At 39.3% G+C, this 44,375-nt stretch carries 30 protein-coding genes (1 of these 30 only partly in view); 9 read left to right on the top strand and 21 right to left on the bottom strand.

Annotation, left to right across the window (positions count from 1 at the left end):
- Positions 1 to 687: 687 nt before the first annotated feature.
- From Q8M41_RS06495 to Q8M41_RS06435, 13 genes are all read right to left on the bottom strand, one after another.
- Positions 688 to 1,989 (bottom strand): MFS transporter, encoded by a 1,302-nt coding sequence (locus Q8M41_RS06495; protein ID WP_305364439.1) that lies wholly within the window; start codon positions 1,987 to 1,989, stop codon positions 688 to 690.
- 209 nt (positions 1,990 to 2,198) lie between these two features.
- A complete protein-coding gene (locus Q8M41_RS06490; protein WP_305364438.1) occupies positions 2,199 to 2,837 on the bottom strand; it encodes a bifunctional 4-hydroxy-2-oxoglutarate aldolase/2-dehydro-3-deoxy-phosphogluconate aldolase in 639 nt (212 codons plus the stop codon).
- Entirely contained in the window at positions 2,830 to 3,831 is a 1,002-nt protein-coding gene (locus tag Q8M41_RS06485; RefSeq protein WP_305364437.1) for a 2-dehydro-3-deoxygalactonokinase, read from the bottom strand. The genes Q8M41_RS06490 and Q8M41_RS06485 overlap by 8 nt, the downstream gene beginning before the upstream one ends.
- 388 nt (positions 3,832 to 4,219) lie before the next feature.
- The gene (locus Q8M41_RS06480) at positions 4,220 to 5,413 is read right to left on the bottom strand and encodes a sialidase family protein (RefSeq protein ID WP_305364436.1); all 1,194 of its coding nucleotides are present in this window, start codon (positions 5,411 to 5,413) and stop codon (positions 4,220 to 4,222) included.
- 141 nt (positions 5,414 to 5,554) lie between these two features.
- Positions 5,555 to 6,796, bottom strand: coding sequence for a mandelate racemase/muconate lactonizing enzyme family protein (locus Q8M41_RS06475; RefSeq protein ID WP_305364435.1), 1,242 nt, complete (start codon positions 6,794 to 6,796; stop codon positions 5,555 to 5,557).
- 9 nt (positions 6,797 to 6,805) lie between these two features.
- Positions 6,806 to 8,557: an arylsulfatase gene (locus Q8M41_RS06470; protein WP_305364434.1), complete on the bottom strand. Its 1,752-nt coding sequence runs from the start codon at positions 8,555 to 8,557 to the stop codon at positions 6,806 to 6,808.
- A 211-nt stretch (positions 8,558 to 8,768) separates the two neighbouring features.
- Positions 8,769 to 10,007 (bottom strand): amidohydrolase/deacetylase family metallohydrolase, encoded by a 1,239-nt coding sequence (locus Q8M41_RS06465; RefSeq protein WP_305364433.1) that lies wholly within the window; start codon positions 10,005 to 10,007, stop codon positions 8,769 to 8,771.
- 57 nt (positions 10,008 to 10,064) lie between these two features.
- A complete protein-coding gene (locus tag Q8M41_RS06460) occupies positions 10,065 to 11,321 on the bottom strand; it encodes an amidohydrolase/deacetylase family metallohydrolase (RefSeq protein ID WP_305364432.1) in 1,257 nt (418 codons plus the stop codon).
- A gap of 86 nt (positions 11,322 to 11,407) precedes the next feature.
- Positions 11,408 to 12,628 (bottom strand): aminotransferase class V-fold PLP-dependent enzyme, encoded by a 1,221-nt coding sequence (locus tag Q8M41_RS06455; protein WP_305364431.1) that lies wholly within the window; start codon positions 12,626 to 12,628, stop codon positions 11,408 to 11,410.
- 130 nt (positions 12,629 to 12,758) lie between these two features.
- Positions 12,759 to 14,360, bottom strand: a complete 1,602-nt coding sequence (locus Q8M41_RS06450) for a SusD/RagB family nutrient-binding outer membrane lipoprotein (RefSeq protein WP_305364430.1) — start codon at positions 14,358 to 14,360, stop codon at positions 12,759 to 12,761.
- Between the two features lie 17 nt (positions 14,361 to 14,377).
- Complete coding sequence (locus Q8M41_RS06445) at positions 14,378 to 17,950, bottom strand: SusC/RagA family TonB-linked outer membrane protein (RefSeq protein ID WP_305364429.1); 3,573 nt, start codon at positions 17,948 to 17,950, stop codon at positions 14,378 to 14,380.
- A gap of 181 nt (positions 17,951 to 18,131) precedes the next feature.
- Positions 18,132 to 19,310, bottom strand: a complete 1,179-nt coding sequence (locus Q8M41_RS06440) for a FecR family protein (RefSeq protein ID WP_305364428.1) — start codon at positions 19,308 to 19,310, stop codon at positions 18,132 to 18,134.
- Positions 19,311 to 19,544: 234 nt separating this feature from the next.
- On the bottom strand, positions 19,545 to 20,090 hold the full coding sequence (locus Q8M41_RS06435) for an RNA polymerase sigma-70 factor (protein WP_305364427.1): 546 nt from the start codon (positions 20,088 to 20,090) through the stop codon (positions 19,545 to 19,547).
- A 270-nt stretch (positions 20,091 to 20,360) separates the two neighbouring features.
- Between Q8M41_RS06435 and Q8M41_RS06430 the strand changes: the two genes are divergently transcribed.
- The 3 genes from Q8M41_RS06430 to Q8M41_RS06420 all read left to right on the top strand — a co-directional run bounded on the left by Q8M41_RS06430 (position 20,361) and on the right by Q8M41_RS06420 (position 24,920).
- Positions 20,361 to 21,671 carry an amidohydrolase/deacetylase family metallohydrolase gene (locus Q8M41_RS06430; RefSeq protein ID WP_305364426.1) on the top strand — a complete coding sequence of 437 codons (1,311 nt, stop codon included), beginning with the start codon at positions 20,361 to 20,363 and terminating at the stop codon, positions 21,669 to 21,671.
- Positions 21,672 to 21,698: 27 nt separating this feature from the next.
- Complete coding sequence (locus tag Q8M41_RS06425; RefSeq protein WP_305364425.1) at positions 21,699 to 23,138, top strand: PQQ-dependent sugar dehydrogenase; 1,440 nt, start codon at positions 21,699 to 21,701, stop codon at positions 23,136 to 23,138.
- Positions 23,139 to 23,252: 114 nt separating this feature from the next.
- Entirely contained in the window at positions 23,253 to 24,920 is a 1,668-nt protein-coding gene (locus Q8M41_RS06420) for an L-lactate permease (protein ID WP_305364424.1), read from the top strand.
- A gap of 62 nt (positions 24,921 to 24,982) precedes the next feature.
- On the opposite strand, the gene Q8M41_RS06415 is transcribed toward Q8M41_RS06420, so the two are convergent.
- The 4 genes from Q8M41_RS06415 to Q8M41_RS06400 form a co-directional block, all read right to left on the bottom strand.
- Positions 24,983 to 26,206, bottom strand: coding sequence for an aminotransferase class V-fold PLP-dependent enzyme (locus Q8M41_RS06415; protein WP_305364423.1), 1,224 nt, complete (start codon positions 26,204 to 26,206; stop codon positions 24,983 to 24,985).
- A gap of 60 nt (positions 26,207 to 26,266) precedes the next feature.
- Positions 26,267 to 27,841 carry a sodium/solute symporter gene (locus Q8M41_RS06410; RefSeq protein WP_305364422.1) on the bottom strand — a complete coding sequence of 525 codons (1,575 nt, stop codon included), beginning with the start codon at positions 27,839 to 27,841 and terminating at the stop codon, positions 26,267 to 26,269.
- 29 nt (positions 27,842 to 27,870) lie between these two features.
- Positions 27,871 to 28,173, bottom strand: coding sequence for a DUF485 domain-containing protein (locus tag Q8M41_RS06405; RefSeq protein WP_305364421.1), 303 nt, complete (start codon positions 28,171 to 28,173; stop codon positions 27,871 to 27,873).
- Between the two features lie 265 nt (positions 28,174 to 28,438).
- Positions 28,439 to 29,665: a DUF5009 domain-containing protein gene (locus Q8M41_RS06400; RefSeq protein ID WP_305364420.1), complete on the bottom strand. Its 1,227-nt coding sequence runs from the start codon at positions 29,663 to 29,665 to the stop codon at positions 28,439 to 28,441.
- Positions 29,666 to 29,798: 133 nt separating this feature from the next.
- On the opposite strand from Q8M41_RS06400, the gene Q8M41_RS06395 reads away from it, so the two are divergent.
- The 6 genes from Q8M41_RS06395 to Q8M41_RS06370 all read left to right on the top strand — a co-directional run bounded on the left by Q8M41_RS06395 (position 29,799) and on the right by Q8M41_RS06370 (position 39,948).
- Positions 29,799 to 30,482, top strand: coding sequence for a peptidoglycan recognition family protein (locus Q8M41_RS06395; RefSeq protein ID WP_305364419.1), 684 nt, complete (start codon positions 29,799 to 29,801; stop codon positions 30,480 to 30,482).
- A 200-nt stretch (positions 30,483 to 30,682) separates the two neighbouring features.
- Complete coding sequence (locus tag Q8M41_RS06390) at positions 30,683 to 30,979, top strand: hypothetical protein (RefSeq protein ID WP_305364418.1); 297 nt, start codon at positions 30,683 to 30,685, stop codon at positions 30,977 to 30,979.
- A 2-nt stretch (positions 30,980 to 30,981) separates the two neighbouring features.
- The gene (locus Q8M41_RS06385) at positions 30,982 to 33,891 is read left to right on the top strand and encodes a hypothetical protein (protein WP_305364417.1); all 2,910 of its coding nucleotides are present in this window, start codon (positions 30,982 to 30,984) and stop codon (positions 33,889 to 33,891) included.
- 107 nt (positions 33,892 to 33,998) lie between these two features.
- Positions 33,999 to 34,376, top strand: a complete 378-nt coding sequence (locus tag Q8M41_RS06380; RefSeq protein ID WP_305364416.1) for a hypothetical protein — start codon at positions 33,999 to 34,001, stop codon at positions 34,374 to 34,376.
- An 83-nt stretch (positions 34,377 to 34,459) separates the two neighbouring features.
- A complete protein-coding gene (locus Q8M41_RS06375; RefSeq protein WP_305364415.1) occupies positions 34,460 to 38,812 on the top strand; it encodes a CusA/CzcA family heavy metal efflux RND transporter in 4,353 nt (1,450 codons plus the stop codon).
- Positions 38,813 to 38,817: 5 nt separating this feature from the next.
- Positions 38,818 to 39,948, top strand: coding sequence for an efflux RND transporter periplasmic adaptor subunit (locus Q8M41_RS06370; RefSeq protein ID WP_305364414.1), 1,131 nt, complete (start codon positions 38,818 to 38,820; stop codon positions 39,946 to 39,948).
- A gap of 644 nt (positions 39,949 to 40,592) precedes the next feature.
- Here the strand turns inward: Q8M41_RS06370 and Q8M41_RS06365 are convergent.
- The 4 genes from Q8M41_RS06365 to Q8M41_RS06350 all read right to left on the bottom strand — a co-directional run.
- Complete coding sequence (locus Q8M41_RS06365) at positions 40,593 to 41,372, bottom strand: creatininase family protein (protein WP_305364413.1); 780 nt, start codon at positions 41,370 to 41,372, stop codon at positions 40,593 to 40,595.
- Between the two features lie 81 nt (positions 41,373 to 41,453).
- A complete protein-coding gene (locus Q8M41_RS06360) occupies positions 41,454 to 42,200 on the bottom strand; it encodes an SDR family NAD(P)-dependent oxidoreductase (protein WP_305364412.1) in 747 nt (248 codons plus the stop codon).
- Between the two features lie 64 nt (positions 42,201 to 42,264).
- Positions 42,265 to 43,572: an MFS transporter gene (locus tag Q8M41_RS06355; protein ID WP_305364411.1), complete on the bottom strand. Its 1,308-nt coding sequence runs from the start codon at positions 43,570 to 43,572 to the stop codon at positions 42,265 to 42,267.
- A 98-nt stretch (positions 43,573 to 43,670) separates the two neighbouring features.
- Positions 43,671 to 44,375 carry the 3' end of a metal-sulfur cluster assembly factor gene (locus Q8M41_RS06350; protein ID WP_305364410.1) on the bottom strand. It continues 1,329 nt past the right edge of the window, so only the last 705 of its 2,034 coding nucleotides appear in the window; its start codon lies beyond the right edge, outside the window — the gene reads right to left on this strand; it ends in the stop codon at positions 43,671 to 43,673.

The raw sequence follows: 44,375 nt of genomic DNA, 5'->3' as shown, positions 1-44,375 counted from the left end.
TCAGTCATTTTCGCATATTCTTTGGCTGATAATTCAGGCTGAACCGAACTTTCCAAACTTGTTTCTTTCTGACACGAAGCCAGAAACAGAATCACTGCGGCAAAAATTAGAATCCTTTTCATAATTTATTGATTTTGAGAGTTTAATTTGATTAATTAAAAGTATAATTATTTTATTGGAAATTGAAATGGGTTCTTGAATTTGTCAATAAGTTGATTTGTCTATTTGTCAATGGAAATTTGACTCCTGAGGAAAATTCTTCTCTTTAAATGAAATCTTTCAAAACGTACAACGTATAACGTATAACGTAAAACTCAATGATCTGATTGGTCTATTTGTAAATCCTTTGAATGAGGAAATGAGAAAATTAGCAAATTATTAATCCTGATTCCAACACCGCGTCATCTCGAGGAGCGATATGGATCTTGTTTTAAGATGATTTTCCCGCGACGAGAGATCTGTTGCAAATGAAATGGAGAATGAATTTGTCAATGAGAAACCCGATAGCAATCTGGAGAAGACTGATTCAAGAACCAAGAGCCAAGAATCAAGACTAAATCCTGGTTTGTTTGAGACTTAGTTGTTAGAATAAAGAACAAAGATCAAGGAATAAAGACCATATATATCATATCCAATTCTCCCCATTTTAATCCCAGCACCTGACACCTGATACCTCATACCTCACACCTAACTAACAACCACCTTCTGAGATCTTCTGGTTAGTAAATGAATAATTATCCAGGCCAGCAGATAGGTCACCCCACAAATTGTAAATATAAGATTATACCCACCCGTTAAGTTATCAGCCGCTTTGTAAACATCAAGCAGATACCCCACAAATATTGGGAACAATATCCCCCCTATTGCACCGGTCATACCACCGATTCCAACAACTGAACTCACTACCTCTTTTGGGAACATATCCGAAGCCATTGTAAAGATATTTGTTGCCCATGCCTGATGCACTGCAACAGCCAGACTAATCAAACCTACCGCTACCCATTTATCAGTAACAAACTGAGCGATTGCGATCATGATACCAAGCTCCAGAATAGCAAACAACAATAATACTCCCTTTCTTGCTTTTAAGGTAGGCCAGCCTCTTTTAATCAGACTGGAAGAAAAATAACCTCCTGCAATACTTCCTATGGTAGTTGCGCCATAGATAAGTATCAATTCGGGACTGATTACCTTCAAATCAAGATTAAATGTAGCAGAAAAATAAGATGGCAACCAGAACAGGAAGAACCAGAAAATCGGATCGATCAAGAATTTACCAGTAACAAATGCCCAGGTCTGAGGAAATGTGAACAACCTTGTCCAGGAGATCTTAATAGCGCTTTTTACCTGATCAGAAACATCATCCTTATCGCTTTCGATATAGGCCAATTCTTCTGAACTCAATCTTTTCTGTTTAGAAGGAATTTCATACAGAATCCACCAGAAAATCAACCATATAAAACCAAGGGCTCCGGTAATCCAAAAAACCTCTTGCCAGCCATAGTTTTGCATAATTATCGGAACAAGTATTAATGCAACAACAACACCTATCGCCGTTCCTGAATTGAAAATACCTGTCGCCAGTGCCCTTTCCTTTTTAGGAAACCATTCGGCAACAGCCTTCATTGCTGCCGGGAAATTACCAGCCTCCCCTATCCCAAGTGATAATCTGGCAATACCAAAACCCATTACTGATTTTGCAAGTGCATGAAACATTCCTGCCAAACTCCACACAACTACAGCAACACTATAACCCATTTTAGTTCCAACCTTATCAATAAACCTTCCGGATACCAATAAACCAATAGCATACGCAAACGAAAATGCAGACATGATCTTCCCAAAGTCTGTTTCTGTCCAGCTGAATTCCGCTTCAAGTGTAGGTTTTAGCAAGCCAATGATCTGCCGATCCAGATAATTAATTACAGTACCTGTGAAGAGTAATCCTACTATGATCCAACGATAATTTTTGATTTTTCCTGATGCCATTTGCTGGTTGTTGGTTGGTTAGTTGTTAGTTGGTTAGTAAATAGTGGTTCATTGTTTATTTATGTTATCTGTTGTCTGGATGGAAACTTTTTCTAAATTATCACAATATAACTATCGGATATCAATTGACTGTCATCCCGACGCAGGAGGGACTCCATTCAATTTAGCTGGATTTTTCAGTCTTGGTTCCTGGCTCTTGGTTCTTGAATCTATGAATTAAAATGCTTAACATACTGCTTAAAGTGCTCCAATAATCCATCCCAATCCTCATTCTTAATCAATTGTTTATCGAAAAGCTGTCCCCCTATTCCCAAACCGTCGGCGCCAGCTTTCATAAACACCTCAATGTTATTCAGGCTGATTCCGCCTGTAGGCATTAGTTTAATTTTGTTCAAAGGTGCTTTTACATCCCTGATATAATCAGGACCCAATGCGGTAGCAGGGTAAACCTTGACCATATCCGCACCAAGCTCCCAGGCCTGATAAATCTCTGTGGGAGTATAGGCTCCGGGAAATACCGGAATCTTTGACTTTACACAGTTGCGTACGACCTCTGGATTCAGAATAGGTGTTACAATAAATTGAGCACCTGCCTTTAGAGCCATTTTCAGGTCATCGGTACTGCAAACCGTACCGGCACCTACATTTAAACAACCTCTATACTGCTCAGCAGCATAACGAATAATATCCTCCGCAAAAGGAGTATTCATAGTTATTTCAATGGTTGTAAGTCCGGCAGCATGGTAAACAGGTAAAATTTTTGCAATTTCATCAAATGTCAGATTCCTGATTATTCCAACCAGCGGCACCCTGGAGAAATCTTTCCAGGAGAATTCTTGATTATTCATTAGAGATGGTTTGTAGTGCATTAAATAGTTGAACCTGTCCGGCAATAGTTGCTTTGTCGATAAGGTCAGATTGAATAAAGCTTGTTTTTATTTTAAAAGAAAGCATTTCTGCTGCAATTTTATAATGATGATAAAGATGCTTTCCGCTGCAGATCACCAGATGATCAAAATTTCCTGAATAGAGCTGCCTGAGTTCTGTACCAATAAGTAATCCGCTTAAATAATATGAATTCTGCTCTTTGCCGAACTTCCCAAAGAGCTGCATCGTTCTGACAGTAAATAAATTATGTAATAAGGAAGATGATCCGGAAATTTCTACCCCATGTTTAAATGCCTCAATATTAGCGGGTTCATTTAAACCTGAAGATTTACTCAAATCAATAGAATCCTTTAGTATACTGTGTTCGCTGAGAATATTAAAGATCTCCCCGGTCATGAAGGTCTTAAAATCAGTTACCTGCTCATCTTTTACGAAAATATGTTTAGAGTGAGTTCCGGGAAAAACAAATACGATTTGCTCATGTTCCTGTACGGAAACCTCATTTATTTTAATCAGGCCTATCAACTGGGCTTCCTCCCCTCTCATCACATCCTCATAACTCTTCAGACCCGAAACCAGCACAAGATTTGCACCAGGGCCGTTAAAATTTTCATATATCTTTACAGATGCCTGAATACCACTGATATTAAATGGCAGTTCAGCATAAGCAATTTCCTCCATCCCCAAAGATGATGAGGCCATACCGGATACAATAACCGGAATATTTTCGAGAGACTTTCCGGATTTATTCCCTAATTCAAGAATACTTGATTTAAGGATCTCAGAATAGTAATCAAAGCGATTGATTTCCGCTTGTTCTTTCCATGACCTGAAAGTACCTGCTACCCCACCCGGCGATAACAATTCAGCAATAACTGCATAGGTGTATCTATCAACCAGTCTTAACCTGAATGAAGTAGTTCCCCAGTCGCAGCATAATATATATTTATTCATTCTGTCTATTCTAAATTACCTAAGCAGCATGTTCCTTCCCTATGGTCGGTTTTCTCACCTTACCAGATGCAACCTGAGGAGCAATGAGATTGCCGCGCTACGCTCGCAATGACAAATTACATCCCTGGTTGGTGATAACTGGTTGGTGACAACACCAACCAGAGGAAAATACCAATTTGCTATTTATTGTATGTAAAGACGAAATCAAATTGCAACCGCCTAAGTGATTTCGTAAATTTTAAATCTGGACGGCAGACCCCACTTGCTAATTTGTTCATTCCATAAATTTTTAATTGATTTAGGCGACTGACGAAATCGACTTTCTGCTCGCCCATGCGATTTCGCAAGTCTCTTAGCTAATTGTCAACTATCAATTATCAATTGTCAACTATTTATTAATTTTATTAATTCTCGTTTTAAACACCATTTCCGTATTCCCCTTTATAACATCCTCTTCAGTAAACCTGCAATACAAAATATCTTTAGCACTGGTTCTTTCACGATCGAATACGACGTGGATCTTGCCGTCAGGAGTTTGATCGGCATCAGGATAGGAAACGTTTTCTCTGGCATCCAGCAAAAGTTTATGTGGCCAGGTTTTGCCGCCATCAACAGATATAAATGCGCACATATTATTACGGGTAGTGCTGCTGTTTGAAATCAGCAATAAACTTCCTGAAGACAGTTTGCCGAGATAGAAACGACTTGAGGTTGTTGGTCCGGAAGCGGTAAAAGGCTCAACAGTACTCCATGTCAAACCATAATCTGAACTTGTAGCAAAGTAAATTCCTTTTGTTGTTCTTACCATGGCCATCAGATTACCCTTATCTGAAACTTCTACAAGCTGTGGTTCATCATGAATCCGGATTGAGTCTGCAATTTGGATGCTTGAATAGTTTGTCAATGAAGCTAAATCATTTGATTTTGAATAATCCAAAGCCCGGATAAATGCGCCATTTTCAGGAAAAACTTTTCCTGAACTATCACCCGGTAAAGGTTTGTCAACGTACACCGGAAATAGAGCAAGATCTTTGGAAGCCAGATATAGCGGCTTATTGCTCATCACTCCATCACTGATTCTTTGTGTCTGGCCGTGGGTAATTTTAGTGCCATCCCAGGCAATCTCAAGGGCATTTACACCACCAAATCCATCCCATATAAGGCTATCTTTTGCACTGCCATAGAATAAATGAAGCTGACCATTTTTATCCCTCCAGAAAGCAGGATCAAAAAACCTGTATTCCGGCAAATTTGGATAAACTGCCAGCTGATCATTTAACCAAGTCTTTCCTGAATCCTGACTTACAGAAAGGGTCACAAAATTTCCGGGACCAGGAGCAGCTCCACCTGAATACCAGGCTACAAAGATCTGCTTTCCATCAGCAGATGTACCAATTGCTGGAACCTGCTCAAAATTTCTACCGGCTAATCTTGGGTCTGTTCCGGTGATAAATAAGGCAGCAGAATCAGAAGTATCTGCAGTAGATTCAGCAGTTTTTTTATTTGAATTACAGCCTGAAATCAGTGTCCCAAAACTTACTGCAAACAGTAAAGTGGAAAATAGTATAGTTTTTGTTCTCAATTTATTTGGAATTAGAGGGTAAATTATCTTTTGTCTTTTTGCACTTTTCTTGAAATCTGTGTAATTATATCCGAGCTAAATATAAATAAAATTGGTCTATTGATCGGATTTGAGCAATTCTGTCTGAATAATCATTTATACTTACCAATTATGTATTGCTCCATCCGGACTCTTTAAAACCGGATGAGGGAATTTCGTCTTTTCGATTATTTCCATCACAAAATCTGCTTTCTTTGGATTGAATTTTACCCCAAGCCCCGGCGCAGGATTCAAATATAGTCTGCCATTTGAAAAATTAAGGTAATCCTCATTAAAATAGGCCGGCTTTTCAGGTTCTCCACCTGCTAATTCCATCATTGCCCTTGCAGGACTGCTTGATCCTAAAACATGAACTAAAGCGGCAGTAGATAAGGGTCCGGTAAAATGAGGAATCATTCCCACATAATGCGTTTCACACAGAGAGGCTATTTTTTTAAACTCAACGATGCCACCGGTATTTGGTAAAGTAACCCTTGAATAATTGATCAATTGCTGCTCAATCATTTCATTGATATCCCAACGATCGCCAAACTGCTCGCCAACTGCCAGTGGAACCTTGGTTAGTTGCCTGAATTTCCTGTATGCTCCGGTATTCTCAGATCTGATCGCATCTTCAACAAAATATGGACTTAGTTCTTCCAATGCATCGCAGATCTTTATAGCTTCAGGAGTATCAAAACGGGTATGCAGGTCGATTGCCCAGTTCCCCTGCCCACCAACTGCCTGATCTATTCGTTTACAGAAATCAATAGTTTTAGCAGCATTCTGAAAGAAATCAAAAGACTGATCACCATTTCCACCGGTTGGGCCAATCCTGTAAGACCTCAAACCAGCTTTCAGACAATCTGTTGCCCGCTCTTCCTCAGTTTTGGCTTTTGAGGCTCTGAATCCCGTCGCATAACATTCTATATAGTCGCGTGTCGCTCCTCCCAGTAATTCATAGACAGGCACATTCAATGCTTTTCCTTTAATGTCCCACAAAGCCATTTCAAGTGCACCGACTGCATGGAGTTTTTCCCTTCCGGGAGGATAAAACATGCCTCTGTAAAGGTTTTGCCAGATGTGCTCAATCCGGAATGGATCTTCGCCAATCATCATCTGCGCACATTGTTCAATCATATCTTTTGAACCGCCTTCGCCGATACCTATTATACCGCTGTCGGTCTCAATTTCAACGATTCCACGAGCCTGATTAAATAAGGGCTTATTATATCCAGGGGCACTGTAGTACCTGATTTTCTTTATTTTAATTCCTGAGGATGCCAGCGAATCCAGTACAGGAAAACCCAACATCATGGTTGCTGAACCGAGCATAGCGGATTTAAGAAACCGTCTTCTTTCCATAAAACTTATTTAATTAATGCGTTCTACATCCACAAACTGTACGCCCGTTTCTTTGGTGTCAAATTTGAGAAATGCCTCAAATCTGCCAGAACCTGCAGGCAGTTCAATATCATCAAAAATTACTGAAGTTTTTCCTTCTGAAACCTGGATATTTTTTTCAAGACCCTGATATTTAAAACAGGCTAAGCCAGATGTCGGTGCTTTCTGAAAACGAAGGGTAATCCGATATCTGGCCGCAGTGCTAAAAACCTCCCAATAACCAAATTTATTGGACTGATTGCCAAATGCTCCGGGACCTCCCCAATCGAAGCGGGATAACTGCACATTTTTTTGGAAGGGAGTTCCTAAATAAATTCGCTGAGGCCAGTCCGGACCACGATCCTTAATTGCCTGGTCAAACCAGTTCTCATACCTTGAAAGCATGCTTTTAACTATTTCAGGATATTGTTTGGCGATATTATTAATCTCACTTGAATCTATTTCGATATCATATAATTCAAGATTCGCGATCATTTTCTTTACATCTGCATCAGTAGGACGCCTTATATCACCATAAGGATCATCAGTGGGCGAAATTAGCTTATATCGCTGTCCGCGAACCGTAAAATGAAAGTATTTGAATGGCTCAGAGCCGGCATGTCCCTGAATAAAAATTTCACGTTCAGTGAGATTTTTAACTTTTGAGGTCAATAATGGCATTAAGGATAATCCATCAAGCTTCAGGCCTTTTGGAACAGCGACATCACATGCTTCCAACAAGGTTGGCATCACATCTATATGAGCCGCCAGATTGGTAAATTTCACACCATGAGGTATTTTTGCAGGCCATTTAATGAAAAACGGAGCACGTATACCGTTCTCATACACGCTGGTTTTAGTCCCCCGAAGATTCATACTGTAACGATCAGGGTAAAGATCATTTTTGGTTCTTTTGGTCCTCGGTCCATTGTCTGACATGAAAATAACGATCGTATTTTCCTCAATTCCGAGTTCTTTAAGTTTAGCCAGTAAGCGGCCGATGTTAGCATCGACATTGGCAACCATCCCATAAGTACGAGCATTCAATTCATGCAGGCCCATTTTTCGAAATGGATCTGCCCATTTATCACTTACTGTTAAGGGAAAATGCGGAAGATTGGTCGCGTAAAAAGCAAAGAAAGGTTTGTCCTTATTCTTATCTATAAAATTGAGGGTTGCATCTGCAAAAATATCATCGCAATAGCCATCAAATACCTTTCTTACATTATTATGTTCGAGAATTGGATTGAAATAAGAGTTTCCGGGAGGATCGGATGCCTGCCCTATTCCTCCTCCTTTGTGAATCAGGGTTTCCTGAAATCCCTTGTCTGATGGTCTCATAGGATAGCTATCACCCAGATGCCATTTGCCAAAAATTCCGGTACTATATCCAGCATCAGACAACAACCTGGCAATCGTAACTTCAGAGGACTTCATCAGATGAGATGTCTCGGTTACACCCACCACTCCGGTTCTGTAATTATCACGCCCGGTGAGCATACTCGCACGGGTTGGAGAACAATTGAAATTGACAATGAATTGTTTGAATTCAGCACCTTGTTTCGCAATAGCATCCATATTCGGGGTTTTCAGTATATTATTATTGTGTATACCAATATCCCCGACACCCTGATCATCGGTCATGATCAACAAAACGTTTGGCCTTTTCTGAGCGAAACTATTCTTTAATGCAAAGCCGAGATTCAGAATTACAAAAAGGCAAATAAACTTTAAATAGTTCATAACACTAAGCAACAGAATATTGAAATTGGGTTGACATTAATACATTTAAGGGCAAACTTTAGCTTATTCTTCTATGATATTTAAAGAATACTAAATTTAAATTAATGTTCCTCATTTTGTCTGAACTGTGATTTATATGAGTAGATTGATTGTTATAATCAGGAAAATCATATAAATCACCGAAATCACAGTTCAGACAGAAGCTTGCATATTAATTCTTGACATTCGAGGCAATAGCGTTGAGATCATACATAATCCTACCACCTTTAATTGTCAGTTCACACTCCAGTTTTTGAGTTCCTTCCTGCCTGTTCATCGCGATGTCTCTGAATCCGAACTTACCCTGACGCATGCTCAGTATCGCAATATCTGCAATCGCTCCTTCTGAAAGATGTCCCAATTCAGTCCGTTTAATAGCCTGAGCAGGTCTCCAGGTACTTCGTTCGATCACAGATTGCAGATTCATACCCATCGCAAGGTGTATTGACAAGACATTCAGCTGATCCTTCATTGAACCATTCATGCTACCGGTATGAAGGTCAGTACCCATCAGATCGGGTAACAATCCAGCCTTAATTGCTGGAATAGCCTGATTGAAATTGAAACTTCCACCACCAAAACCAACGTCAAAAATAATTCCTCTTTTTTGAGCAGGAATAACAAAAGGTCTCAGTTGTCTGGTCTGAAGATCAACGATTGGATCCCTTCTTTCCAGCTCAGTAAATACGTGTGTATAAATATCACCGGGTCTGAGGTACTTAAAAAAAAGATCTTCGATAGGAAGCTTACCACCTCCAAAATCAATAATAACCGGCATATTGGCTAATTTACCAGCGGCAACGATGCGTTCAACAGGAGTCCAATCAGGATTTGTAAAATGTGCCAACTTAAATCCAACCACATGTTCTTTATTATCCAGAGCAGCCTTTGCAGCTAGTTGGACATCCATATCACTCACATCCTGTTCGTAATCACCACCTCTCATACCCTCTCCAACAATATTAAGGAATGCTAAAATTCTGGTTTGAGATTTATCAATGATATTCTTTTTAAAGGCATCAAATGATTTATATCCCGGACCTCCACAGTCTACCATAGTGGTTACACCTGAACGAAAGCTAAATCCATCGGCTGTTACACCCACATCACCATTACTTAAATAACTGTTTGGCTGGGTACCCCAGAAAACGTGTGCGTGGACATCGATAAGACCGGGAGTAACGTACATCCCATTGGCATTTATAACCTGCTCGGCTTGTGCTGCATCGATGTTCTGTGCTACTTTAGCAATCTTACCATCTTTGATGGCAACATCCATCAGGGCATTAATTTTGTTCTTTGCGTCGATCACTCTACCACCCTTTATCAGGGTATTATATATTTTACCCTGAGCATTTGTAAATGTTGCCAGGAAAAGCAGAACTATAATTACTATTGAGAATTTCTTCATTGCTTTATTTCTAAAATCTTTAAATAAAAATCAATAAATTGATTTTTAGCTTATTATTTATTTGATCTGTGCCGATGTTCCTGCAATTGCATTCAGATCGTAAACAATTCTTCCGTTACGAATAGTCATTTCACACTCAAACCTTTGCTTGCCTTCATTTCTGTTACCAGCAATATCTCTGAAAGCGAAATTCCCATTACGTACTGTTAAGATAGCAACATCCGCTCCGGAACCTACCGATAGATTCCCAAGTTCGGGCCGCTTAATAGCCTGCGCAGGTGCCCAGGTACTACGGGATATGACCCCCTGAATATCCATTCCCATAGAAAGGAAAATAGAGAGTACATTTAACTGATCTTTCATCGCACCATTCATACTCCCGGTATGAAGGTCTGTCCCCATCGTATTGGGCAAAAACCCAGCTTTAATTGAAGGAATAGCCTGATTGAAGTTGAAACTTCCTCCTCCAAAACCAACGTCAAAAATAATTCCCCTTTTTTGGGCAGGAATTAAAAATGGCTTTAACTGACGGGTATTAAGATCTACTACAGGATCTCTCTGGACTAACTCAGTATAAACATGAGTGTAAATATCTCCGGGACGAAGATATTGAGTAAACAATTTTTCGATAGACAAAGGAGCATGCGTATTATCACCACCAAAATCAATAATTACCGGCATATCTGCCAGTTTACCGGCCTCAACGACACGTTCTACCGGAACCCAGCTTGCAGCAGCAAAGTGAGCAAGCTTAAATCCGACTACAATATCTTTATTTGCCAAAGCTTTATCTGCAGCTTTCTTAGCATCCATATCATTGATATCCTGTTCATAAGGATTGCCTCTCATACCATCACCAACGATGTTCAGAAAGGATAAAACTCTTGTTCTTGAACGGTCTATGATATTTTTCTTAAATCTGTCAAATGAAGCCCAGCCTGCACCTCCGCAATCAACAACCGTTGTTACCCCTGACCTGAATGTGTAAGGATCGGGTGCAAGGGCTGAAAATCCACCACTTAATCCCCTATCATCTGTACCTGCAAAAACATGAGCATGTAAGTCGATTAAACCGGGTGTCACGTACATCCCTTTCGCATCCACAATCTGTGTTGCAAGTGAGGGATCAATATTTTTAGCAACTGCGGCAATTTTTCCGCTTTGGATAGCCACATCCATTAATTCGTTTATATTATTTTTTGCATCAATTACATGCCCACCCCTGATGAGGATGCTGTACGTTTTTGTTTGGGCCTGAGCAAATACAGCAAGAAATAAAACCCCACAAAGAAGCAGAAAGGAAATTCTTTTCATAATTAGAATTGTGTTTTGTGAATTTTGGTAAGCAATCAGGTATCAGGTATGAGCTGATACCTGATACCTCATACTTAATACCTCATTTAGCCTATCGCCGCCTTGGCAAGCTCCTGCTGAACCCGTTTTGCAACAAGTTTATCCTCTCCATTCTTCAGCATAAATACTGTAATGTTGATCCCAGTCTGGCCGCCCATTACTTCTACTGAAGGACTACCGTCCTGTAGATTTTTCATTAACTGTCTTGGTGTGATCTTAACTTTATTCTGATCCCAGGATATTTTTATTGCAGGTGTGTGGTTCGCTACAGGAGGAACGAAAACGTCAGCACTAACACCATCAACCTTTGTTGCAGCATTAACAATTACTGCCACACGATCTTCCCACATTTTCCATTCTGCAGCATGGTCAGTATTGACATATTTATCCAATGCAACATACATTCCCAAAATTTCTTCTTTATTAACTTTCATACCGCGACCAATATTACCACCATTAGGAGGTGCATTAAGACGTGCAGCGGCAATCAGGTCCTTTTTACCCATCAAAATACCTGCACTCTGAGGGCCGCAAATTGCTTTACCACCAGAAACGCAAACCAGGTCAAAACCTAAGTCATTGTACTTCCAAAGATTTTCAACAGGAGGAACATCGGCAGCCATGTCAATCATGGTAGGAATGTTATGCTTTTTACCAATAGCAACAAATTCTTCATGCTTAATTTTGCCCATTGGACCGCTTGAGTTCAGAAACCACATCATTGCCGTTTTGCCGGTAATAGCTCTTTCCATTTCTGCAGCTGTTTCAACCTCTACTACCTTGATTCCTGTATTGGTTAAAGCATGTACATACCCAACATTATGTTCTTTTTGAACGATTACTTCAGAACGCTCGAAAGTTGATAGATCAGGCAATAAAGAAACTTTTTTTCTATCCATTCTGGTCAAAATACCAGCAGTTCCCAAAACGAGGGCCGACCAGCAACCCGCAGTAACCATAGCCGATTCAGCATGGCACATTGCAGCAATTTTCTCCCCTACTTTATCCTGAACCTCGTTAATCATCACGAAGTGTTTAGATGCAGATTGAATGGTATCAACAACTTCATGATGCATTAATGAGGCAGTCATGGTAGTATAAGTACCGGCAGCATTAATAAAGGTTCGTAAACCCAATTCTTTAATCACATCGCGCTTGGCAGCAGCTACAGCCGGAGAGGCCAAAGATTGCAACGGAACACCAGTACCTACTGCCGCTCCTGCAATCGGGGCTACAGACAGGTATTTAATAAGATCTCTACGTTTCATAGTATTGTTTTTGTTTTTATTGATTTGTCCTTAAACAATAAAAGGAGACCTTTCGACCTCCTTTTAATGATCATATAGCTAATATACAAAATGAACTCTTCTTTTCATATTGCTTCAGCTTTATAACGTATTAGTTACTTTGGCCTGTACCAGGACCAACATCCCACCACATTCTGCCTTGTAAAAGATCTAACTGCTCTTCAGAATAATTTTGTCTTTTAATTGCTTCCAGGTAGTTATCATTGTTTACGTTACGCTCAGCAATTGGAAGAGAAAATCTTCTCCACATTTTACCTGCAGTTACGTTACCAGGATAAGGTACCTTATTGCCACCAACTGTCCAGTTTGCATAATTGAAAACAGGATATTTGGTACGGCGCCAGTTTGAATATACCTCATAATCATTCCCAAGCAATGAAACCCATTTCTGTGTTGAGATGGTTTCTATCTGCTGAGCTAATGTTCCTGCTGCGGGATAAGGATTAGCGGCAAGATAGGCATCTACCTGCGCAGTGGTAATTACTCCTGAATGAGGAGCCACACTTGGCCATAATGCCCATTCAGCCATTGCTGCACGAACAGCATTATTATAAGCTGCCTGAGCAGTTGAACCAACACTCCATCCTCTGGCAGCTCCTTCTGCAATAATCAGAAAGGCTTCTGAAGGACTCATTACAATAATTGGCGCACCTCTGTCGATGTACAACAAAGAAGGCTCAGAATAAGTATCAAAATCTGTAGGTCTGGTATTTAAACTTCCACTAACCATTCCACGCTGAGCTGCAGGGGTATTATTTGGAGTAAAAGTATTACCACTTGCAGGAACCCAAACTACTGAAATAACAGGTAAACGTGGATCTGAAGTAGCTTTGAGATGATCAATAAATTTACCTGACCATTTACTTCCTTCTATGTTATCCCCACCCGGGCTTGTAAAATCCCCATTGATGTAAGTAAGCACTCTAGGATTCATTTGACCTTGGATGTTTGCATATTTAAGATAAGCGATATCGCCAAAAGCAGTCATTATTCCACCAGCAACTGCTTTCTCTACCCAGGATTTAGCTGTTGCCGGTTCAATATCAGAAAGACGCATGCCTAAACGAGCCATTAAGGTATAACCAAATTTGCTCCATTTAGCTACATCACCTTTAAAGTAAGGATCAGCATTGCCAAATACATTTGGTTTGGTTGCATCCATAGATTTTAAAGCAGTTTCAAGTTCGGTAAGCATAGCAGTATATATACTTTTTTGAGTATCATATTTTGGCTTAAGTTTATCGAGCCCCTTCATAGATTCCGAATAAGGCATATCCCCCATCACATCAGTTTGCTGGTGAAAAGCCAAAATTCTAAGAATCTCAACAGCTGCTCGTTTATTTACGTTTTCTGCTCCGGGAATCTCCTTTGTTAATTGTGCCAAACGGTTCCACTGCCCGGTGTATACACCAAATGATCCACCAGTTCCATTGAAATTGTAAAATTTATCACCGGTAGCAGGAACTTCCTTATAAGAAGAAAAATACTGCAAACCTTGTCCTAATGCTCTGTAATTCTCTCCAGGACCACTTGCTAGAACAGCAGCAGTGAAGGAATATTCCGGAATTACATATTCAATTGCATTAGGGTTCTTGTTCAGGTCGGTTAGTTTATCGGTATTACACGATTGCATCGTTGAAACCACAAGAACTGCTCCGGCCACATATATCAATTTTAAGAATGTCTTTTTCATGTTCTTAGATTAAATTATTAAAATCTTAAATTCAGGTTAAAGCCAATATTCCTAGTTCTAGGAAAAGCCACACCCTGGCTTCCTTGTGCGTTACCCACAGTCTCCTGCATTTCAGGATCGATACCGGCTTCTTTAGTCCGCTTATCCTGATACAGTATGGCCAAATTCAAACCGGTAATACCGACAGAAGCAGATTGTACCTTCATGAATTTAAGAGTGCTCACAGGAAGATTGTATTTCAATACTGCCCGACGCAATTTGATAAAGTCGGTTTTATAAACCCATTGACCTGGGTATGCATTACCAAAGTTATTATAGTAAGTATCCAAATCTACTACAGACCAAACTTTAGTATAAGGTGCACCGGCAGCAGATACTCCAGTGACAGTTAAACCAGCATCCCTTCCAGGAAGTGTCTGTGGAGTATGTCCGAAACGGGTGGCATACTGAATTAAGTTGCTATAACCCACAGCACCAAATTTAGAATCGATATCCAAAGTTAAACTGAAGCGTTTGTAACGGAAGTTATTTCCAAGACCCATCAGGTATGGAGGGTTACCCACACCTATATCCTGTAGTTCCTGAACTTCATAACCGGTAGCAGTGTTATAAACCTTATTACCATTTGCATCTCTCTTCATCACATTGGCTCTAACCGTTGAATAAGGTAAGCCAACAGCATTGATCATTTGCGGACCCCCAATACCTGAACCTAATGATAAAATACTTATTCCTTCAGCAAGTTCAACGATCTTACTTTGATTATATCCAAAGTTATAATTTACATCCCATGAGAAGTTATCCTTCTTAACCGGAGTACCTGTTAAGCTGATTTCCCAGCCTTTATTGGTAACTAAACCAAGATTTCTTCTTCCTGCTGCGAATCCGGTTGCTGCGGAGATTGGAGGAGAGAGAATATCATTCCTAGTTCTTCTTGAATAATAATTCACATCTAATCCAAGGCGGCTATTTAACATTTGAACCTCAAAACCACCTTCGATAGTTTCAACAGTAACCGGACGAATATTAGGGTTATTCAAAACATTCGGGTTTGTTAAAGTAGGAATACCATAAGCATTCACCGTACTCACGGCATAAGTCTGATTGATACTTCCTGCGTTTACAGTTGCACTACCTACTTCAGCCCATGAAGAACGTAATTTGGCATAATCCAAAAATTTTGGCATTTTAATAACATCTGAAAGGATGAAACTAGCGCCAACTGATGGATAGAAGATTGAATTAAATCCTGGATTCAACACAGAGAACCAATCCTGACGACCAGTTACTGTTAAATAGAAGAGATTATTGTAATCAATATTTGCTTCTCCAAACACAGAGTTTGTTCCAAAGGAACCTTGTGAGGCATTAACCAGATCTCTATTAACCAAATTAGTAATACTATAAAAATCAGATACAACCCATTGGCTACCATTGGCTGTACTTCCTTTAGCGAAATCTCTTTCACTTTGTACACCTCCAAGAATGTTTAACCCAATTTTATCTTTCAAGAATCTTTCATTGTAATTTACAATCCCCTGGAAGTTAGTTTTATCATCCTGCTGTGTACCTGATTGAAAGTAGCCAAGTGGAGTAAAATTATTTGTATTTGGCACATATAATTGATCAGTAGTATAGTTGAAATCACGTGCTACTGTACCTTTAACAAATAAATTAGGTAAAATATTTGCTTGAACACTTGCGCGACCAATTAAACGTTGACGAGTATCCTCATTACCAATCTGATAGGCCACATAATAAGGATTAAAAGCAACAGGCACCGGATTCCAATCCAATTCTCTCCCATTTGAAACCCTAATTCCAGGTCTGTTTGGATCAGTACCTGCCATATTCCGAACATCTACTACGTTTGCAGCCAAATAAACCGGCCAAGCCGAATTGAAATCTGCATATCCAACACCTGGTCTGTTTCTACCTTGTATAAGATTATATTGTACACTTGATTCAATGGTTAGAAAATCATTTTTACCCATTTTACCAGATATATTCAGATTTGCAGTTTTTCTCTTATAACTTGAGTTTGGCTGTTGATCTTGTGCACGCAAATCACTTATGGATAATCTTGTTTTTAATTTCTCACTACCTGCACTAAATGCCACAGTATTAGTAATGTTCTGACTCACTTCATAAAAGTTTTTAATATTATCTTTAACTCTAAATGGTGAGTATGGGCGCATAACCCCATCAAATTGCATCACCATTGAACCGTCCATTTTTGCGCCATAGGATAAACGACCTGAGCTCAATGCAGCGGCAGGGGTAGCAGGCTTTACACCATCATTACCTTGTCCGTATTCATATTGGTAATTCGGGAAAACTGATGGAGTACCAAAGTTTGCATCAGAGGTAAGTTCAATACCAACACCTTTTTGAGCAGAACCTTTCTTAGTCGTGATCAAAATTACACCATTCGCAGCTTGTGATCCATAAAGAGCAGCAGCAGCACCACCTTTCAGGACAGATATCGTTGCAATATCGTCAGGGTTAATACTTGAAATACCGTCTCCGCGGTCAGCATTCAATCCTTCTGTACTTGTTACTGGACCTCTGTTACTATTATTGATTGGCATACCATCTACAACATAAAGCGGCTGCTGGTTACCATTTAGCGAAGTATTACCACGAATAATAACGCGGCTTGAACCTCCTGCACCTGAGTTAGCCTGAGTTGCATCCACACCGGCAATTTTACCTGTCAGTGAGTTTGCGATGTTGTTCTGGCGTGCGTCAGTGAACTCTTCACCACGTACTTCCTGTACAGCATAACCTAAGCCTCTTTTTGCCTTGGTAACACCAAAGGCTGTAACAACCACCTCACTTAATGCCTGACGGTCTTCAACCATCGTTACATTGACACTGGTTCTGCCATTTACAGCAACTTCCTGAGTAACATAACCGATATAGGTAAATACCAAAATCGCATTGTCAGGTGCATTTAAAACAAAATTTCCGTTAACGTCTGTTGATGCACCGGTCTCAGAACCTTTTACACGAACACTTACACCTATCAGAGCCTCGCCTGTAGCGTCGATTACCTTACCACGAATATCAGCACGTTCCTGCTCAATATTGAAATTGGAAACCTTAGCTGATGACTGGGCATTTAATGATTTAAAACCACTATTTGGAACTAAAGAAAATCTAGATGTCTGCTCCAAAAAGCGTTCATCCCTTCTTTTCAGAATAATTGTATTCTCAGTAATGGTATAGGTCAAGGGTTGGTTTTTGAAAACCTGATCTAAAACCTCTTCCAAAGAAGAATTATTTGCTTTCACAGTTACAGGAAGTGTATTTCTCAGCAATCTGGTATTATAAAGAAAATCATAACCCGTTTGTTTTCTGATTTCAGTGAAAACTTTGTCCAGGTTAGAATTTTTTTCATTTAACGTAACATTTTGCGAGAAGCCTTTTGCATTTACCTGCAAAAAAGCAACTAAAATTAAAATGGTAGTTAGCTTCATAATTCGTAACGTTTGATCCGAGACCACCTTTAAGAGTCTCTTGCCGGTAGAATTACCGACATTGTTAATGCAGGTATTACTGCATTCACTTAGTAAAACATTTTTCATATTTTTACATTTTAAGTTTGTTTTGGTTAATTAATTAAAATTTCGTACTCACGGAATTTAATACAAGAATTAATCTGAAACTTTTTCCGTCCCGGGGCGCAATCCGGGGCGGTTTTTTCATTTTAATCCCCTTAATAAAATTAGCTGGTATCGGTTTTCATCATATTATTTGGATTAAGGTTTATGGCATTGATTTAACTTTTAATTTCTTTCCTTTTACAGTGAATTTCACTCCACCGCTTGCTTCCATTATTTTAAGAACAGCTGATATCTTCACATCATTAGAGATAAAACCTGTGAATTCATCAGTTGGCATTTTACCTTCATAGACCAGTTCAACATCGTACCAGCGTTCAATTTCACGCATAATTTCCCTTATTGGTGTGTTTCTGAATTTGAAATAGCCATTTTTCCAGGCAATAGCCTTTTCTGTGTCGGCATTCTCTATCCGGATATCTGAACGGGAGGATTTGGTAAGCGATTGCTCTCCGGGTTTCAGGAGCCTGGTGTTGGAAATTACATTTGGTTTAGAGTTAAGGATAACTTTAACACTTCCTTCCAATAAAGTTGTTTTAACGTAATCTTCATCATCATAAGAGTTTATGTTAAAATGTGTACCCAATACTTCTACGATCTGATTACCGCTTTGCACACGAAATGGAATATTTTTATTGGCTGAAATCTCAAAATAAGCCTCCCCTTTCAATTGAACTTTACGTTCATTACCGGCGAAAGTAGTTGGATAACTGAGTGTAGAGGCCGAATTTAACCAAACCTTACTCCCATCAGGCAAACGAACCTGATATTTACCCCCTTTTGGAGTTTGTATTGTATTGATAACAGAACGATTGGATATAAACTTGGACCTGTCAACATTATTCTTTTCATAGACAATCTGTCCATTTTCTGTTTTAGTAATGGCAATATTCCCCTGGCTGGCAAGCAAACCATTAGCTGCGTCATCGAGACTTATCTTTGAACCATCTGCAAGTGTTAATATTGCCTTATTATATCCGGGTGCAATATCATTCCTGACATCAATCTCGACAAAGTTTTCAGGTTTGACGATCTCCCGGTTGGAGTAAAAATATATACCTGTGGTGATAGCCAGCAATATCATTGCTGCAATTGAAATGGATTTTAAATAATAAAATCTATAAGAATACTGATCTTCTTCAACAGGATGAATAGTTTCCCGAATTCTTTCAAAGATATTATCACCAATGTGATCAATTTCCTGCTCTAATTCAGATTGTTTCTGAAAACTGCCATAAAAGTTAAGCAAACGCTGTTCTTCCTCCATAGAGGCCTCTCCGGCAATATACTTATCCAATAGTTTTTGAAAATCTTTCTTATCCAAAGCAGGTCGTTTGATATGATGAGTAAAAAACAGGCTCTATCCCCTAGACGGAATAAAAAAAAAAGATAATTGAAAGTGGAGAATGGAAAGTGGAGAGTGGAGAGTGGAGAAAAATTGGGAATAGGAAATGGGGAATGGGGATTAAAGAGCGGATAAGTAGGCCTTTTGATAAACCAGAATAAGTTTATCCAGGCAATAATTGACTAAACAAAAGAAATATAGGAAATGAATAATTTAAAACAAGCCCAGAGATATTCTCAATTGGCGGAGTGCTTTATTCAGGTGGTTTTCGACAGTTTTAGTAGAAATATCAAGTTGTGAGGCGATTTGCTTGTGAGATAATTGTTCTTCCCGGCTTAATTTATAAACCACCTTGCATTTTGCAGACAATTTATCAACAATAGAATTTATCTGGGATAGAAGTTCTCGATGCTCAATATTACCATATTCAGATGGCGATTCCATGCGCTCAAATATATTTTCAAACAAATCTTCCCGAACTGAGCTAAAACGAACCTGCCTGTAAACTTCGTAGCGGGTTGAAGCGAAAAGATAGGATTTGAGAGATACTTTAATTTCTATTATTTCCCTTTTATTCCAAAGATTGATAAAAATCTCCTGAATGATATCCTCACAAACCTGTTGGTCGTGCAGGACATTAAATGCTGAAGAAAATAATTGATTCCAGTATTTTTTATAAATAAGCTTAAGCGCCATATCATCTCCCGACCGAATCCGATCCATCAATTCTACATCCTCAATTTTTAAATGCTCAGTCATACAGACACTAAAACTATTAAATAAAAAGTAAAAATCAAAATTTGTTAAAGGGCATAAGCTAAACCATTGGAAGAAATGTTCCACTAAAATAGAATTTTGTCAAAAAACAAATCCTTCTGTAACAAAAAAAATATTATTGTTAGACTAGGGGATATATTCATAAATTGACACTCCATATTACCGGTAAACCATTAACCAGAAATTAAAATTCTTGCTAATGGTTTAAAATCAATGAGATAAACCAACATAATAAAAACTAAAACGAGTAAAATGAATCAAAAACATCTTTTTATTTTCGCCCTGCTCTTCTCTGTATACTTCAGCGTTCAGGCACAAACACCAAAGCCTTATAACATCGTTATAAAAGGGGGCCATGTTATTGATCCTAAAAATAACATCAATACAGTGATGGATGTTGCTATTAAGGACGGAAAAGTTGCAATGCTTGCAAAAAACATCGACGCCTCAGAGGGAGTTCAGGTTGTTAATGCTAAGGGTATGTATGTTACCCCGGGATTAATTGACATTCACGTACACTTTTTTTGGGGCCATGATGGCGATGCCTATATGAATGCTCCTGCAAGTTTACCTGCGGATGGATTTACCTTCCCTGCGGGTGTTACCACAGTTGTGGATGCAGGTAGCCCGGGTTGGAAAACTTTTGAATTGTACAAAAAGCAAACCATAGAGAAGTCTCAAACCCGTGTACTTGCATTTTTGAACATTGTTGGTCAGGGTATGGCAGGTGGCAAGTATGAGAACGACATCAATGAGATGGATTCTCAAAAAGCTGCTGAAATGGCAAAAAAATACCCGAATGATATTGTTGGTTTCAAACTTGCTCACTTTAACGGTCGCACCTGGGTTCCAACCGACCGTTTAATGGAAGCAGGTCGTCTGGCGAACCTTCCGGTTATTGTTGACTTTGGTGGTGCAACTCCATTCCTTCCATTAGATTCTCTGTTCAATGTGAAATTCCGCCCTGGCGATATTTATACCCATGCATTTGGAGGCAATGGAAGTACAAGCCCGAATGGACGTGAGTCAATTGTTGATGTAAGCACTAATAAGGTAAAACCGTATGTAATCAAAGCACAAAACAGAGGCGTAATTTTTGACGTCGGTTTTGGTGGATCAAGCTTCCTGTTCAATCAGGGAACTCCTGCAATTAAAAGCGGCTTCTATCCAAATTCAATCAGTACTGACCTTCACACCGGAAGTATGAACAATGCTATGAAGAATATGCCGAACATTATGTCGCTATTCATGGCAATGGGAATGGACCTTCAAAGTGTAATCAAAGCGAGTACCTGGAATCCTGCCCAGGAAGTAAAAAGACCTGAGTTGGGGAACCTTTCAGTTGGTTCAGAGGCTGATGTTGCAATCTTTACTTTAAGAGAAGGTAATTTCGGTTATTATGCCAGAGACGGTAAAATTGCAGGAAAAAACAGGTTAGAAACTGAAATGACCATCAGAGCAGGTAGGATTGTTTATAATTTAAATGCAATTGCTGAGCCTAATATACTTCCAAGTGCTCCAAGGACAAGACCTGCAAGACCTGCAAGACCTGCAGCAAACTGATAACTTAACTTTCAATAGATAATATTTATGGGCACCATTCGATGCACATTTAAAAAAACAGGGCTTCTAACCCTGTTTTTTTCTTGCTCAGTATTTTGTTTTGCACAACAAAACAGTCCCAGAGCTGCAGCACCAATAAAGACACCAGTATCATTAAGGGCAGATATAATTGTCGAAAAAGTGATGAATATTGGCCGTCTGGGCGTTAGATTGATTCTAAACCCAAAGACCAGGGAATTCTGGTACTCAACTTTTGATGGCAATGTATTCAGGATATCAGATTTTGACACTCCTGAGGCAAAAGAACATCAGATTTTCAGTGCTGAAGATCATGGTATCACCCGATTACAGGGTGCTGCTTTTTTGGGGAACACCTTATACTTATGTGGTAATATCAGTGTAAATGAAGGAAAAGGAACTAAGGGTAGAATGGTAAAATATGAGCTGTCAGGATCCAAACCAATAATGAAAGAAGTTTTCAATACTGTTGAATATGGAACCAATGCCACCACATTTGATCATGGCTGGAATGCCCTGGTTGTCAGTCCGGATAAAAAATTCATTTATGTAAACTCCGGAGCAAGAACAGATCATGGAGAAGTACAGGACAATAAAGGTGTATACCCTAATGCCCGCGACAATGCCCTGACAGCCAATGTCTTCAGAATCCCCGTAAGTGCTGAAAATTTACTCCTAAGCACTGATGCAGCGAAGTTAAAAGCTGATGGCTATCTGTATGCCGAGGGTATCAGAAATGCCTATGATATGACTTTTGACGGGAAGGGCAATCTATTTGGCGTTGTAAATTCGGGTGATTATGATCAATCAGAGGAAATGTTTTGGATCAGGGAGGGCCGACATTATGGTTTCCCATGGCAAATGGCCGGAATCGAAAACCCGCAGCAATTTTCACCCTGGGAACCAGATCCGGCGAAAGATCCATTCATTAGCCCCGGCTCACATGCCTGGATTGTAAAATATTTCAGGAATGACCCTGATTTTCCAAAAATCCCTGAAGGAGTTAACTTTTCAGCAGGAGTTCAGAATTTGGGACCTGACGCGAATGAATACCGGGATATTGCATCTGGTAAAATTGTAGATGGGGATATAACAGGAAGAACCGTTAGCACATTTAATGCTCATAGTGTGCCTTTAGGACTAGTTTTTGATGTAAGGAATGTACTTTCCCCGGAATTTAAAGGCGATGGATTCGTTTTCAGATATGGTGGAGGGTCGGACCGACCGGGAACTAATTTGTTAAGAAAAGCTGGAAAAGACCTGATGCATTTAGATATGTCATATAATTCGGCCGCAGATAACTATTACATGAAGACAACTACTATTGTCAACAATTTCAATGCCCCTGTGGATGCTGTTATGGTTGATAATAAAATTTATGTCATGGAGCATGGAACGGCAAATTCTGAAGGTGGAAGAATATGGAAAGTCACTCTCCCAAAAAAATAATTAAAAAGAATTAATTCAGATCCCCGGTATCGATTTCAAATATCAATTCCGGGGATTTTCTATTCAATTTTATTTATAAATTGTGAGTCTATTTAAAAAACTAAATTCTTTAAGATGGAACAAATCTGGTCTCAAAATTATGATCCGCTAAACAATGCCGTGCTATCCACTATTCTTGCAGCGCTGCCGATAATCGTTCTTCTGGGATCTATTGCTGTATTCCATATCCGGATTCACCTGGCAGCTGTTTTAGGTTTGGTAGTAGCGATCGGAGTTGCACTTTTTGTATATCAGATGCCTGTTCAAACTGTTGCTGCGACAACACTCTACGGAAGTGCATATGGCTTATTTCCGATCGGCTGGATCGTTCTGAATCTTATATTCCTATATCAGTTAACAGTCAATAAAGGTTTGTTCACCTTAATCAGGATGCATTTATCAACGATAGCACCTGATCCAAGAATACAGGTAATTCTGATAGCCTTTGCATTCGGTGCTTTTTTTGAAGGCGCCGCAGGTTTCGGAACTCCGGTGGCTATAACAGCTGCTATTCTGATTCAGCTTGGTTTCAGGCCCCTGGCGGCCTGCGGATTATCTTTGATAGCAAATACCGCCCCTGTCGCATTTGGTGCTTTGGGAACCCCTATTATTGCCCTGGCGGCCGTAACAGACATAGATATACTAAAATTATCTGCCATGGTAGGAAGACAACTTCCTCTATTCTCATTCATCGTTCCATTCTGGGTAATCTGGGCAATGGCAGGATTCAGGGGCATGATCAGTGTATGGCCCGCAGCACTTACTGCCGGCTTATCATTTGCAGTGACACAATTCCTTGTTTCAAATTACCACGGACCATGGTTAGTTGATATTTTTGCTTCTATTGCCTCCATCGTTTCAATTATTGTCCTGCTCAAATTCTGGCAGCCAAAAACTATTTGGGAACTACCAAAAGCAGACGATGTGATTCCAATTGCTGCAGATCCTGTCTCAGTTTCCACAAAAGACATGGTGCGTGCCTGGACTCCTTGGATAATACTTACCATATTTATTTTTGCATGGGGGGTTCCTACGGTTAAAAAATCCTTAAACTCGATATCAGCACCAGAATATCAGGTTTCATATCTGCATAATCTGGTGAAACGCTCCCCTCCTATTGCTCCGGTCCCAAGCATCGATAAACCGGCAAAAACTGAAGAGGCTGTTTTCAAACTAAACTGGATATCGGCTACAGGTTCCGGTATTTTAGTTGCCAGCCTAATTGCAGGTTTTGCAATAGGTTATTCCATTCGTGAGATGCTTAAAATATACATGCAGACCTTGTGGAGGGTCAGGTTCTCATTGATCACCATTGCTGCAATGCTCGGACTAGGTTATGTAACCAAATATTCGGGGGCTGATGCCACCCTGGGGTTGGCTCTGGCAAAAACAGGGGTTCTTTATCCATTTTTTGGAACCATGCTGGGGTGGCTGGGAGTTGCCCTAACAGGCTCTGATACGGCCTCTAACGTATTATTCGGAAGTCTTCAAACCATTACGGCCAAACAAACTGATGTTAGTCCGATTTTAATGGCTGCCGCGAACAGTTCAGGAGGTGTAATGGGAAAAATGGTTGATGCTCAAAGTATTGTTGTAGCCAGTACCGCAACAAACTGGTATGGACATGAGGGACAGATTCTTAGATATGTTTTCTTCCACAGTATTGCTCTGGCTGCACTCGTAGGATTATTCGTGTTCCTTCAGGCTTATGTTATACCGTTCTCAGATATGGTTGTAAAGTAATAAAAAAGGCTGACAGGGTTTAAAACCCTGTCAGCCTTAGCTTTATAGTTAAATACCTTAGATCAGGCTTTAGATAATTCCTCTTTTATACGGGTAGCAACTATTTTTTCTTCTCCTGGAACCATAATGAAGGTAACCAGTGAGATATTGTTTTTACCTGCATTCAGTTCAATACCAGGTTCTCCTTTACTCAGTCTTTCCTGAATCTGCTGCCCGGTAACAGGAATGACTGCCGGATCCCATGATATCTCCAGATTGGGAGTAGCATTAGCCAATTCAGGTACAAAAACACGTGTTTTAACACTTTTGATATTTTTCACGGCATTTTCGATATGGGCAATCTGTTTCATCCAGAAGTTCCATTCATCCTCACCTGTACGTATGAATTTTTCAATAGCAACATACAAACCAAGAATTTCTTCCTTATTTACTTTATGACCTCTTCCAATTGTACTTCCTCTTGGTGAAGCGCTCAATCGGGCTGCAGCAATCAAATCTTTCCTGCCCATCAGTACTCCAGAGCTTTGCGGACCACGAATTGCCTTTCCACCTGAAAGACATACCAAATCAAAGCCCATGTCGTTGAATTTCCAAAAGTTTTCAATTGGAGGAACATCGGCTGCTATATCAATAAGTGTTGGAATATTGCGTCTTTTTGCAACTTCCAGCCATTCTTTATGTTTGATCTGACCAGAGTTTGTATTGCAATTCATAAAGGCCATCATTGCAGTTTTATCATTTATGGCACGCTCAAGCTCCTCTCGGGTCTCAACCCAAACCATAGTTACACCACAATTTTTCATTGCCTGATAGTAGCCAATATTATGACCCTTCTGCAAAATAACCTCTGTTTTCATACCACTACCTTCCAGGTGAGGAATCATCGCGGCTTTCTTTGCATCAAGACCTGATAATACACCTGCAGTTCCCAACATAATCGCAGAAAATGCTCCTGAAGTAACGGTTGCCGCTTCAGCATGGCATAATTCAGCTATTTTGGCACCTACTTTATCCTGCAGCTCATCCAGCATACAATACCTTCTGGATGAATTTTTTATCGCATCAAGCACCTCATCCTGCATCAGCGATCCGGTCATAAAGGTTAGGGTGGCTCTGGCATTAATGAATGTCCGTACACCTAATTCCTTGAATAAATCTCTTTTTGCTGCTGCAGCGGCAGTGTTAGCTAATGATGACAAGTTAGTAGCTGCTGCACTTTCTCCTGATAAAATCCCTCCTGCTAATGGAAGAACTGTTAAACCTTTTAGAAGGTCTCTGCGTTTCATATAATTAGTTTTTATAGTAAAAAAAATGTCTGATCAGCCTTGGGCTTGATCAGACATCGATTATTTTTCAGAACCGTGACCGAGATAGGTTCTGAGTTTTTCACTTTCGAATAAATCGGCTGCTTCTTTTTCTGGTTGTAAAAGTGAGACAATGATACCCACCACGAAGGCTGAAGTCATTGAAACGATGGTAGGATTTTTCAGAGGAAAAATTGCTTCTGAATTGCCCATGATATCAACCCAAACTGTAGGGCTGAGAACAATCAATATCAAAGCGAGAGAAGCTCCGGTAACCATACACCAAACAGCACCTTTTGTGGTAAATCCTTTCCAAATGATTGACATCAGCAATGCCGGGAAATTTGCACTTGCTGCTATTGAAAATGCGAGACCAACCATGAATGCAACATTCTGACCTTTAAACATCAAGCCTAAAGCAACTGCAAGCACTCCTAAAAAGATTGTCGCTCTCTTTGCTACTTTCATTTCACCTTTTTCATCAGAAACACCATGCTTCACCACGTGTACATAAAGGTCATGCGAAATAGTTGAGGCACCCGAAAGTGTAAGACCTGCAACTACTGCAAGAATCGTTGCAAATGCCACAGAAGCAATAAAACCAAGGAATGCACTTCCTCCTGTATTTTCTGCAAGGAGAAGCGCAGCCATATTGCCTCCCTTATCAAGACCTAAGATTGCATCTTTACCCACCAAAGCAAGAGCAGCAAATCCGATGAAGAAAGTTAAAATATAGAAATATCCGATGAAACCGGTAGCAACAAAAACAGATTTCCTGGCAGCCTTATCATCAGGTACAGTATAGAAACGCATCAGGATGTGCGGAAGACCAGCAGTTCCAAGCATTAGCGCTAAACCAAGTGAAAGCGCATCAAATGGATTGGTAATAAAACCTCCCGGAGCAAGCATATCGGCACCATATTGAGATTTTACTGAAAGGAATAATTCTCCAGGACTGAAATTAAATTTAGACAGTGCAAGTAAAACCAAAATAGTAGCTCCTGAAAGTAAAAGAACTGCTTTAATGATCTGCACCCAGGTTGTTGCAAGCATCCCACCAAAAAGCACATAGGAAGTCATAACTACACCAACCACCACTACCGCGATCTCATAGTCTAAACCGAATAAGGTTTTGATCAAACTCCCTGCTCCAACCATTTGGGCAATGAGGTAAAATGCAATAGTCATTAATGACCCCGCTGCTGCTGCGATACGAATAGGTCTTTGCTTTAAACGGAAAGCCACCACATCGGCAAACGTGTATTTACCAAGATTCCGAAGTGGCTCTGCTACTAAAAACATAATAAGTGGCCAGCCTACAAGAAAACCAATAGAATAGATCAATCCATCATAGCCCTTAGTTGCTACCATCCCGGCAATACCAAGGAAAGATGCGGCGCTCATGTAATCACCTGCTAATGCAAGCCCATTTTGAAAACCGGAAATATTCCTTCCGGCGGCATAAAATTCAGATCCTGTTTTTGTTTTTTTAGCCGCCCAGTAAGTAATATAAAGGGTGACTGCAACAAAAAGGAAGAAAATTGCGATTGATACCGGATTTGCAGTTCCCAGAGTAGATGGGGTAACTTCCGGGCTGATTTGAAGTAATAAGTTCAAAGACATATATTTTATAGATGTATAGATATTTAGATAATTTCTTTTTTGATTTCCTTTACGGCTTCATCATAATAATTGTTTGCCCAATAAACATATGCTCCTGTAATTAACCAGGAAAACAAAATAATCCCTAAACCAACAACAATTGCTAAATTAAGAGATTCACCAATAGGCATTTTAAGGGAGTCTTTATCATAAGCCACTAAAAGTAAAAAACCTATGTAAACAAAAAGCATGACGAATGTGAACGATAGAGATATATTCCATCTGTTTTTAACAAGTTTCTTGAATGCCGCACTTTGAAGAATCTCGTGTGTGTTTGTTTTACTCATAATTTTACCTGTGTTAGTATCTAAAAAATTAATTAAAAAAGGATTTGTATTCAGAAAATGTTTGCCATTGAAACCCCGGAAAATCGGTTTTATATCATGGAAATAATGCTGCCATAAACGAATCTATAATTCTATGAAAAAAAATTGAATAAGCCGCCTTATTGCAATTAATCTTTTAAAAGTCATAAAATCGTTACGCTTTTGTTACAATGCCGGTTTCGCCGCTTCTGTTCTGTCTATATTTGACAAATATCCTCTTAAACAGCTAAATTTTAAGTTTCAAACAAATCCGATTCAGGGAACGGGTAATCAATACACATAAAAGTGCGAAACAAAACGACTTCAATAAGCCTAATCCTCCTGTCAAAAGAAGATCCGGAAGTTTTAATCCGGTGATTCTGACGATAGCATAAGCAAAATAAGGTATCAGATAACAAAGCAGGGTATCGGTGCCTGCAGGTTTTATGATATCGAACCACTTGCTCTTTTTCCAGACATCCGCTACCCAATAGATCAGGGTAAAGGCCATTAAAGTAAAGGCTGAACAAAGAAATAGCCATGAAGGGGTAGCACCTAGCTTAGCAAGGCCCCAATATGGGCGGGTTATTATCGATAAACCTATTAAAACCGATGATGAAATCAGAAATATCAGGGTGAGCCTCCATCGCTCATTTATTTTAACATAATGCCTGAATACATAGGAAGTTAAAACCCCTCCCATTGTCAGTGCGGGCAAGGTACCTCCCAAAATAGCTCCAGGAATATATGCTGATATACTTCCGGGAATCAAACCTGCTTTATTTACCATGCTCAATACACAAAAGAAAATCCAGGCAGACAGAAGCGCATAGAAATTATTTCTTGAGAATAAGGTAACCAGGGCACCGGCAAGGTAAGCCCAGCCTATTAAACCAAGAATACCCCACCATTGGCTCGCGAAAAGAACATCTCCATTCTCCCCACCGCGATAATAATAAGCTAAAATTATCAAAGTAATGATGCCGGAAATCTTCAGGATATTTTCCAGGGCTTTATTGACTTTACTTGAATAGGTATTCCAAATTAAAATAAAACAGAAGCAGCTTAGCGGATACCAGAGCCAGGCGGGGATTCCCATCGCTGCAGCGTTAACAGTTTCACCGTTAACAAGAAACACACCCATTACTAATAAGGCAACAGTCCTGAATAAAATATGCTGAACTATTCCGGCAGTACTATCACCTTTTTTAATCCTGTTATCAATAGCGTATGGTAATGAAAGTCCCACAATAAACAGAAAAGCGGGGAAAATTACATCTGAAAAACCTATTCCATCTACCCCTCGTTTTACGTGTTTCAACCCTTCCGGGATATCAGTCAATGACCAGAAATCGTTAACAAAGATCATGAATACCATCGTAATAGCCCTTAAAATATCGATGGAGGATATACGCTGTGCGGTGAAACTTGGTTTGGGGTTCTCTAACTGGTTTTCAGGGACACTTGATATCATATAATAATCATAAATTGGATTTCTGGACAAACAAATCGGGATAACGGTTTACTAAAGTAAAGAATTAGCCCTGATTATTTAGACCGATAGTATTACATTTATAATAAATTAACCGGAATATTTTAAAAAAGGGATGAAACTAAATCTTAGAACATCAATTCTGCTGCTGCTAACCATTTTTAGCTCGGGCATGCAAACAAATATGGCCTTTGCCCAAACGTTCAGAACCTTTAATAAACCTGTCGTATTTGATGAACTGCGAAAAAAACTCTCGGTTGAATACCTGAAAGAACGTCATGGAATAATTCAGGACTCTGCCACTATTGTTCCCAGAATGATTGTGCTCCACTGGACCGCTATCCCTACCCTTGAACAATCATTTGATGTAATGAATCCTGCCCTCCTGCCCGGTGCCAGAAGTGGAATTGCAGGGGCAAGCAGTTTAAATGTGGCCGCACAATTTCTCGTAGATCGTGATGGAGTCATTTTCAGACAATTGCCTGAAACTGCCTTCGCCCGTCATACCATAGGACTTAACTATTGTGCCATCGGCGTAGAAAATGTGGGTGGCAGTAATTCTCCATTAACTGAAGAACAACTGGAAGCAAATGTTGCATTGATCAGGTACCTTAAGAAAAAATATAATATTGAATATGTGATCGGGCACCATGAATACAAATCATTTATTGGTCATCCACTTTGGAAAGAGAAAGATCCGAATTACCTGACAAATAAAACTGATCCGGGTGATGAGTTTATGAGCAATATAAGGGAAAAAATAAAAGATCTGGATATAAAAGGTGCCATAAAGAAATAAGAGAATAAAAACTCAGTATCAACATTTTCAGGAAAACCGGAAGTGCCTGCCTCAATAAAGAAAGAGCATGATTACCTTCTTGAAAAGCTTCATAAAATTACTTCCGTCAATGACAGTACGGGCCTGGCTGCAAAAAAACTTTACAATTTGATGCAGCATCAATTAATGAAGAAAAAGATTATGTATTGCCTCCTTTGGGAATGCTCCTCCAATTAACTAATGGAAAAATACCTGAACAAACTAAAAATGTGATCGCATTAACAGAAAAATTAAAATCTCAGTTAAACCATATGAGTGCTGAGCATCAACTGATCGAAGCTTTTCTGGATGAAATGAAGCAGGCAGATACCAATCAGCAATATCCTGAAATCATTGACCTCGAAAAAGAGGTTTATAAACATGCAAAAATCGAAGAAGAAGTTTTATTCCCTGCTTCAATTTTAGTCGGAGATTATTTAAAACTTAAAAATTCAAAACTAAGCCCCAAGTCAGAGTAATTATGAAAGTAATGCGTGTTTATATGGCTTGCATACTGAGTCTGAATACCCTGATAACTTTTGGGCAACCGATCAATCCTGATAGTGTAATATCGGCAACAAAGGAATTGCATAAATACAAAAAGCAGCTATTAAGCGCCCTTTCAGATCCGCAGAAAAAGAAAGTCCCGCTCATACAAAGAATGATCGAACTGGGAATGTGGGAAGAGGCCAGTCTGGCAATTAACCGATTCAAACCTGCAACAAGCGAATATCAGCTCATGTCTGCAGAATACCACATTATACGTAATGAATTTAAAAAAGCAGAAGTTCTGGTTCATGAAGTACTAAATAAACAATCCGGGAACGAACATGCGATATTATTGAAAGCAGGGCTGGAAATTCAAGCCTGGCGTTTACAGGAAGCTGTAGGGATTTGTGATAAGGCTCTGAAAAAGAAAACATCTGAAAAATTACTATTGACACTTGGAAGGGCGAAGTTATTGCAAAAAAAATACAAGGATGCTCTTGCAATCGCCAAAAGCATCATGAAGACAAATCCTAAAAGTGCGGGAGCTTATTTACTTGAAGCGGACGTCTTTTTCTGGGATCAGCAGCCCGAACTTGCAGAATCTCCGCTAAGGAAATCACTTGAATTAGACCCGTTTAATGCCGATGCCCGTTTCAGCTATGGCTATGCCATTTGGAGAAGGATTGATGCCCGGCAATTGAATGCAATGGCCGCTCAGTGGGAACTGGCGTTAGCCATTAATCCATTACATTATCAAACCCACTGGCATTGGGGTAACGGGCATACCAATTTAACTTATGCTGATTATGCTGAGAAGGATGATGAGCTGATTCGGAAAGCCTTAGAAAAGAGCGATGATCTGGTTCGACAGAAACAAATACCCCAGGCAATTGAATTAATAAATAAAACAGAAAAGCAATACCCTACATCGGTATTACCACGATTGCACAAAGCTTCACTTTATTATATTGCCTATGAGATTGACAGGAATATCCGCTTGGATTCAGCTGAACATATTTTCAGAGAAATACTGGAAAGGAAAAAGCACTACGGGCCTGCTCATAATGGCTTATCGGCAGTAATTAAGTCAAAGCGCATTGGATATCTTTCAAGCTTTGATTCTATCACTAATGAACTAAACAACACAAAGATCAGCGATATCGATAACTTTCAAAAAGTTTTTCCTGATGTTAGTTATTATCCCGGCGACGGAATAAAAGCAATGGCGTGGAACCAGCTTTACACATCTGTAGTCTATTTTCCTTTCCTTTCGAGACAAAATAACTCATTCCGGATTCCACCACTGCATAAGGATCTGGCCATAACAATGAATGCTCCATACTTCCGGTTTATGACCACTTTTGATAACAGACAATGGATGGATATCCGGGGAGTTGGGAGTGGTGCTGCAGCTATTGAATACGTAGAACGGGGGGCATTTATGGAGCGAAATGTGATCCTTCATGAATATGTTCACCTGTTTCATGGCAGGGTATTAACAGATTCGGAAAATCGGTCCATAAGAGCTTTGTATTATAAAGCGATGAAGGAGAAACGCACACTTGATTACTATTCTCAGAATAATGAAAGCGAATACTTTGCCCAGACCTATCCGGCCTATTTTGAGCCTGTAAAAGTCCATCCTCTGGACTTTAAATCTATGAATACCACTTCAGACCTTAAAAGCAAGGATCCGGAAATGTACCGTTTCATAGATCAACTCGTTAAAAAGGAAAGAGCTTATCTTGCAGGAGACAAACAAGCAATGGCAAGTAATTGGTCTCAAATCTATCTGAATCTGAGTAACAATGTTAAGCAAAGAAATAAGGAACTTGGATTCGCATACCTGGATACTGCCTTACAATTTGATCAGAAATACCTACCTATTTATCTTGCTGAAGCTACACTAAATCTGGAGGCGAAAAATTTCAAGGCAGCAGAAGAATGGATTAAAAAGGCCGAATTGATCAATCCCGGTTACGCCCCTATATATGTTGCCTATTCAGAACTCCGTGCTGCACAGCAGGCGGTAAATGAGATTGAACAAAAAACTGCTATACAGGAACAAGCAAAGTTTTTGAATAAAGCCTTTGATCTTGAAGATGATTATCAGGAGTTGTCGGATATCAACAGAGCCCTGAGAGAAATGTATAAAAGCAACGGCATGATCGCTGAAGCCATTGAGAGTGCCGACCAATATGGAAAAAACGGTGCAATAATCTCAACCTATTTGAGAGATCAAAGGAATGATGCCATTGCATTTTCAGCTGTATTAAGATCTGAATTAGGCTATTCCGGATCTGTTAATATATTGAAGAGTCTTGTTGAGCAGAAGCCTCAGAACTATGAATACAGAAACATTTATGCAGATGCACTGTTTGAAATAAGGCAGTATGAGATTGCTATTTCAACCATAAAAGAAGCGCAACGAATTCTTGCTGCGTCAGGAAATTCAAGAGCAGATTTCAATTTAAGACTTGCAGATCTCTACCATGAATTGGGCAAAAAGGATAGTAGCGATGTATATATTAAAGCTTTATATAAAAATAGTTTAAGAAATCTCAGGGAGACTGATAAGTTACGATTTGTGCGATTATTGAATTCAAGCAGGAATCCCCTGGTTGCCGAAGAGGTATTTCAAGCAATAGTCCCAAAAGGTAACTCCTTTTTTATGTCAGATTACTATTATACAAAAGGACTGATCTTGGAGTCACAATCTGATAAACCAGGAACTCTTGAAAGTTATGAAAAGTCTGTAACCCATAATTACTATAATTTCAAAGCACTCAGAAAACTCATCATCTTTTATGAAGCTGAAGGAAATGGAATTAAAGCAGATGAGTTAAAATCGAGAATGGGAAATTTAAATAGCAAAGTATCTGAAGGTATTGTTCCTGAATAATTGTGATGGATTAGGATTTTATTCATTTTTTTTAAGAAACACCTTATCGTATAGATTAATAATCTGAAAACCAGGTAATATTTCCATACTTTTATATTGTGAAAAAAATGCTTTCCATATTGCTTCTTTCTGCTTATCTGGTCTCTTCCACAGAGTTTAACCAGATGCTGAAATTGCCATTGCTTCTGGAGCATTTCAATGAACATAAATCATTGAATCAGGGAACAACATTCTGGGGATTTCTGGTCATGCATTACACTAATAATGATGTAAAATATGCCGACCATGACAAGGATATGCGTCTTCCGTTCAAATCTCATGAAGGTTCTGTACACAGTATCGTATTAACATTTATTCACAATCCCACTATCCTGACACTTATTAAACCTGTAGTAATTGATTTGAATGAATATAATCTCCGGGAGAATATCTGTTTTAATTCGACCTACCTTTCCAATATCTGGCAGCCGCCTAAATTCTGTTAAACAATTTTATAAAATTCTTTTACCACTCTAAATTAAGAGCTGGTACATTTTTATTATCAATAAATTGTTAAACAATACAATATATGTTAAACGCAATTATAGAGTTTTCCGTCAGGAATAAACTCATTGTAGGACTGTTTGTCATCGGGCTTATTGTCTATGGTGGCTGCCAAACAACAAAACTACCGATTGATGCCGTTCCTGATATTACAAATAATCAGGTTCAGGTTATCACCGTTGCCCCTTCATTCGGTGCAACAGATATTGAACGATTGGTAACCTTTCCAATCGAGCAGGCAAACAGTAATATCAAAGGAATAAAAGAGATCAGAAGCTTTTCAAGATTTGGTCTTTCGCTGGTAACCATTGTCTTTAATGATGAAATAGATGTTTACTGGGCAAGGCAACAAGTTGCTGAGCGGCTTCAGCAAGTACAAACAATAATTCCTCCGGGTATAGGAACACCTGAATTAGGTCCGATTTCCACTGGACTTGGCGAAATTTATCAGTATGTGGTGAGGCCGGAAAAAGGCTATGAAAACAAATATGATGAAACTGAACTCAGAACCATTCAGGACTGGATTGTAAGGCGCCAATTACTTGGTGTTGAAGGAGTTGCTGAAGTAAGCAGTTTCGGAGGAAAGCTAAAACAATATGAAGTAACGGTTGACCCCAATAAATTACAATCCTTTAATATTACCATTCATGATGTTTTCAATGCACTTGAACAAGGTAATCAAAATACAGGTGGAGCTTACATTGAAAAAGGACCTACTGTACTTTTTATCCGATCTGAAGGTCTTATTGGCTCAAAAGAAGATATTGAAAGTATCAGTATAAAAAACACAGAAAGTGGTTCGCCTATATTCATCAGGGATGTAGCTGAAATCAATATCGGATATGCCACACGATACGGGGCTATGACCTATAATGATGAAGGTGAAGTTTCGGGAGCTGTTGTAATGATGCTTAAAGATGCCAATAGCAGTAAGGTAATTAAAAATGTTAAAGAGAGAATTGCCATAATTCAAAAAACACTGCCTGAAGGGGTAATTATTGAGCCATTTCTTGACCGGACAAAAATGGTAAACAATGCCATTTTTACGGTAGAGAAAAATTTGCTTGAAGGAGCTTTGATTGTTGTCTTTATCCTGGTGCTTTTTCTTGGCAACTTCCGGGCAGGCTTGCTTGTTGCTTCAGTAATTCCTTTGGCAATGCTATTTGCAATTATTCTGATGAATACCTTCAAGGTAAGCGGTAACCTGATGAGTTTAGGGGCACTTGATTTTGGTTTGATCGTGGACGGCGCCGTTATTATAGTGGAAGCTGTAATGCATCAGATATCACATGGTAACAGGTATGCAATGGTAAATCGCCTAACCCAATCAAATATGGATGATGAGGTCAAGAAATCAGCAAGTAAAATGATGAATAGTGCTGTTTTCGGACAAATAATAATACTAATTGTTTATCTGCCTATTCTAACCTTACAGGGCATTGAGGGTAAGATGTTTAAACCAATGGCACAAACCGTAGCATTTGCACTTTTGGGAGCATTTATACTATCTGTGACTTATATTCCAATGATGAGTGCCTGGTTTTTGAGTAAAAAAGTGAAACACAAACCAAATCTATCAGACAGAGTAATGTACCGGATAGAGAGGTGGTATCAAAATTTACTCTCAAAAATCTTACGTTTTCCAAAAGCTGTGCTGGGAACGGTTATTGTGCTTTTCATTACTGCAGTGTTTATACTTTCAAGACTTGGAGGAGAATTCATTCCGGCATTGGAGGAGGGAGATTTTGCAGTTGATACACGGGTATTAACTGGAAGTAATCTCAATACTACGATTGAAAGCACCACGAAAGCCGCCCATATCCTCAAAACACAGTTTCCTGAGGTTTTAAAAGTTGTAACTAAAATTGGAAGTGGTGAAGTACCTACAGATCCGATGCCAATGGAGGCAAGTGATATGATGGTCATTCTTAAGGATAAAGAAGAATGGACATCTGCAGAAACCTTTAATGAATTGGCAGAAAAAATGGGGAAAGCACTTCAGGATGTACCTGGAATTACTACAGGCTTTCAATATCCTGTACAAATGCGTTTTAATGAATTAATGACTGGTGCAAGACAGGATGTAGTTTTGAAAATTTTCGGTGAGGACCTTGATACTCTTGCCAGATATGCAGGCAATCTGGGTAAAATTGTAAATACAGTTAAGGGTAGCCAGGATTTGTTCATTGAGCCAGTTACAGGAATGCCGCAAATCGTTATTGAGTATAACAGAGCCACCATTGCCCAGTATGGTTTAAAAATTTCTGATATCAATAAAGTAGTCAACACTGCATTTTCAGGGCAAAGCACAGGACTTATTTTTGAAGGCGAAAAGCGTTTTAATCTTGTAGTACGACTAAATACCGAAAGGAGAAAAGACCTTGAAGATGTACGAAATTTATTAATTCCTACACCGCAAGGCAGTAATATCCCACTTTACCAGCTTGCTAAGGTAGAGATAAAGGATGGTCCTAATCAGATACAACGGGAAGATGCAAAACGCAGAATTGTAGTCGGTTTTAATGCAAGAGGGCGTGATGTACAGAGTATTGTAAATGAGCTGCAATTAAAAGTTGATGAACAGATAAAACTTCCGGTAGGATATTATATCACGTATGGTGGTGCATTTGAGAACCTTAATGCAGCAAAGCAAAGACTGATGATCGCTGTTCCGGTGTCTTTGCTACTCATTTTTTTACTTCTATTTTTTGCTTTTAATTCTGTGAAACACGGCTTAATTATCTATACGGCCATACCCCTGTCGGCTATTGGTGGGATTTTCTTTTTGGCACTGCGTGGGATGCCCTTTAGCATCAGTGCCGGAATTGGTTTCATCGCATTATTTGGAGTCGCAGTTTTAAACGGAATTGTCCTGATTGCCGAATTCAACAGGCTTAAAGCATCAGGACTTAAAAATCTAAATAGAATCGTACTTATGGGAACAAAAATTCGCTTGCGTCCGGTTATGATGACTGCATTTGTAGCATCTCTGGGATTCTTACCAATGGCATTGAGCAGCGGAGCCGGGGCTGAAGTTCAGAAACCCCTGGCTACCGTGGTTATAGGGGGCTTAATGATTGCTACCCTGCTGACTTTATTTGTTCTGCCAATACTCTACATCATTTTTGAGAAAACAGGAAAATCAAAAGTTTCAAAGATACCGGCAGCCTTACTGTTGGTAATAGTATTTTCGGGTATTCTTGAAGCAAATGGACAAGAGCGGATAAGTCTTCAAGCGGCTATTGATACCGCTTTAAAGAATAACTTATCAGTTAAAAATGAAAAGCTTAAAGCTGAATATCAGCAAAAGCTGATCAGTTCATCAGCAAATGTTCCACAGGCGAATCTGAGTACAGAGTTTGGGCAGATAAACAGTATCTATAATGATAACCGATTCGGGCTAAGTCAGTCCTTTAGTTTTCCAACTGTCTATTCCAATCAAAAAAAGGTTCTGAATGAAGAATGGAAGGCCTCAGTTTTAAGTGTCTCATTAAAAGAAGCTGAAATCAAAAGGGCAGTTTCTCAGATCTATCACAGTATTGTTATTCTGAGGGAGAAGGAAAAACTTCTATTGCAGGCAGACAGCATCTATTCAGAATTTGTGAAGAAAGCCAATTTAAGGTTTAAAACAGGTGAGAGCAATGTATTAGAGAAAGCAACGGCGCAAAGTCAGCGGGGCGGTATCTTTCTGCAATTAAAATCCTTACAGGAAGAGATTCAACTGGCAAAACTACAACTACAGCTAGTTCTAAACACTACGAATCGATTTGAACCAATAGTGAATTCTTTAAGAATTGATCTCCCGGTTATGGTGTCATCTCAGGCATTGGAAGAACATCCCCTATTGAAAATTACAGATCAGCAGAAGATAATCACAGCCGCAAATACCACTCTGGAGCGATCAAAAATGCTGCCTGATTTAAGTCTAGGCTATTTCAATACTAGTATTCAGGGTACTGGTGCAGATAATACACTGTATTCTCCATCCAAACGCTTTAATTCGGGTCATATCGGAATTGGGATACCCATATTTGCCGGTGCTCAGAAAGCAAGAGTAAATGCTTCAAGAGTACGTGAAATGATAGCTGATAATGAATATCAGAATCAGCTTCAAACGATTGAAAATCAATATGAAAGTGCCCAATCACAATATGAAAGCTATTTGGAGGCTGCAAATTATTTTGAAAAGAATTCCCTGCCTGAAGCAAAAACAATCAGTGAAACGGCTGATAAACAATTTATAAACGGTGACATCAATTATCTGGATTGGGTAATGCTGAATAACCAAGCTATAGTTATCCGGAATAATTATCTGGATATCATAAAGGCTTTAAATGAAAGCATTATTAATTTAAATTATTTAGGCTCAAAACAATAAATCAAATGAAAAATATTATAATCTTATCTGCTATTTTATTAATAACAGCCTGTGGAACCAAGAGTCCTACGGAAGAGGTTAAAGCAGATGCAAATGCAAACCAAAATATAGTGAATCTGACAGAGGCTCAATTTAAATCTGCAGGAATCGTTTTAGGGAAACTGGAAAATAGAAGTATTGCTTCAGTTTTAAAAGCAAGTGGTACGATAGATGTTCCACCCCAAAACATGATATCTATATCAATGCCAATGGGCGGCTATTTAAAGTCGACAAGACTTATACCCGGTATGCAGGTTAGAAGAGGCGAAACCATTGCAATAATGGAGGATCAGCAATACATACAGCTGCAACAGGAATACCTCACCATCAAATCGAAACTGGTGTTTAGTAAAGCAGAGCTCGAGCGTCAAAGGGAATTAAATCAAAGTAAAGCGAGCAGCGATAAGATCTTTCAGCAGGCTCAGATGGACTATAGTACTTTAACTATAAGCCTGAACTCACTTGCCCAAAAACTGCGCCTGATTAATATTAATCCAAACAATATTACTGAGAATACTATTTCAAGAACTGTTCCTCTGCATTCGCCTATTGGAGGTATTGTTTCGAAAGTGAATGTCAATATTGGACGATTTGTAAATCCGTCGGATATACTTTTTGAAATTATCGACCCATCAAACATACATTTAAACTTAAAAATATTTGAAAAGGATCTTGCTAAACTTTCTAAAGGACAAAAATTAATGGCCTATACCAATAATCAGCCTGATAAAAAGTATCCATGTGAGATTAGCCTGATCAGTGGAGATATCAGTACAGAACGAACAGCAGAGGTTCATTGTCATTTTGAAAATTTTAACAAATCCTTAGTACCCGGAATGTATATGAATGCTGAGATCGAAATAAAAAGCCATGAAACCCTCGCCATTCCGGAAGAAGCAATTGTTAGTTTCGAAGGTCTGGATTATGTATTTGTTAAAAAGGGAGGAACGGAATTTGAGATGAAGGCCGTTGAAACCGGTGTAAAAGAGAATAAATATGCAGAGGTGATCAATAGTGCTGCCTTTGCTGACAAAGAAATAGTGACAAAAGGAGCCTATACCCTACTGATGTCTCTTAAAAATAAATCTGAAGAGTAATATAAAATAGGTCCTTTGTATATTAAAAAGGACCTATACCTTATAGCGAGAGTTCGACATAAAATCTTACCGATTAAATTAAAATTGAAGATTTTTCTCTTGTTTAGAAAGCAGGGTTTGTGCCTCTTCTGTCCCGGTTTCCCGTATTCTGCAATATTTTTGCTGCAGAATTATTAAATATCCTAGCTAGCGCGCGCGCAATGTCATTATTTAAGGGGCAGGAGGTTCTGGCTTCCGCCAGAATCTTCCGCCAGAATGACAATGCATTTTTTTAATAATGGAGGAGATCCTGACTTTCGTCAGGATCACTTTCGTCAGGATCGTAATCCTTAAATAATGTCACCGCGAATACACCAACAGAACCGGGCTGCCCGTCCCAATGAAAAACAGCTCAGGGTAAAATAAACCTTGCCGGAGGAGGTAACTTCCGGCTATTCGTAATTTGAAATAGAACGCGATTTTCTGCCGGAACTACCCCCGGAGGAAAGGGCTGAACTAGCCTATAACACACAAGTATTGCTTTCCTAAATCAAATTATTTACACTCCAGAGCCTTATCTGGATAATTATAACCCTATCTTTTAACCTTCCTTAGATTCGAACTCAGGTCTATAAAAATTCAATATTAAATCAGGAGCTTAACAATCAGGATTTAGTGTATTTTCTCCCCTTCAGTTTATAGATATCTGATACCAATTGTTTTAAAGCGGCTGTAACACATTCACCAATACGAACCCCTTTTTCAGCAGAGGATTTGGTTGGATCACCATAAACACCATTGGGAGTCAACTCCTTCATCGTGCGATAAAAGGAAATTTTGGGGCCGGATAGCAAATCTCCTTCCACCGAAGGAAATGCCGGTACATTGGCTCCAGGCTTTATCAATGATTCCTGAACTAAGTGCGGGCCAATAACCTTCATCAAAGAAGTTTCAAATTCGCAAGCATGGCCGGTGCCCCCAGGACCTGTTTCTGTGATTTTCAGTAGTTCTTCTTTTGCTACATTCCACCAGGAAGCACCAAGGATATGAGCATTCGGGTTGGCAAATCCAAGTTGTTCAATAATGACCTGCATAATGCCCTGATTTCCGCCATGGCTGTTCAGCAGAATAATATTATAAAATCCATGGTTTAAAACAGATTGTATAATTTCTTTCACAACAGCCGCAAATGTATGATGACTGAGTGTAAGAGTTCCGCAAAAGCCCATGTGATGATCTGAACATCCAACTGCAACAATTGGCAGAATCAGAACTTTATCACCTATTTCATTATTAAGCAGGCTTGAAAAATGTTCCCCAATCAATCTGTCTGTAGCTACCGGCAAGTGGGCTCCATGTTGCTCAATGGCAGCAATGTTCAAGAGAACAGGAGTTTGTTTATCCAGAGCAGCGAGCTGTACGGATGTAAGTTGATCCCAATACATAAATTATCAGATTAGGAAAAAATAACAGGAGCCGGGGATCCTGTCGTATTTTTCTATTTATTAATTGTTTTGTGTTTAAATTTAATAAGTTGCTCTTCCACCTGAAAGATCGAAGGTAAATGCCGTAGAAAAACTTGCTTCAGGCGATACGATGAAAGCAGCAGTTGATGCCGCCTCTTCCAAAGTCCCGCATCGTTTCATCGGAATTTTATCAGTCATATATTTCACCTGTTCATCAGGCAGGGATTCAACCATTGCGGTACGAATTACTGCAGGTGCAAGTGCGTTGATAGTAACTCCCGTCTCAGCATATTCTTTACCCTGCACTTTGGTCATACCAATTACGGCAGCTTTGGATGTAGAATAGGCAAGCATTCCGGCATTGCCTTCCTTACCCGAAATGGAGGCTATGTGAAGAACCCTTCCATAATTATTCTTAAGCATTTTTGGTATTGCGTATTTAGAGGTATAAAATGATCCCATCAGATTCACATTAAGAACCAATTGCATATTTTCAGCCTCAACTTCATGACTAAGGATATTTGTTTTTCCAACAATACCTGCACAATTGACCAGAATATCAATCCTGCCAAAATGCTCATTTACTTTGTTAATTGAATCTGCAACTTCTGCTTCATTTGTAATATCTAAAACATAGATTTCTGACTCCCCTGCCAACAGGTTCCTTGTTTTTTGTAAACCATTTGTATCCCTATCAAATAAGGCAAGTTTTACACCCTTTTTTGATAAGTTCAAGGCGATAGCCTGACCTAAACCGGAGGCAGCTCCGGTAATAATTCCCACCTGATCTTTAAATTCAATTTTCATTACTTAATAATTTGTTTTTAATGATCCCACATACATATGCGGGATTTCAATTTCTTCCTAAATATTATTCAACCAATTCCTGTAAACTTACAGTATCTGATTTCCTGGTCAATAAATGAATGATCGTCCAGGCAAAAAGATAGGTCAATCCGCAAATAATGAAAAGCAGATTATAGCCTCCGATTAAATTCCCCGCAGATTTGTAGCTGTCCAAAATATATCCAACGAATAATGGGAACAGCATACCTCCTACCGCTCCGGACATCGCACCTATACCTGTAACAGAGCTTACTGCCTGCTTCGGAAAAAGGTCAACAACCAATGTAAATATATTTGTACTCCAGGCCTGATGTATCGCCAGCGTAAAACTGAGGATTCCAACTACCATCCATGCATTGGTTGCATACTGAGCGGAAAGTACGGTTAATTCCATAATTGCAAAAATAAAAAGTGCAGTTTTTCTTGCTTTTAAAGTCGGCCAGCCTCTTTTGATTAGCCAGGATGAAAAATAACCACCTCCTACACTTCCTAAAATGGTCATAGTATAGATTATCATCAATTCAGGGCTCAAATTCGACATATTCAGCTTGAAAGTTGAAGCGAAATAGGATGGCAACCAAAACATGAAAAACCAATAAATGGGATCAAGTAATATCTTGCCTGTAATAAATGCCCAGGTCTGAGGATATGTAAATAGTTTGAACCATTTTATTTTCACAACTTCTACCTCAGCCTCGGAATCGAGTTTTTGCCCGTCATGAATATAGTTATACTCTTCTTCAGTTAAGCGTTTGTGTTTCGATGGTACATCATAAACATATATCCAAACCAAGAGCCATATAAAACCCACAGATCCGGTAATAATGAATACTTCATGCCAGCCATAATTCCTCAGAATCCAGGGAACAATAAGCAAGGCTATGATTATACCAAAACTGGTTCCTGCATTAAATAAACCGGTAGCTAATGCTCGTTCTTTTTTTGGAAACCATTCTGCAATCGTTTTCATACCGGCAGGTACATTTCCTGATTCAGTCAGACCTAAACCAATCCTGGCTAACCCAAAGCCAGTAACACTTCTTGCGGCTGCATGCAGCATGCCCATAATGCTCCATGCCGCAACTGAAATAACATACCCGGGTTTGGTTCCAATCCGGTCAATCAACCATCCCCATGAGATCAAACCACCCGCATAAGCACCAGTAAATGCCATTACCAGAAAAGCAAAATCTGTTTCAGACCAGGTGAACTCCACTTCAAGGGTTGGTTTTAGTAAACCAAGGATTTGCCTGTCAAGGTAATTGATTGTAGTGGCCGAAACCAATAAGGTTAAGATGAGCCAGCGATAATTTTTTATTTTTCGGCCAGACATAGAATAGGGGTTTAAAAGCTAAGAAAAATGGACAGGATCATTTTAGGAAAGCCGACTCAATAATGAGCCGGCTAAACATAAAGGTTTATTCAAAAATTTTAAAGATTCAGTTTCTTTCTACCAGTATCTGTAAGCAGGTTCACACTCCATAAAGGATACCATGTTTGTTCCATAATTACTTTTTTGACACCCGGAACAGCATAAAGGGCTTCCATCATCGTTTTTGAAACACTGGAATGAACCACGTTGGAACTATGCGTGAAATAAGCACCGAGTGGCCGGCCTCTGTGCGGCATCGCCAGGGTTACTTTTACCACACTACCACGAACCGCTATATCATAAACCAATCCCAGATCAACAATACTGATATCAGATTTATACAGCTGCGGATCTTTTACCAATCCCAATGCTTCCCAAAGCAATGCTTTATTGATCGGACTGTCCTGAGCTTCGGATGCCCGTGCCAAACGACGCGGACTTTCTTTAGCGATTATTCCATTAGGAAGCATTGACCCTGATCTGCTCAATGGATTTAGAAGCTCTTGTCTCAGGTTTTCAATCTTTACAGTATCATCCTTCAAGGTAAATGGTATTGTTACATAGGCATTCTTCTGATGCAATACTGCTCCTTTAGGGATGGTCTTTATTGTTTTTGGAACCGGGTATCTGCTCCAGATTTGTCCATGCCATTGATAATGTAAATTAGGTGATCCATTATGAGCTAATTCAGCCCCTAAACCTTCTGCATGATGCTCAAGGAAGAATCCGAAGAATGAATCCTTGGTATCTTTATTGAAGAAACC

Origin of the sequence: Daejeonella sp. (genome assembly GCF_030684675.1) — a bacterium.
In the GTDB taxonomy this organism is placed as follows: Bacteria; Bacteroidota; Bacteroidia; order Sphingobacteriales; family Sphingobacteriaceae; genus Daejeonella.
This window is presented reverse-complemented; position numbering and strand designations above follow the sequence as displayed.

Coding starts and splice junctions, on each gene's coding strand:
- Q8M41_RS06495 (WP_305364439.1), bottom strand. CDS start 1,989: ATGGCATCAGGAAAAATCAAAAATTATCGTTGGATCATAGTAGGATTA.
- Q8M41_RS06490 (WP_305364438.1), bottom strand. CDS start 2,837: ATGAATAATCAAGAATTCTCCTGGAAAGATTTCTCCAGGGTGCCGCTG.
- Q8M41_RS06485 (WP_305364437.1), bottom strand. CDS start 3,831: ATGAATAAATATATATTATGCTGCGACTGGGGAACTACTTCATTCAGG.
- Q8M41_RS06475 (WP_305364435.1), bottom strand. CDS start 6,796: ATGGAAAGAAGACGGTTTCTTAAATCCGCTATGCTCGGTTCAGCAACC.
- Q8M41_RS06470 (WP_305364434.1), bottom strand. CDS start 8,557: ATGAACTATTTAAAGTTTATTTGCCTTTTTGTAATTCTGAATCTCGGC.
- Q8M41_RS06465 (WP_305364433.1), bottom strand. CDS start 10,007: ATGAAGAAATTCTCAATAGTAATTATAGTTCTGCTTTTCCTGGCAACA.
- Q8M41_RS06460 (WP_305364432.1), bottom strand. CDS start 11,321: ATGAAAAGAATTTCCTTTCTGCTTCTTTGTGGGGTTTTATTTCTTGCT.
- Q8M41_RS06455 (WP_305364431.1), bottom strand. CDS start 12,628: ATGAAACGTAGAGATCTTATTAAATACCTGTCTGTAGCCCCGATTGCA.
- Q8M41_RS06450 (WP_305364430.1), bottom strand. CDS start 14,360: ATGAAAAAGACATTCTTAAAATTGATATATGTGGCCGGAGCAGTTCTT.
- Q8M41_RS06445 (WP_305364429.1), bottom strand. CDS start 17,950: ATGAAAAATGTTTTACTAAGTGAATGCAGTAATACCTGCATTAACAAT.
- Q8M41_RS06435 (WP_305364427.1), bottom strand. CDS start 20,090: ATGACTGAGCATTTAAAAATTGAGGATGTAGAATTGATGGATCGGATT.
- Q8M41_RS06430 (WP_305364426.1), top strand. CDS start 20,361: ATGAATCAAAAACATCTTTTTATTTTCGCCCTGCTCTTCTCTGTATAC.
- Q8M41_RS06425 (WP_305364425.1), top strand. CDS start 21,699: ATGGGCACCATTCGATGCACATTTAAAAAAACAGGGCTTCTAACCCTG.
- Q8M41_RS06420 (WP_305364424.1), top strand. CDS start 23,253: ATGGAACAAATCTGGTCTCAAAATTATGATCCGCTAAACAATGCCGTG.
- Q8M41_RS06415 (WP_305364423.1), bottom strand. CDS start 26,206: ATGAAACGCAGAGACCTTCTAAAAGGTTTAACAGTTCTTCCATTAGCA.
- Q8M41_RS06405 (WP_305364421.1), bottom strand. CDS start 28,173: ATGAGTAAAACAAACACACACGAGATTCTTCAAAGTGCGGCATTCAAG.
- Q8M41_RS06400 (WP_305364420.1), bottom strand. CDS start 29,665: ATGATATCAAGTGTCCCTGAAAACCAGTTAGAGAACCCCAAACCAAGT.
- Q8M41_RS06395 (WP_305364419.1), top strand. CDS start 29,799: ATGAAACTAAATCTTAGAACATCAATTCTGCTGCTGCTAACCATTTTT.
- Q8M41_RS06390 (WP_305364418.1), top strand. CDS start 30,683: ATGCTCCTCCAATTAACTAATGGAAAAATACCTGAACAAACTAAAAAT.
- Q8M41_RS06385 (WP_305364417.1), top strand. CDS start 30,982: ATGAAAGTAATGCGTGTTTATATGGCTTGCATACTGAGTCTGAATACC.
- Q8M41_RS06380 (WP_305364416.1), top strand. CDS start 33,999: ATGCTTTCCATATTGCTTCTTTCTGCTTATCTGGTCTCTTCCACAGAG.
- Q8M41_RS06375 (WP_305364415.1), top strand. CDS start 34,460: ATGTTAAACGCAATTATAGAGTTTTCCGTCAGGAATAAACTCATTGTA.
- Q8M41_RS06370 (WP_305364414.1), top strand. CDS start 38,818: ATGAAAAATATTATAATCTTATCTGCTATTTTATTAATAACAGCCTGT.
- Q8M41_RS06365 (WP_305364413.1), bottom strand. CDS start 41,372: ATGTATTGGGATCAACTTACATCCGTACAGCTCGCTGCTCTGGATAAA.
- Q8M41_RS06360 (WP_305364412.1), bottom strand. CDS start 42,200: ATGAAAATTGAATTTAAAGATCAGGTGGGAATTATTACCGGAGCTGCC.
- Q8M41_RS06355 (WP_305364411.1), bottom strand. CDS start 43,572: ATGTCTGGCCGAAAAATAAAAAATTATCGCTGGCTCATCTTAACCTTA.